Here is a 57,671-nt window from a genome sequence, read left to right as displayed (position 1 = left end):
TACAGAATGATGATGATGTAATTATTATTTGTGAAGACGATCATGAATTCACAAATGATTACAACAGTAAATATTTAGTTGGCAATATAATTGACGCACATGAACAGGGTGCAGAAATACTTTCTGGAGGTATTGGCCACTTTGGATATGCCGTACCATTAACGCTAAACAGATATTGGGTAAACCCCTTTCAATCGACACAGTTTATTGTGTTATACAAAAGTATTTTTCCTAAGATATTAAAATACAAGTTCAAAAAAACAGATGTTGCTGATCTGGTTTTGGCAAGTCTAACCAGCCATAAAATGGTTTTATATCCTTTTATTTCAAGGCAAAAAGACTTTGGCTATTCTGATATCACACCGCAACATAATGAGCAACCTGGGCTTGTTAAAGAAATGTTTAGAAGGACTGAAGAACGGTTGAGGAAAATTCAACAGGCATATATCAAGTATATAACGTAATCGATATTATATGCGCATCGCTTATCTAATATTAGCCCACCAAAATACTTCACAACTAGCAACTTTGATAGATCTGCTTAGTTATGAGACGCCAAATTATTGTTTTATTCATTTGGACGGACGTTTACATATCTCCTCAATAACAAAGGAACTGAAGAAATTAACGCGGAGCACGAGTTGGCACATCATCAAAAAAAAGACTGTAATTAGCTGGGGTGGTTTCAGTATGGTAGAAGCTACATTGAATCTAATACTGGAAGCCTTAAACCATAGCGAAAAATACGATTATTTATCTCTACATAGCGGCATGGATCTACCTATCAAGACAACCGAAGAAATATCTGGTTATTTGGAAAGTGGGAAGGAGGCTCAATATTTAGAGTTTTTCAAATTGCCTGATCAAAGCTGGGCTGGCAACGGAGGATTGGATAGAGTTAATTATTACTGGCTAGCTGAACAAATAGGTGACGCAGAAGCTGATCTACTTGTCTTTGCCCAAAAACAGGCAAAGATTATACGGGAATTTCCTAAGGGGATAGGCGAAATATATGGCGGTTCGCAATGGTGGACATTAACTGCTGACTGCGCCGAATATATTATTCACTACCTGAATAGAACCGCTGGTATTATTCAATTTTTTAAATATACGCTCATACCTGACGAAATTTTTTTTAATACCATCTTGCTTAACTCTCCTTTCAAAGAAAAAATTATAAATGATAACTTAAGGATGATCGACTGGAACGTGATTCCTGGTAAACCAAAAGTGTTTGACAGTACAGATAAAAAGCGGTTGAACCGCACAAAGAAGTTTTTTGCGCGCAAGTTTGACGAAGGTATTGATAAAGAAATTATTACTTATTTCATTGACAAATTACAAAAACCGTAAGCATATCATTTATAACTAAAACGCAAACAATTACAACATTGAAAGCCTTTACGTACTATAAACAGCCCGACCAAATGGATTGTGGACCGACATGCCTCCGCATGATCGCCAAGCACTACGGAAAAAACTTTACCCTACAGAGACTAAGGGAAATCAGCGGTATCAACAGAGAGGGGGTTTCCATGTTGGGTATTAGTGAGGCAGGGGAAAAAATAGGATTTCGTACATTTGGTAGTAAGCTTACCCTGGAACAGCTACAAGAGGCAGAATTGCCTACTGTATTACATTGGAACCAAAACCATTTTGTAGTTTTATATCGAATCAAGAACAAGAGCTATTACATTGCCGACCCAGCAAAGGGTTTGATCAAGTATACCGAAGCAGAATTTAAAAAACATTGGGTAAGTACCAGAAAAGAAGACAATGAACAGGGTATTGCACTGATACTCTCGCCCACGCCAAATTTTTACGATCAAGAAGGCGATAAAAATGAAGGGATTAATTTCAGCTTTTTGTTAAGGTACCTATATCGCTACAAACAATTGATAGGACAATTATTTGCTGGCTTAGGCGTAGGTACATTATTGCAGTTAATCGTGCCATTTCTTACCCAATCAATAGTGGATATTGGCATTAATACTAAAAATCTTAATTTTATCTATATTGTACTGCTGGCTCAAACCATGTTGTTTTTAGGTCGACTAAGCGTAGATTTTATTCGTTCATGGATATTGCTACATATAAGTACACGAATCAACATTTCCATCCTTACAGATTTTCTAATCAAGTTGATGAGGTTGCCTATGAGTTTCTTCGACACGAAGATGACAGGCGACATTATGCAACGGATGAACGATCAACAACGGATAGAAAGCTTTTTAACCGGATCAACGTTGAACACCATCTTTTCCATGTTCAATTTGGTTGTTTTTACCATTATATTGGCTTATTACAATATTAATATTTTTATTATTTTTCTGTTCAGCAGTGTGTTGTATTCCCTCTGGGTAATGGCATTTTTAAAAAGGCGAAGGGATCTGGATTTTAAACGGTTTGATATTTCCGCGAAAAACCAGAGCAGTGTGGTGCAGCTGATTGGTGGTATGCAGGAAATCAAGCTGAACAACTGCGAACAGCAAAAGCGCTGGGAGTGGGAACGCCTTCAAGCTGGGCTATTTAAGTTCAGCATTAAAAGTCTTTCTCTTGGACAGACCCAACAGGCTGGGGCTTTTTTTATTAATGAGGGGAAAAATATCTTGATTACCTTTTTGGTAGCCAAATCAGTTATTGACGGCAATCTAACATTAGGAGGAATGATGGCAGTACAATATATTGTTGGCCAGGTAAATAGTCCTATAGAGCAGCTATTAGGATTTATCCAGTCTTTTCAGGACGCAAAAATCAGCTTGGAAAGATTAAACGAAATACATAAAATGAATGATGAGGAACCTGTGGATGAGACTTTCTTAAAGGAATTACCGAAAAACCATAGCATCAGCTTAAATAAAATCAGTTTCACTTACCCGGGTGCAGGCAATGAGCCCGTTTTAAAAGAAATAGATTTACAAATCCCGCAAGGAAAAACTACGGCAATTGTGGGTATGAGTGGAAGCGGGAAAACAACCATTTTAAAGTTACTTCTTCGTTTCTATATTCCTCAAAAGGGCGATATTAAAGTTGGAACGGGTCAGTTAAATCAGATTGGCTTTGGTTTTTGGCGTAAACAGTGTGGAACGGTCATGCAGGATGGGTTTATATTTTCGGATACAATCGCAAAAAATATAGCCGTAGCAGACGAATATCCAGATGATCAAAAACTTCGTCATGCTATAAAGATCGCTAATATAGAAGATCTTATTGAGTCTTTACCATTGGGCATTAATACTATTATTGGTGCAGAAGGAAATGGCATCAGCGCGGGTCAAAGACAAAGAATACTTATTGCCCGTGCAGTTTATAAAGATCCAGCATATATCTTTTTTGACGAAGCTACCAATGCACTTGATGCTAATAACGAAAGTATTATTATGGATAACTTGAACGACTTTTTTGAAGGACGTACAGTAGTTGTTGTAGCGCACAGGTTGAGTACGGTAAAAAATGCTCATAAAATAGTTGTTGTTGATAAAGGGATGATCATTGAACAGGGAACACACCTTGAGTTAATAAAAGCAAGGGGTATATATTATAACTTGGTTAAAAACCAGCTAGAGTTAGGGAACTAATCAATACTAATTAACTTATCAACATTTTTGAAAGTATAAACTGAATCTTCTATAACTAAATTAAATCCAATAATGCCACTGCCACCCAATGCATATAGCCATAGCGATGAGGTCAACGATATTATCACCGCTGTACCCTCATGGATTTTGAGACGTGGCATAGCTTTGATCTTTATCGTATTATTATCTATTATACTGCTGTCAGCGCTCATCCGTTATCCTGATGTGGTGAAAACAACTTTAAAAGTAAGTTCGCTCAATGCCCCGAAAGAGGTTATTTCTCATCAGGCGGGTAAATTAATCAAAATCCTGGTTAAGGACGATCAGATTGTTAAAAACCATGCTCCTCTTGCATTTATTGAAAGCACTGCTAGCCATGAAGACGTAATATTACTTGCTGAAAAACTTAATGCACTACGTAAAAAAGTAGGTTTAGGTCTGCCTATCAAAACACTTGATTTTACAACTAATGGACTTAATCTTGGTGAACTACAAGGAAGTTTTCAAGTGTTTTACCAGCAATATGTTGAGTTCGCAAGCACGCAGCATGGGGGTTTTTATCTTAACCAAAAAGAATATTTGCAAAAAGATCTTAAGGAAATAAAAAAGCTTCAGCAGCTTATCCTTCAACAAAAAAAAATACAAGAACAGGAGTTTGCAAATTTTGCTGAAGAATATGAGGCCTATAAAAAGCTAAAGAGTAAGAATGTTATATCTCAGAGTGAGTTTAAACAACAGGAAAATAAATATTTATCAGGGAAATATCCTCTGCAACAAACGGCAACTGCGTTGCTCAACAACAGTAGTGCATACTTAGCCAAACAAAAAGAGTTGGCTGCTTTGGAAAATACGATTAGAGAGCAACAGGGCAAATTTTTACAATCACTCAACACTATTGTCAATGAAACGCAAAGTTGGCTCATGAAGTATGTAGTAAGAGCAAATACGGCGGGACGGGTTAGCTACGTTGGAATTTTACAGGAAAACCAAAATGTAGCAATTAATCAGCCTCTTTTTATTGTTAATCCTGGAAACAATAGTTTTTTTGGGGAGGTCCAGATACCACAATACAATATGGGCAAGGTACACTCTGGACAAAAAGTACTGATTAAACTAAAAAGCTATCCTTTTGAAGAATTTGGGATGATCAAAGGGCGTGTGACTTATATTACCGACTTCGCGCTGAAAGATAGTGTATTTTTAGCAAAGATTGAGTTCGGTAAATTGGAACAAAAAGACAGTGAACATAAAATTAGGTTGAAGCCCGGGATGACAGCCGATGCTGAGATTCTTACAAGAGAAAGCTCATTATTGCAAAGATTTGCAAGAAATATGGTAAAGATTTTTGACCAGGGTAGATAGTGTAAATGGAATTTGATAGGCCATTTTTAAGATAATTTTGTTTGAAGGATCTACAATGGGTAGCTTATTTAGATGGGAAATTTGAGATTATGTCATCTGAAGCCAAGGGAACCAGCATTAATATCGAAATGAATATCTGCTCTTAAATACCATCTTTCACTTACTGTGAGCATAAAATTCTAATTATCCCAATGAATTACGTATCTCTATAGTAATTTTCTCTTGTGTCATGCCATTATCCATACTCATTAGGCAACTGTAGTAAGAAGTAAGCCCTGCAGAATCCTTTGCTTGCTTCTTACTTAAAAACGATATACAAACTACCCCAGCTGTTCTGGCATGCCGTTCGGGTCCATCCATACATATTCCCAATGGTGGCCGTCCAAGTCATCAAAACCGTGCTGGTACATAAAGCCATAATCTGTGGCCGGATTAGGGACGGTAGCCCCTGCAGCTACAGCTTTATCTATCATTTCATTAACTGCATCTTTACTTTCTGCGGATATGGCAATAGAGGTTTCTATGGCTTTGTGGGCATCTATGATTTCTTTTTCGGTAAAGGTTTGGAAAAAGCTTCTGGTGAGCAGCATCACGTAAATGGTATCGCTGATGACCATGCAGGTTGCTTTTTCGTTGGTAAATTGCGCGTTGAAAGTATAACCAAGTTTGGTAAAAATGCTACTGATCGGTCTAGGTTATTAACTGCCAGGTTTACAAAGATTTGGGTTGCCATTTTCTTTTTTTTTATTTTAGTTATCCAAAGATACAATGGTTATGTGTGGGGGTTCATGTGCAAAAACGACAAGTTAAGGGGTTAAATGAGACGATTTGCATGACGCCTGACCATTTGACCACTCTGAGTGGGCAGTTATTCCAAATAATACATTAATGCTTTGTAATTTTTTTATCTTTATCCTGGCTTTGATATCAGCTTTTGATTATTTGCCTATTATATTTCTAACCCATTTATTGCTCATGAAACGAATTTTGCCTGTTTTAACCCTCCTGCTTCCATTTTCTGTTTTTGCTCAAAATAAACTGCCAGTGATAAAGGCAAATGCAGGTCAGGCAAAAATTTATGAAGGACATGATGCCATGTCACGCTGGTATATCAATCCCAAAGTGAAACCTGACGTTTTTACTACGGGCAAGTTGACAAAATCTAAAAAGATAACATTCAAAACAGATGTCGATTCGATTGTTTTTAACGTCATCCCCGGGCAAAAAAAGGAGTTTATTGTTTTGTTAAACGGGAAAGATTCTTGTCTCACACAAATCGCCGCTCCTGTACTCAAAAACTTTAGTAAAGTTTTGCCTCAAATTCACGATTCGATACCTTTTTTTGTAAACAGATACAATACGAACTTTTTACCCATCATTTTCAACGGTACAGATTCGCTGATCATGAATTTTGATTCGGGTGCAAATGATATCGATCTTACCCATGCTGCTCTGGCAACAAAAGTGAAATCGAAGCCAAAGCTTTACCATACCGATTATGATATCAAAATTGGAAGCCATACCTACAAAAGCAAAATTTATGATATTGAATTGGCTGGGAATGAAACCGATGGTTTATTAGGCTGGGATATGTTTGATGGTATGATTGTAGCTTTGGATTATGATCAGAATAAAATGATGGTACATTCTGCCATGCCAAAGGACATTTTACAGGATAAAGGATATACCAGATTTAAGATCACCTATATCAAAAACAAACCCTTTATAGAAAGTGAAATATCACAAAACGGAATCAAAAATAAAAGCTTGTTTTTCTTCGATTTAGGTTATCAACGCACGGTTATGCTTGATCATGATCTGCTGCAGGAAATGAAGTTTCCAGCCGGGGAAATGGAAGTGATCAAAAAAGTAATGATGCATGGGGTAAACGGCAATGAAGTGCCGGTAACTACGGTAAAACTTCAAAATCTAAAAATCGGTAATTTTGAACTGAAAAATGTGCCGGCTCAGGTGATGGAACAAAACAAACCTATGCCAGGTACTAACGTTCATTACCTTGGCAACGATATTCTAAAAAGATTCAATACGGTTTTTGATTTTCAGAACAATGTCATCTATTTAAAGCCAAATCATCTGTACAATACTGCATATGCAGATCAAAAGAGTTAATATCATTTGTTTTTTTGCCGCAAAGTACACAGGGACGACGCAAAGCAAGCAATTTCAGGGCCGAAGGTAAAAGGCTTTAAGTCTATCATCCATTTTACGCATCTCAACATTTTAATTAATAAATAAATTGGATTTGTTGTACCTGATAGGCTTTCCCAAATTGCTGCGGATCGTGTACTACTGTAGCTTTAATGGCTTTCCATTTTGGGCTTTTTCCTTTTGGCGCGTTTGCTCGGATTTCCTGTGCATTTAACCAGATTTCTTCCAGTTCGTTTTGAATAGTACTGTTGGCATAAGTAAGCTTTAACTTATCCGGGATCATGTAATAATCGCTTCCTGTTTTGCTCAATCTTATTACTGGTCCGCCGGGTACATATGAAGTAATCAACTGCACGGTAAAAGATTCATTTCCTTTATACTGCTCCTTGCTCAGGGTCTTTTCGAAAACAAAATAGTATTCAGGTCCATCCTGCAAAGGCACTTCGTCGCGATTGAATTTCGCTTTAACACGGTAAGTATAACCAGGTTCACGCTGGTCAAACCCCCATAGTGAAGCGCCGGCATCTAAATTTCCAGGTAATTTTAACAGCAGATCGTTATCTGCACCATAACGATGGCTAACCATTAATTCAACTTCCTGGCCATTTTTTAAGTTCAGCGGACCATATCTTTCTGATTTTTTACAAGAAGCAAATGTCAAAGCAGTACATAATAGCAATAACAGGTTTTTCATAGCGGTGTGGTGATTTAGAGGCATTGTTTCTGTAAAACGAAATGATCATGGAAAATGCTACAATATATTAATCTTTTTTATCTCTTTCTGGTATCTTGAACCTTGTTTGTTCCGCTCGGGTAATTTCGGTCATTTTATTATAGAACTAATCTTCGAAAAGTTTAGATATTTGCGGCTTCCAATAATTTAACTGATGAAGCCCTACCTGCAACTTTTCGATTTTTCAAAAAAGATAGATTACAGAACCGAAATTCTTGCCGGTTTAACGGTGGCCATGACCATGATTCCCGAATCGTTGTCCTTTGCTATTCTTGTAGGTTTTCCGCCTTTAACCGGATTGTATGCTGCTTTTATAATGGGTTTGGTTACTGCCGTTTTAGGTGGGCGGCCAGGCTTGGTATCTGGTGGGGCAGGTGCAACGGTAATCGTACTTATCGCTTTGATGAAAAGCCAGGGTATAGAATATGTTTTTGCTGCAGTGGCTTTGGCGGGGCTGATTCAGATTATGGTAGGCTTGTTAAAACTTGGCAAGTTTGTAAGGCTGGTTCCGCAGCCTGTAATGTTCGGTTTTGTTAACGGTTTAGCAGTTATTATATTCATGTCGCAGTTAGCGCAGTTTAAAACGCTTGTAAACGGCAAGGTAGAATGGTTAAGCGGAATACCTCTATATATCATGCTGACTTTGGTATTGCTTACGGTGGCCATAGTGATTATTCTGCCCAAAATTACCAAAGCCATTCCATCCTCACTTGTGGCTATTATTGTGGTTTTCCTTATTGTTTTTTGTTTTGGTATTGACACTAAATTGGTTAAAGATATTGCTTCAGTAAATGGCGGTTTTCCACCTTTTCATATTCCGAACGTGCCGCTAAATCTGGACATGCTCAAAATCATCTTCCCCTATTCGCTCATAATGGCCGGTGTGGGCTTAACAGAAGGCTTGCTGACATTAAACCTGGTTGATGAAATGACGGGAACTAAAGGTAACGGAAACAGGGAGAGCATTGCACAAGGTATTGCCAATATCACCAATGGCTTTTTCACCGGTATGGGTGGCTGTCCGATGATTGCCCAAACGTTGGTTAACCTTTCAGCTGGTGCCAGGGCAAGATTGTCGGGGATTATTGCGGCCTTAACTATTTTGGTAATCATTTTAGTGGGCGCTCCGGTAATAGATCGTGTGCCGATGGCCGCGCTGGTTGGTGTAATGATGATGGTAGCCATCGGCACTTTTGAATGGATGAGCTTTAAAGTCATCAATAAAATGCCTGTGCAGGATATCCTTATTGGTATCCTGGTGGCTGTAATCACCATTTGGCTGCATAACCTGGCGCTAGCTGTGCTCATTGGTGTAATTATTTCGGCGCTTGTTTTTGCCTGGGAAAGCGCTAAACAGATACGGGCCAATGAACATACCGATACCAGTGGTATAAAAACTTACGAGATATACGGACCATTATTTTTTGGATCGGTTACTCATTTTAATGAACTTTTTAATGTAGGCCATGATCCGAAACAAGTTATAATTGATTTTAAGCACAGTCGTGTTTTTGATATGTCGGGCATTGATGCCCTGAATAAAATAACGGAACGCTACCGCGCTGTTGACAAAAAACTTCAGTTAAAGCATTTAAGTAGCGACTGCAGGCGCTTATTGAAAAATGCTGATCAGATGATTACAGTAAATATTATAGAAGATCCAACTTACCGGGTGGCAACCGAAAAATAAATGATATAATTTTTCTTTTTAGGCATAGCCATTTTTGGTTATGTTAATTTCTTAAACAAGATATCACCATGGCTATACCGATATTCAAGCTATGGAGAAGTAATTAACCAGGTCGCTTTTCTCGGATTTTCTGTTTTTTGCTAAAACGTTTAATTATTTCAGGTAAAAAAGTAACAGAAAAATGTTCTGCATATTGTGTCTTTTGACAAAAAAAAGCCTTACACCCTGTTTTTTAAGATGTTACTTTTATAAAATATATTGATAATATTTGTTTTTTACCTGTCTGTTTGACAATTATTTTGAAAGAATTAAATATTATTGTAGCGTTTTATAAAAATTTCATAAAAATGACAGTTTGCTATTAAAACGTTTTAGCAAATTATATATTTGAATTAACCAAATACTAAATTTTATGAGAATCCCTAACTATTACTACCAAAGTATCTGTTCTTTTTATTTAAGACAATTCTTGCCGTTTCCGAAAAAATAAGTTTTAGCAATCATTTTTTTTACCAATTAAAAGATCCATTAACTATGCGATACTTATGGGCATGCCTTGCTTTTTTTGCAGCGTTTACGTTAAACGTTTTACCTAATTATGCTGCAGGCAGAAAAAAACATAAAGGCCTTACAATTAATTATTTGATCTTTCAGGATACTACTAAAATAAAGATCGTATCGCCTAAAGACTCCTTGAGGAAAGATAGTCTTGAACAGATCAGGAAAAAAACACTTTACAACAAATTATCTGGAGGTGTACAAAAAGATACCAGGGATTTAGCACTCTTTCCTGCTATTTCATTGCAACAGAATTTAAAGGGCAATTATGCCGGTCTTTATGTTCAGGAACCCTCAGGCGAACCTGGTTCAATACAGAATATGTTTATCAGGGGAGCCGCAATACCTTTATTATCCAAAAAGGATTTGTACGATGCCCAGCCTTTAGTGGTGCTTGACGGGATTCCTTTGGTACGGGAGCATCCTTTTGCCTTTGATATACAACAATTCGATTTTAATAGAATTGGTCCGGCAACTAATTTACTGGCCGGTATCGATATGAATAATATCGCGTCGGTAGAGGTGCTTAAAGATTTAGGTTCAACCTCTGTTTATGGGCCTAGAGGGGTTAATGGGGTAATTGTTTTAACCTCAAAAACAGCCGTTGGTAAATATCGCGCCATATCTTTCAATTCCTATATCGGCATGGTACAAAAACCATTTGTGAATACCATCAATGGTAAATATGAGAATGATTTCAGACAGCGCTTTTATGGTGTGTATACCACAAACGGCAGGTATTCTGACGATGAAGAGTATCCGGTATATTTAAGCGATTCACTAAACAATGTGTATAGTGGAAAATCAGACTGGACCGATTTATACTATAAAAATGCACTGGTGTATGGCATTAATTTCTCGCTTGCCGGCGGTACGGATCGGGCGAACTTTAGGTTTGCACTGGGTAATACCAAAAGCGAAGGTGTAGCCGATCAAACCGGTATCGATCGCTATAGCGCTACTTTCAATATCAATATGAAGCCAACCAAATGGTTGCTTTTTTCAACCATGATTAATGCAAACCGCTTGAACCGCGATAGAAATAAAACCTTGCGCGACCGCTTTGCACAACTTAATTATTTCCCTGATTTAAGTGCGCCGCTTCCGCCAAACAAGGATTTTTATGGCTCATATCTCGAACAGTACAAGAAAGGTTTTGATGACAATAAAACAAACTCCATTCAGGGATATGCCAAATTAGAAGGAACTTTTGGCCAGTTTAAGGTTACATCATCATTTAACGCCGATTATAGTGAGGGTTACAGAGATGTTTTTTATGCCCGGACACTCTTACAGGGAAACAGTTATGCATCCAATTACTACGGCTTTAGTCAGAGGTTAATGATGGATAACAAGGTAACCTATGATTTAAACCTGAATAAAATCCACGATTTTCATTTTGCTTTAGGGCAAACCATGCAATGGGATATTTACAAATACAGCAATGCCTACGCTTATAAAGGTGTTAACGATTATATTAAAATCAACTTGCTCGATTCTAAACCCAAAAATGATGATGGGTCAGATAACGGAGGCTATTTAACACCCGTAGCTTTTCCAAGAGAATTAACTTATCGGTTTTTAGATAAAACGGAAGATAACTTATTGTCTTTCTATGGAAAAGCCGATTATTCCTTCGCTGATAAATACTTCGTATCAGCCATATTACGTTTAGACGGCTCTTCAAACGCGCAACCCACAAGCCGTTGGTTTTATTCGCCAACTATTTCTGCGGCCTGGAACCTCAAAAATGAATTTTTGAAAGATGCCAGCCTGGTTGACGATTTGGTATTGCGTGCAAGTGTGGGTAGAATGGGACGTACATTCAGTTACGACAATTATACACAAGGACCACAGTACACAGCCTCAGTAGGCTATACCGGTAACTTAACCGTTCCGGGATATAATGCCTTTGGGGTATTAACCCGCCCTTACCAGTTCGGTTGGGTAGGTTATGGTGTGCCCTGGTCGTACTCCGATCAACTGAATGTTGGTGCTGATGTAGCGATGTTAAAAAATCGTCTGCATGTTTCTGTTGATCTTTATAGCAAAACCGATAAAAATCAATTGATTGGTATCCCTGCATATGCAGAATATGGTTATAAACAAGCCATCGAAAGTGGCATGTCTGTAAATAACATGGGCATTGATTTTACCGTAAGCGCGCAAGTCATTGCAAAAAGTAAATTCTCCTGGAATTCGGCTTTAAATTTCAATCATAATGCTAACCAATTAAAAGCATTGCCTAGAGGGTTGGATCAGTTGGTGGTGGGTAACAGGTTTTTGAAAGTTGGCCAACCGGTAGATCAGTATTGGTTACTGGAAAATAATGGCATTTATACAGCAGATGCCGATGTGCCTACGGTTAATGGACAAAAGTTAAAGTATAAAGGAATTGTTTTAAAGGCAGGTGATCCGCGCTGGAAAGATCAAAATGGAGATAACACCATTGATGATAACGATAAAGTGTTAAAAGGCCACTCCTTACCAACACTTTCAGGTGGTTTTGATAACAACTTCAGGTATGGCAACTGGAGTTTGGGTACCAGCTTCTATTTTAATCTGGGCAGGAAGCTCATTAACCAGGAAATGGCTAACCGTTTTGATTTTGTTAACCGCGAAGGTAATACCGATATCAGTTCTGTTAAAGAAATTACTTTCTGGGAGAAACGTGGTGACTACTCAAAATATCCACTTTACAATCCATGGAGTACGGTTATCCCTTATCGTGCAGATCAGGACCTCTTCCTGGAGAATGCTTCATTCTTAAAATTAAGACAGGTTTCACTGGGTTACGAACTGGGTAATTTGCTAAGTAGGAAGAGCATTAAAATCAATAGATTCTTCGTATACGGTGCAGTAAGCAATATTTTCACCATTACGCCTTATACCGGCCAGGATCCTGAACTGGTTAACTACGATGGTATTGATACCGGTTATGGTCAACCTATTCCGAGAACCTATACCCTGGGTGTTAAAATGGAGCTATAAGATGAAAACAAGAACGAACAAAACATCAAGTAAGATGAAAAATATATTTTACACACTACTGGTTTCTGTGATAACCTTTTCGAGCTGTAATAAAGCTTTAGAAACCGATTCAACCAGGGTTGTAGGTGAGAAAAATGCCTGGAATACGGTTGAGGATGCCCGATCCGGAATTTTGGGTGTATATGCGTTAACGCGTGCTGCATTATCAGATAACAATGGTCACTGGATTTATGGCGATGTCAGAACCGGAGAGTTTTTAAGTCCGAAAAGACAGGATTTAAAGGCGGTAATTGGCAATAATTTAAACGCGGCATACCCTGTAATGGAGGCTTTATCTGATTGGACAAGGTTCTATGCCATTGTAAATGGCGCCAATGTTTTCCTCGAAAACGTGGGGCATGTAAAAGAAACAGACAAACGGTACACCAGCAACAACATGACGGTTGATATTGCACAAGCCAGGTTTTTAAGGGCTTTTGCTTATTTCTACATGGTCAGGATATGGGGCGATGTTCCATTCATTACCTCATCAGATGAAGGCAAATTTACCAATAAAGCCCGCGAAAGCCAGGCCAGGATTTTAGCCTGGGCAGAACAGGAAATGTTAAAGGCAGCAGCCGATCTGCCATTTATCTACAGCGGTGGTGATGTGCAACAGCCAACAGATTATTACAATGAAAGTTCAGGAAGATGGGGCGGTGCTTTAGCTACAAAAGTTACCGTATATGCAGTTTTAGCGCATTTGGCAGCCTGGAATGGCGATTATACGAGCGTTTCTAAATATGCCAAGTTTGTAGAAGATAATTATAGCAAAAGCGCCGGCGGTTTTACAGGAAGTGCTGATTTATCGAACTCCAATGGGTTTTTCTACAATAAAAATACCAGGCAGATGTTCGGCTTCAACTCTGATTATGGTCATGTGGATGGTTCATCAACCGGGCATATTGAAGAGTTGACTTTGGCTGAACCGGTGATGACCAAGTCTGTTCCTGACATCTACCTTCCAAAAGATTCGATCCTGAAATACTTCAATCTCCCAAAAGATCAAAGGTTTGCGGTTGATACCTTAGGTCAGGCAAAATACGATGGAAGATATTTTACCAACCTCAACGGTAAGTATCCGATTTTCAGCAAAATCAAAGTAATCCAGGGTGGGGGAACAGATCCAAACTTCAGGTATTTCACCAGTGCTTTGGTTTTTACCCGCCTGGAGGATATTATTCTGCTGCGGGCTGAAGCACTATCTGTATTGGGTGATCAAAATGGGGCTTTAAACGAGTTACAGGTTGTACAGAGTAGAAGATACGATGATGTTACTACTTTACCTAATTCGACCAATACCAGCGATGTGATTAAACTCATTTTTGAAGAGCGCCATCGCGAGTTATTGGGCGAAGGCTCCCGGTGGTATGATCTGATCCGTTACAACAAAATCAAACAGAACGATGCCAGATTTATGAACCTCATTAATTCTGGTGGCATCTACTGGCCAATATCCAGAAAAATCCTTTCTCAAAACAGTTTATTAACCCAAAATGCTTACTGGCGCTAATGATTACGGATATGAAAAATTCAATAAAATATATAGGCGCATTGGCCATCTTATCGTTGCTAACACTCATCAACCAGGCCTGCAAAAAGAATGGCGGGTTTTATGATGCACCAGATCAGAATGTAACTTTTTCCGGCAATACTTATGATTATCTGAAAAGCAAACCGGGCGTTTTCGATTCACTTATTGTAGCGATTGACAGGATGGGTTTGAAAAAAACATTAACTGATAGCAATGTTACCTTATTTGCAGTTAGTAATCCTAGCTTTCAGCTGGCTTTACGGAACTTGAATACATTAAGGAAACTATCGGATAAAGATCCACTTTTTTTGGCCAATATCGATGCCGTGCAGTTAGATACCATGACCTCATATTACATTATTAGAGGTAGGAAAACAACTGATTCGTTAAAACTTCAGGATGGTTTAGACTTAAACAGCGTACGCATCGGCTATCCTATGCATGCGAGTGTAACCAAAATATCGGCTTCCGGCCAGGTTGGTGCCGGACCGGAGATTATTAATTTCGATAATACCAAAAAAAGCAAATTCGTTCGCAACTGGGCAACCAGTACCACATCATCCAATAACATTAGAACTAAAAACGGCATCGTTCATGTCATCAGTGCCGATCACGTATTTGGGTTTAATGAATTTGTTACCCGGTTAACTTTTGTGCCACCACCACCAAACCTTTATCTGGAGATCGGCGGTATATTTTCATCCAACCGTGAAAACGGGGGAGGGATAACCAGTGGTGAAAATTCGAGAAAAGTAATTGATGGTGATGACCATACCAAATTCCTCGCCGACTTACAGGGCGAATTATGGATGAGGTTTGAACTTAAAACACCTGCTGTTTCATCTGTATATACCTTAACATCTGCCAATGACGCCAACGAGAGAGATCCGAAAGCGTGGACTTATGAAGGCTCCATGGACGGCTCGAACTGGGTTGAACTGGATAGAAGGTCTAACTTCTTTTTTGAAGAAAGATATCAGCAAAAGGTATTCAGGTGTAGCAATACGGTTGCTTACAAGTTCTACCGCATTGTGATTACCGAACTCAGAAACAGCGGTACATTCCAGCTGGCTGAATTTACCATAAACAAAACGAAATAAGTGATGGGAAATAAAAACCTTAAAATAAATAGTTTGATGAGATCGATCATATATAAATATTTTGCACTCTTTTTAACTGCCGCAGCCCTTTTTAGTAGCTGTAAAAAGATTTTCAATTTACCTGATGAGAAAGATTACATCAGCAACAATGTAAATTTTAGCAATAAAATTCTGGAGCCGATCATCGGTAGAACCAATCTTATCGGTGGCTTTAACAGTGATAACTCCACCAATCCGATCACGTTTGAAATTGTAAATGTGAGGTTTGGTGATGGAAGGCCTGTGAACGATCTTTTTACAACGGCGCCAACTTATGTATGGACCGCCCCATATACGGGGCTGGAAAAAAGCCTGGCAGAAATTGAGGCAAAAAGGAAAATAGAAACTCATCCCATATTCGAAATACGTTCATCAGGCGAATTCATTTTATGGCCGTCAGCAACTAACCAGATATTAAAACCTCGTCCTACAGATAGTACCAACTTTTCTCAGGATACCCGCTTTTTTGATGTAAAGGTTAAAAATTCAGGTGGTGAGCGGCTGATCAGAGATTTTCAGATCAGACCATTCAGAGAGCGCCCTTACGAGCCATCGAATGATTTTAATGCCTATACTGGTTTGCCTGCGCCTGATCCAAAATTCCCTTTAGACAAAAACCGGAGAGATTACATCCGTCCTTATCTGACTAATGTGATTGGTGCTACGTCAAATTTAAATCTGGAGAGTAACAATGATAAAAAGGATGTGGTGGTGTACATCCGCCCGCTAGCCTCAGGTGGCAATGGCCATTCCTTACGTATCGTGGTTTTGGGCAAAGATTCTTTACCGATCGATCCGAAATTTTTTAACGAAACGGTTTGGGACAAGATGATCCATGGTTTCAACATCCAGAAAACCGACAAGTATGTTCAGTACGATGTTGCTTATCCTATTCCATTGGTAGAAATCCCTACATCTTACGCCAGGGGCGGATCGAGGGCAAAAGCCGAGCTGAGTTATTCGCGGATTGGCTTTGGAGGGACACGCACAGTAGGCAGTTTCGGCGTCGATTTCGCTATTTACAAGGCTGGCGACTGGGAAATCGTCTTTCATTTCAAAAATGAGAACCCAAAATTTGCTAACGAATAGTTGATCAATAAAGTTAATTACGATGAAAAGAAATATACTTTTATATACATTACTTATGATAGGTATAGTATGTTGTACGAATGCCTATTCGCAAGAAAAAAACATTATTGTAAATGGCAGGGTACTCGATAAAGACACCAAACAAGGGGTGCCAGGCGTATCAGTTATTTTGCAAAGCACAAATAAAGGCTTAACGCAAACCAATGGCGATGGAAAGTTCTCCGTTAATGTAGCTGTTGGCGAAACACTGCTTTTTAAATTTTTAGGATACAATACAGCATCAGCGAAAATTACCGGTCAAACCAATATTACGGTTACCATCAGCGAAGACCGTAAAGATTTGAATGATGTAATTATTGTGGCTTACCAGAACAGGCCAAAAGAAACAGCTCCTGGATCGGTACAGGTTCTGAATGCAAAAGATGTTGCGGATGTACCGGTATCAAACATTGAAACGCTTTTACAGGGTAAAGTACCAGGCTTAAATATTCAGAACAATACGGGTGCCCCGGGTTTTAGGGGATCGGTACAGCTTCGTGGTTTGTCCACTTTAAGTATTTCAGGTAGCGGTAACGATTCATTTTTACAACCTACTTCGCCATTATACATCATAGATGGCGTGCCTTTAGATGCAGATAAAGCAGCAGAGTTTGGTTTTCAAACACAGGGTCCAGGGGTGAGTCCACTTTCATTGATCCCTCAGGAGGATATCGAAAATATCCAGATCCTGAAAGATGCACAGGCCACTTCCATGTACGGATCAAGAGGAGCTTATGGGGTAATCATCATCACCACCAAAAGAGGTAACTCTAAAGTGCCTCGTATTAGATATGTATCGAACTTTTTCGTGAATGCCCCGCCTAAATTACGTGAAACATTAGGGGGTAATTCTGAACGGCAGTTAAAAATCCAGCAAATTATTTTAAACGCAGAAAACATAAATCAAATCAGGGGAATCAGCAATACGCCTTTCCTTGCCGATAGTTTAAATGCCTATTACAACAATTCTACCGATTGGCAGGATGTGTTTTATCAAACTACTTTTAACCAAAGTCATAACCTGGCTTTAGATGGTGGCGACCAAAAATTTAATTACAAAGCCAATATGGGTTATTATGCCGAAAAAGGGGTAATTAAAAATACAGGCTACGATCGTTACAACCTAAACATGAATATGGAGTTTAAACCGAACGATAAATTCAGGTTTTTCGGTTTCGTTAATGGCTCGGTGGGTAAGCAAAATAAAGGTAATGGTGCCGGCTTACTTCAATCGGGCGTAGCGTCAAACGGTCAGGCATCAACACTTTTACCCCCTCCGTCTTTTTACCAGGCTTCCGGAGGAGTATTATCTGCTTTGCAAACACTGAATGATAATAACTCCAGAAATTTAAGGGCAAATATCGATGCCCGTTACGAATTTATACCCGGTTTGGCGGCATCTTCTACCTTAAGTTATGATTATACCTCAGATACTGAAACAACGTTTACCCCAGCTGCAGCCAATGGGTCTTTCGCCAAGCTATATGATTACAACGGTAGGAATTTTCAGCTGTATAACAGAAATGCCATTACCTATGCTAAAACTTTGGGCGAAAAGCACAATTTCTTCATCAATACCTTTAACGAAATTTATAAACTGGGTGCCCAATCATCCATAAGCAGGCAGGAAAGAATTCCAAATGATCAGCTTCAGGGGCCGGTTGGATTTGATGGTTACTACTCAAGAGGTGGCGGTGTTTTAGGTACCTATAAAAACGCCACAATTGCCTCTTTTGCAGGATCGCTATCTTACGATTATGATAAAAAATATGTCGCCGAATTCTCTTACCGTTTAGATGGTACTTCATCCAGTGGTTTAGAAAATCCATATTCTAAAAACTCTTCAGTTGGTTTAAGATGGAATTTTAACAAAGAAAACTGGTTGGTTGATCAAAAATGGCTGGACTACGGGAGTTTAAGGTTAACATGGGGCCAAAATATTGTGCCAACAGGCAATCTTCAAAGTATTTATGGTATTTATAACCTAAATGGCAATTATAACAATACGCAAACCATTGGTATCAATTACGATTTAATTCCGAATCCGGCTTTAAAACCAACCACTACAAGTCAGTACAACATCGGTTTTGATATCGGTTTCCTCAACAGGTTCTCTATCGTTGTAGATAGTTATTTTAAAAAGGTAGATAATTTATTGTTCGATCGTGTTTTATCAAATACTACAGGTTTTAATAAATTATCGAGTAACGATTTGGGTATCGCCAACTATGGTACAGAAGTTAACTTAATGGTGAAAGCCATTACCAGTAAGGATTTTGATTTATCTTTTTCCATAAACGGTGCGTATAACCGGGATGTGCTGTTAAAATTACCGGAAGAATATAACGGGCAATATATCCGCTTTGATGGTTCTGGCTACCTGCAGCACAATGTTTTCCGTGTAGGCAGAAATACCCTGTCAAATTATTTAAGAATTAACCAGGGGGTTTACAAAACGGATGCGGATGTTCCGGTAGATCCGGTTACCGGAAAAAGATACCAGACAAACAACACTTTCTTTTATGGCGGAGACCCGATTTTGAAAGATGTAAACGGCGATTATATTCTGGATGGCAGGGATTACGAAATTACCGGAAACTCTCAGCCATTGCTAACCGGTGGTTTATCCTTAACCATGAGGTACAAAAAATGGGGTTTAAATGTATATGCCAGTTACACAGCCGATAGAACAATCCTGAATAATGCCCTTGCTGATCGTATTGCCATTATGAGAGATCCTTATGCATTAAATGCGGTGATACCCTTGGGTGATTTAAATATCTGGCAGCGCCCCGGTGATGTGGCTAAATACCCATATCCTTATGATTTTAGCCGTTACGGAAATATCCAGCCCTTAAGAGCCGATCAAACCTTATGGCAGGAAAGCGGCACCTACCTTAAAATTAACAATTTAACACTTTCTTATATGTTCGATAAGAAGTTGATCCAAAGATTCGGCCTGGCCAATTTCAGAATATTTGCTTCAACAAATAACTTAATTACATTTTCTAAGTATAGTGGCCCCAATCCGGAAAACGTAACCGCCTTAGGTCGGGATATTTCTAACGGTTATCCTGTGCCACGTACTTATAACATTGGTTTAAACCTAGAACTTAATACAGGCAACTAAAAATATTTATTATGAAAAAAGTTATCATTTACACTTTGGTTATTGCAGCATGTTTTTGCCTGCCATCATGTAAAAAGTTTTTAAATGTACAGCCTTTAGATAAACTAACGGGAAACAACTATTTCCAGTCTAAAGAAGATGTGGTTGCCAATATTTATGATTTATCGAGGATTGTTTTTAGCAAAATAAACGAAACCCATTATGTTGGTGCAGTGGGAGAATACCGGTCGGGCGAAGTATTGCACGAAAGCCAGTCTGATAATGCCCCATCGCGCGAATATGTAGAGCACCTGGGTAGAAACGATCTGTTAAACCTGATCAGAAGAGGGCAGCCCTGGGATTATTACAATTTTGACAGAATAACAGACTGGACCGGCTACTACCGCGCCATCCAGGGGGCCAATATCCTGATTGCAAAATTGGAAGAGGGTGTTCCAGGGGTTACCGAAACAGAAAAAGGACAGTTTAAAGCCGAAGCCGCTTTTATCCGCTCGCTTTGTTACTTTACCATGGTGCGGTTATTTGGCGATGTAGTGTATTATACAGATGCCTTTCATTCCACCTCACTGCCCCGCGAAAATTTTGTGTCCGTATTAAATAAATGTATTGCCGATTTAAACAGTTATAAAAATCAGATTCCATTTACCTATAGCGATCCCGCTTTAAAAGGGGTTCGCGCAAGTAGAGGTAGTATCATTGCCTTAATGATGGAGATGAACATGTGGAATGCAGGTTTCGATGGCGCTAATGCAAGAAAATATTATCAGGCTACTGCAGATTTAGGTAGAGAGCTGGTGGCCAGTAATGCCTATCGCTTATTGCCACTTTCAGATTGGTCAACAGTGATTAAAGGCCGTTCGGATGAAAGTTTGTTCGAGTTTTATCAAAGTATAAATTATGGTGATGCCGTACTGAATGTAGCTCCGATTGCCGATATGTTTTTGCATTATCCATACAAAAGACCAGAGTATACCCACCGCGTAAGTTTTGCTTATTACCGGGGCGAATACATGCAGAAACTTTTTCAGGATGGTGGCGACAAAAGGATTACTACCTGGTTTAATGAAGATATTTTTGCCGACAATGGCAAGTTCATGATGTTAAAATATGCCAAGAACTCTTTCATAGTAGGAGAGGAGGATGCCAATCCGGATAATACTTTCATGATTTTTAGGTATGGAGGGGAACTTTTGCTGGCAGCAGAAGCGCTGGCCAATATAGATGAAGATGCCGAAGCCATAAAGTTGGTTAATTTGGTAAGGGCACGTGCTGGTGCATCTCTGTATACCTCTTCAAACGGAGACCTGAAAGAATTTATCTTTTACGAACGTTCAAGAGAGCTGATTGGCGAAGGCCATCACTACTTCGATTTGGTTAGAACGAAGCGGATCCTGAACAGCCAGTATTCTTACAACGTGCTTACCTCAGATAAATTTAGTCGTGGTGCCTGGACCTGGCCAATTAACCAAAGTGCGCTAAACAACAACCCATTTATGAAACTGAATGATTACTGGGTTAATGGTGGTAATTAATTATAATAAAGAGATATGAAAAAGCTAATTTTTGCTTGTGCTGCTTTACTGCTGATATTAAATGCTTGTAAACGTGATGAGTATTATCGTGATGGAGGCCTGGCCAATCCTAATTTTAATGGCAATATGCTTCAATATTTACAAGCTAAAAAAGTACCTTTTGATACCATAGCCCAAATTGTAAAACTGGCGGGTATGGAAAGCACCTTTTCTAATGAAGACTTCACTTTTTTTGCACCTGATGATGATGTCATCAAAAGAACAATTGGAACAATCAGAACCAATGGATTAAATAATTTTCTTTTCTATTCAGGAAAAGATACCGTTAAAACGCTTGATCAGATTAGTCCGGTAATCTGGAAGCGATATCTGCAACGCTATATGTTTAAGGGTGTGAATAGGTTAAAAGATTATCAGCAGATCGATTTTGATGTCAAAAGTGTATATCCGGGTGGCCTGTATTATTCTCTGGGAGGTAATATCTCCAATATTGGTGTAACCTATGCTACCGCAAACAATATCAAATATATCGGATACCGCCAATTAAATTTAACTTATATCCCTGATGCTTCAAAACCTAATGAGAACTGGTTCATCAACAAGGTGGCATCATCTGATATCAAACCCACCAATGGCGTAGTACATGCTCTCGCCTTTAACGATCTGATTGGTGGTGCTTTTTTTGGATTTAACCGTGATGATTTTTTTAGCGATGTATATTACAGTGGTCTGACACCTTCTAATTCTTCGAAATAAAATCACATTTGGTGTTACCTCAAGAAATTAAATGATGAAAAAAATTAAATTAATATTCGCAATAATCACCCTGTTGGCTTTTAGCTTTCAAGGATGTAAAAAGGCAGATGATGTAATCCCTGATCCTTATGCTGATGCCAAATCACCTTTAGGGGTGGCCATTTCGCAAACCGATATACCTGTTCCTGCTGTTGGCATTGTTGGTACGTCTGTAGTCATCAAAGCTTCGGGTTTTGACAAATATAAAGATCAGTTGAGTTTTATGTTCAACGGCGAAAAGGCAGAGGTAGTGAGTGTAACTGCCACAGAAATTACCGTTAAGGTTCCGGAAAGCGGAAGTACGGGCGTTACTTCCATCGCCATCGGCGATCAGTTATTTATTGGTCCAACTTTTACTGTAACAGGGCTTATTAAGATTGACCCCACTTTTAAAGCCACAGCAGGTACCAACGGTTTTGTAAATCAGGTATATGAAATGCTTGATGGAAGGAACATCGTTGTTGGTAATTTTACAAATTTTGATAACAAAGGCGGTGTGGTTCCAATTAACAGAATTGCGAGAACATCACTGGATGGAGAATACGACCGCACTTTTCGTACAGGAAGAGGGGCCAACGGTAGCTTGGCCAGGGTTTTGGAAATTGGTGGACGTTTTATTATAGCAGGTGGTTTTAGCGGATTTAACCAGCGTACAGAAAACATCAGCAACATTACCAGTCTGTTCACCAGCGGAGCAATCGACACCGTAAAAATTCAAACCAAAAGGAAGCCAACGGTAACTGATACCGTTACCCAAAAATGGTTCCCGAGGTTTAACGGCGGCACCAACGGGTATATCAACCGTGTGTATGCACATCAGGGGAAAATTTTGGCTACCGGCGATTTTAGGTATTATGTAAAAAGAACTTATGATAAATTTAATTACGATTTATCAAGAGATACGGTAATCCTGGATAGTACAGAAATCCGCCAGGTTTTGCGCTTTAATTTAGATGGTAGCCTTGATAAAACATTTCGTTTTAATACCACTACCAATAAGGGGAAAGAAAGTGCGAACGGGCCTATTGATACTTATATGCATACCGAGGCTGAGAAGTTAGAAAAACTGGTGGTGTTTGGTAACTTCACTACCTTCGATGGTCAGCAAGCTAACCGTATCATCAGGTTAAATGCTGATGGTAGCATTGACCCCACTTTTACGCCGGGTACTGGTGCAGATAACCGTATATATTCCTGTACCTATAATGTAACCACAAAAAAATATGTCATCACCGGAAGTTTTACCCAATATAATGGTAAACCAGCATTGGGTGTAGCCGTTTTAAACGATAACGGAACTTTAGATGAATCGTTCAAATCACTGACTTTTGAAGGTGGGCAAGCTAATTTTGCCAAACAGCTTAGCAATGGGTTAATTGTGGTAAGTGGCTATTTTATCAAATATAATGGCATCACCAGAAACGGGTTTATGGTGTTAACACCAACAGGGACATTGGCAAAAGGCTACAACTCAACAGGCCCGTTCAGCGGCAGCTTAGCTGATGTGATCGAAACTAAATCAGCAGATGGTAAAAAGGCCCTGTTGCTAATCGGTGGTTTTAGCCGTTTTGACAACTTACCATTTTACAATATTATTAGGGTAACCATCGAATAACAGATTAAGCTAACCAGATATAAATTAAGATGAGTATGATGAAAAAATATAGATTATTGATAGGCTTAATCGCAGCAATAACCACTACAGCCATATTTTCCTGTAATAAAGAATTCGAAAGAACAATCGGGGACAAGAATGCAAGTGATACCACCACTGTTAAATACGGAAACCGAAAGGTACTTTATTTAGTGGTTGATGGCGCAAGAGGGCAATCGGTTTTAGACGCCAACACGCCAAATATCGATGCCATTTTACCGCATTCGATCTACACCTGGGTAGGTTTAAGTGATCCTGATGCAACCTCAAGTGCAACCAATTGGGCAAATATGTTAACCGGGGTGAAAAAAGAAAAACATAAAGTTACCAGTGATGCATTAGCGAACAACAATCTGCAGAATTATCCGGTTATCTTCAACAGGATTAAAGAGGCAAGTGCAAAATCAAAAATTGTTACCTATACCCCTTCAGCAGTTTTTAAGTCGTTAAATACCGGAGCCAATGCCAGTAATTTGGTAGCAGATGACGATGCTGTTAAAGCCGGTTTAATCGGCAATATCGGCAGCGATACCGCATCGGTTATTGTAGGTCATTTTACAGGAGTTAATGCAGCAGGGGCTGCCTCCGGATATGATGTTTCTTTTCCAGCATACAGAGCAGCAATAGAAAAATTTGACACCAGTGTTGGTGAAATCCTTGCAGCACTAAAAAAACGTCCTGATTATAACAATGAGCAATGGTTGGTGGTTATTGCATCAAGTGCCGGCGGGCCATACACTTTACCTGCAAATGCAGATGACCAGACTATTTTTAGCCAGCCAAAAGCAAATTCATTTATAATTTATTATGCGCCAACTTACAACAAACGAATTTTAACCAAACCATTTACAGGTAACCGGTATTTAGGCAAAACCATCCGTTTTAAAGGTGAAGATGTGAGGGCGCAGGTTGATGCTGCGGATGCCAATGTTTACAATATTGACGATACTACAAAAGTGACCATTGAGCTAAAGGTTAAAAAGAACGAAGACAAATTTTTCTGGCCAAGTGTTTTAGGTAAGCGTAACGAATGGTCTAGTGGTCACCCCAGCGTTGGTTGGGTAATTTACTTAGAAGAAGACTACTGGTATTTTGAATGGCGGGGTACTAAAGATGGAGATTACCACCAGTGCAGGGGCGGAAGTTTTCCCAAAGGAAAATGGACAAATTTAACCGCAAAAATAGAGGTACGTAATGGACAACGATTTGTACGCACCTATACCAACGGTAACTTCAATAATGAGTTCGACATTACTGGTTCAGGATCGTTGGCAAATTCCAATCCCTTAAAATTGGGATATTTAAACGGAAATGGCCACGGCTCGCCAGACGTATATGTGAGCGACATCCGTTTTTTCAAATTTTCTGTTCCAGATGGCATGATTGGTAATTATGCCTGTCAAACTTCAATTGATCAAAGCCATCCATACTTTAATTTTCTGGTAGGATACTGGCCCGCAACTGATGGCAACGGCAATATCATGGCAGATATCAGTTCTCAGGCTCATGATTTTAAATTTCAGGGAACTTATACCTGGGAGAGTTTTAACGATTTAATCTGTCCGCCGGCGCCAGAAACGCTGGCCGTATTTGTCCCGCAAACATCAGATGTTCCGGCACAGATTATAAACTGGTTGAAAATAGCCAATAAACAAACCTGGGGGCTTGATGGCCGCGTTTGGTTAGATCAATAACCGTTTTGCTGATCATTTAAAATACCATAAAATGAAAAAAATTATATCTATCGCATTGATGAGTTTAGCCATTATTGGCGTTTATTCTTGTCGCAAATCAAAAATAGAGGATTTAACATTGCCTGATCCTAATACCAGAAGTATAACAGGGGAAGGTATCGTTGCAGGAAAGGTTTCTATCGATAACGAATACGTGAAGGTGCCTTTTAAAATTTCTTTAACCGGCGTTGCAGAGGAAGCCTTTCAGGTAGGTTTAACTTTAAATAATGATACCGTTGCGCAGTTAATTAACAATGGAACCATTAGCAATGCCGTACTCATGCCGTCTACAGCTGTAGAGTATCCAAATGTAATCAATGTAGCTTATGGAACCGATAACAGCGAAGGTATTGCCATTGTGCGCCGGTCGGTATTGGAGCGCAATTATGGCAAAAAAGTTGTTTTTGCACTAAAGCTTTCGGCTCCGGGCAAAGGAAACAAAATTGCTGCCGGCAAATCTACCATCATGGTAATCATCAATACTTCTGATTTGCTGAAATCTACCGACTTACACTATCTAACGTTCAAAAACACAGGTATCTATAACGTGGTATACCAGGGAGATTACATTGTGGGGCCTGCCGGGGTAACCATTCCACTCATTATAAATTTAGAGAACCAGCCATCCACAGCTTTTAATATTAAAATTAAAGAGAATATAGATACCATAGCCACTTTGGTAAGCCGGGGAACTTTGCCTGCTGATGCCATACATTTGGCTGCTAAAGATTATAGTGTTGATACTTTGGTTCGCTTTGCCACAGGTGCTTCGAGTGCGGTTGTGCGGCTTCAGATTCCATGGCCAGTTTTTGATGCCAACATTGTTGCCAACAAGAAATTTGCATTCGCTTTCAGCATTAGTGAAGCAACCAATCATGTCATTCACTCTGCCAAGAGTAAATTAATTGTCGTTGTAGATCCTAATGTAAATTTAGATAATAACTCTTACATCACCGGAAACGGTACCGGTTTAACCGCCAGATATTATACCAATACCCAGTTAGACCCGGATGACGGTCGAGCGCCATTTGTAACCAGGATAGATGAGACCATTAACTTTAGCGGCGATGGATGGCCGGACAATGTAAAAAATGCTTTAGGAACAGCTTTAAGCAGGGATAACTTTTCTAGTAAATGGAAAGGTGAGTTCCTGGCACCGGTACGGGGTACCTATACGTTTTACCAAACCCGATGGGATGATGGTGCCAGACTATATGTTAATGGCGTAGCGTTAGTAAACGACTATACTACCCAATGGGATAAAGATACACGTAAGGGGACGATATTTTTAGAACGCGGAAAACGTTACACCATTGAAGCACATCACCGTGAAAATGTGGGTGGGCAGCAGGCCTATCTGGAAATTGAAGTGCCAAATATTTTATCAAAAAGGGTAATACCTAAAACTCAATTATTTCCAACACCTTAAATATTAGTCAGATATGAAAAATAATGTAAAAAGATCATGCAGTATAATATCTATTTTAATACTGGTGGTGATGAGCACGGTAAAGTGTAAGAAAGATAAAGAAGAGATTGTGCAGGTAGTGGATGAACCTAAACCAACCGCAGGGTTTACTTATGTGAGACCTGATACCGTAAAATTTCTAGAGTACCAGTTTACCGGTACCTCTACAAATTACAAAACTTTATTGTGGCAATTTGGAGATGATAGCACCTCGGTTTTAGTTAACCCAAAACATACGTACCGTTTCCCCGGGAAATATAAGGTAACCTTAACCACCAGAAATGGCCAGGGTTATTCTGCTGCGAAAGAAGTGATTTTAAATATCGTTGACCCTAATTTTGACCCGACTAAAATTGGAGAAAATTATATGCAGACGGTTGGTGGCATATTCTCGGTAAACTTAGAAGCCGGTGCAGGCCCTGATTCCAATGAAGGATCAAAAAAATTGGTTGATGGCGATATTACAACCAAATTTTTGCAGGCAGGTTTTGATGGTACGCAAAGATGTACATTCGAACTTAAAACACCACAGGTAGTCGGCGCTTATACCTTAACTTCAGGTAACGATGCTGAAGACAGAGACCCGAGGTATTGGATTTTACAAGGATCGATAGATGGTATCCAGTATACCGACTTACATACGGTAACCTCTTGCCCCTGGGCCAATTCTGGTGAAAGGCGCGTAACCAAAAAGTATTATTTTGACAATTTTGTAGCCTATAAATTCTACCGTCTTTATATCAAAGCCAATAGGGGAAGCCGTGTATTTCAGTTATCTGAATGGACTATCAATAAAAAACAACCTTAATAAGAGGGCGCTCCAAACCAATTGAAAGATACATGAAGCTTAACAACTTCATGTATTTTTAGTTTAAGGATATAGGGTTAGGATAGCGGATAGGCTATAAAACTTAACGTATTTTGAAAAGTAAGTTAAACCTGAGCTCATTAATATTTGAATCAATTTGAGTATTTACTGCCGCTTTACCTCATGCAATCGTCATGTTGAATTTATTTTACAAGTTGCACTAATGTTTTCAATTGCCTGTAGCTACTACGTGGTCAGCATCTTTTCTGTTGTAAAGACCCTGAAATGAATCCGATGGCTATCGGATCAGTGTGACGGCATCAATGGTAAAATAACCAAATAAAAGCAGCTGGCCTCCTGAAAAATCAAGTTTTAGGATCAAGGTGGCAGGCCACTTGACTTCTTTTTAAATGTCATACAGACAATTAAAAATTAACTTCTCTTGCGAAAAGTAAATTATATTTTATACTTTAGTAAAACGTTTAACTAGAGTTAAATCTAACCAAAATATAGAACACCTGATTTCAACACACACACCAATTATGAACGAAACCAACACATTAAAATTCTTAGGCGTAATGGGCATGATCTTGCTTAGCGGCATGCTAATGGCACAGGATCGGAAAGCCCCGGCTTATCCTTTAATTACGCACAATACCTATTTTAGCATCTGGTCTAATACTGATAAGTTAAACGAATCGGCTACCCAACATTGGACAGGTGCCGATCATTCTCTTTTAGGAATGATTAATGTTGATGGGGAGATTTATCGTTTCCTGGGTAAAGAAAGCACTACCTATAAAACGGTTGTGCCTGCGTCAGATGAGAAGGCTTATGAAGTAAAATATACAGAAGCTGAACCTCAGGGTGATTGGAAGGCTGCAAACTACCCGGCCAGCAACTGGCAAATAGGTAATGCCCCAATAGGAGATGATGCTAAAAACGTAAAAACATTATGGAAATCGAACGATATCTGGGTAAGAAGAACCTTTAATATCGCCAACCCAGCCTCCATAAACCAGTTGTTTTTAAAGCTTAATCACGATGATAATATTGAGGTTTACCTGAATGGAAAAAAAAATTACACAAAAGAAGGCTGGACCAACGATTTCAAATATATTGCTTTAAGCAATAGCGATAAAAATGCTTTAAAAGCCGGCTCGAATGTAATGGCTGTCCATCTGAAGAATACTGCCGGCGGTCGGTTTCTTGATTTTGGTTTGGTAGATAAACTAAAAGATAATGCTGAAAAAGTACAGATTGCCAGGCAAAAGAGCGTAGATATCAATGCTACGCAAACGATCTATAACTTTGCCTGTGGTAAAATAGATCTTAAATTAACTTTTACTTCACCCTTATTAATGAATGATTTGGGTTTGTTTGCGCGTCCGGTTTCATACGTTTCGTACCAGGTAAAGGCAAATGATGGCAAAACACATCAGGTAAAGGTATACCTTAGCGCAGCATCAAACATTGCGGTTTACCGCCCTACACAAGAGGTTATAGCCAGTAAATACAGCACTGCTAAATTATCGCTGTTAAAAACAGGTACTGTAGAGCAGCCCATTCTTCAAAAAGCGAGTGATGATATGCGGATTGATTGGGGTTACTTTTATGTAGCGGCACCAAAAACCAGCAATGCCATCCAGTTTGTAACCACAGAGAAAGAGGCTGCTGATGCTTTTAGAAAAGGCAATTCTGCTTCAACTGCCAAACAAGGTAAAATGCTTGCCCTAAACACCATTATCCCTTTCGGGACTGTAGGTAAAGCTGCGGTAGAAAAATATGTAGAACTGGGTTATGATGAAATTTACAGTATCCAGTATTTCCATAAAAATTTAAGGCCATGGTGGAATACCTCGGGTAAAGAAACCATTGAAGATCAATTAACGGCAGCCGCTAACGATTACAAAGCGGTTATCGCCAAATGCGAAGCTTTTAATCAAACATTATATGCAGATGCCTTAAAATCTGGCGGTAAAGAATATGCCGATTTATGTGTTTTAGGTTATCGGCAGAGCATAGCCGCACATACCTTGGTTAAGAGTCCGCAAGGGGAAATTTTATGGTTATCAAAAGAAAATAACAGCGGTGGTTTTATCAACACGGTAGATGTAACTTATCCCTCGGCACCATTATATCTGATTTATAATCCCGAGTTGTTGAAGGGCATGTTGAATGGGATTTTCTATTTCAGCGAAAGTGGCAAATATCCTCATCCCTGGGCTGCCCACGATTTGGGTACTTACCCTTTGGCTAACGGACAAACTTATGGCGAGCCGATGCCGGTGGAAGAATCTGGCAATATGATTATTTTAACGGCAGCCATTGCCAAAGCGCAGGGAAATGCCGATTATGCAAAAGCGCACTGGAAAACTTTAACCACCTGGGTTGATTACCTGACCAAAGAGGGCTTAGACCCAAAAACACAATTGTGTACTGATGATTTTGCCGGTCACCTGGCCCGTAATGCCAACTTATCGGTAAAAGCGATTGTAGGCATAGCCTGTTATGCCCAGATGGCCCAAACGTTGGGATATGATGATATCGCTAAAAAATATAGGGCAATTGCCGAAAGTATGGTGCCAAAATGGATGGAAATGGCTGATGCCGGCGATCATTATGCCCTAACTTTCGATAATAAAAATACCTGGAGCCAGAAATATAACCTGGTTTGGGATAAGGTTTTAAACTTAAACTTATTCCCTCAAAAAATATATGATACCGAGACCAAATATTACCTGACTAAACAAAATAAATATGGTATTCCATTAGATAGCAGAAAGGCCTATACTAAAAACGACTGGATTTTGTGGACCGCTACTTTTGCGCCAACACAAAAAGAATTCGAGGCTTTGGTGCATCCGGTTTACAGGCATGCCATCGAAACCGAATCAAGAGTGCCTTTGAACGATTTTTATGACTCGAATACCGGAATCCGGGATAACTTTAAAGCCCGAAGTGTAGTAGGTGGTTTCTACATGAAAATGCTTGCCGACAAATTAAACAGTAAATAATCTCACCCTACCATTAAATTAACAATCAAAGGTTCTGCATAAACTTGCAGGACCTTTTTTATTCCCGCCATGGTAGGTGTCCTTACGTAACATGAGTTTTGGTTCTTAATTTTGTCGTGGCGAACTGACAAAGAGGCTTTGCGTAGGAGTGAAGCAATCTTTCATTCCCCGATTCCATGGCCTGTGTCTCCAGAGGCCGAAACATACTTAATGGCTATTGAAATTAGGAAATGAGTGGACTGTGGTGCTTGGAGGTTGACAGCCCCGCTTTACGCTTTATCCCGATGAAAAAATCGGGATGTTCGCTGCAGCAACGAGGTATGAGGAAGCGAAGCGTATAAGTGGAAGACGGGAAGCAACTTTATGTATTGCAGAAGCATTTCGCTCCAAATGATATTAGTGTTTAATTGGCCTACAGTTTTCGGACGATTTGACCTCAAATTTCTCATGACTGAAAAAGGCTTCAAACTATACAGTATTTTCTTTGATCTGCTAATTATCGGATCGAGTTCGGGAAAAACAGGGGTTTGAAATCCAATCAGTATTTTCACTAATCATTCTGCATTTATATGTTCTTAAATGCTACATGGTGAAAAGATTTCTCCCCGCCTGTACGGGCAGGCATTCCGCTGCCGATAAAGAATCGGCAAGCTCCAGTCGAAATGACGACTTTTCTATTCCATTCCCTTGGTCTGTGTCACACAGACCAAAGTATACATTTTCTAGTGGGTTATACGCTGTTGAGTTTAGGTATAAAAGTCTGTGCAACTTGCCAACCTTACAAATGAAAGTACTGTCTTAGCTACTTAGCTTTGGTTGCAGCATATCAAAACTCAAACTCCAGTTGGTTGTTTCCTGGCTTTTCTATTTCTACATCGTCATAAAACCGTGATAAGGTAATGCCTAACAGCCTCACTTGGGTTGTGCCGATGGCTGCTTCTTCTAAAAGTTTAATTGCTTCAGTATAAATGTTGGCTGCTTTGTTAATCGGTGTAGTGAAGGAGCGGCTGCGCGTAATAAGCTTAAAATCAGCAAACTTAATTTTCAGGGTTACCGTTTTTCCGCTCAGTTGATGTTTTTCCAGCCGTTTCGACACCGTTTCACTGATCTGTTTCAGCAGATCGTGCATTACTGCATCTTCGTTGGTGTCTTCTGAAAAGGTATCTTCTGCACCTATTGATTTCGCTTCACGGTTTGCACGAACAGGCCGATCGTCTATCCCTCTGACAATTTTATAATAAAACCTTCCTGATTTTCCGAATTGGGCAATAAGCTGGGCTTCTGTCAGCTTTTTTAAATCTGCACCTGTATTAATTTGCATAGCCTTCATTTTGGCACTCGTAACTTTGCCTACTCCAAAGAATTTTTCTACAGGGAGTTTTTCCATAAAAGCTTCAATTTTGGAAGGGCCAATAAAAGTTAAACCGTCGGGTTTATTCATGTCTGAAGCTACTTTTGCTACAAATTTATTGATCGATACGCCTGCCGATGCTGTTAAATTCAATTCATTTTTTATGGCATTTTTAATCGATTGCGCAATATCGATGGCCGATCCGATGCCGAGCTTGTCTTCCGTTACATCCAGGTAAGCTTCATCCAGCGAAAGTGGTTCTATGAGGTCGGTATAGCGGCTAAAAATCTCCCTGAGCGATTTTGAAACCGCAGTATAGGCATCAAAACGTGGATATACAAAAATTGCCGTAGGGCAGAGCTGGTAGGCTTTACTTGACGACATTGCTGAGCGGATCCCATATTGCCTGGCTTCGTAACTGGCCGTAGAAACCACACCGCGGCTATCTGGCTTGCCGCCAACCACCAAAGGCTTTCCACGGTATTGAGGAAAATCGCGTTGTTCAACAGATGCATAAAAAGCATCCATATCAATATGAATTATTTTTCTTAAAACGGGCAGATTTAAATCAGACATGCAATGATCTAAATTTCGCGTTTTTTTTCAGGATTATTGGTCGAGATTTTTTTTCTTTACAAAATATGGAAAGAACGATCCGTTTTTATAAGAATGCAAAACATGAATGGTATGCTGATATACCCGAATGGGGTGGCGCTATTGAGGATTTGCAAATGGTTGAAGGTGCCGATGAGTTATTGAACTGGGTAGCTGCTTCAGAAAATGAATGTAAATTATTAATGGCTGATGAACAAATACAAAATGCCGAAGTTTTAGACCTGGTTTACGCACGTGAAGAAAATTTGGGCGGTGGGGGCGACTACCTTTTAGAACAGTTTCGTGGAGCATTTAAGAACCATAAAATCTGGCTTTGTGGTGTAACAGAATTTGTTTTTAAACAGTTACCTGAAAGGATTTATTTTAAGGAAATTGATAGCCGCTCTCGGGATTGTCATGTCTAGCAAACCTGGATAGCTATTGCCTGTAGCATAGTTTAGAACCACGCATGAATAGAGAGCCAAATCTGTCTCGATTTAAGTGCCGCGTCTAGGTCAGGATGACGATTATTCTTGCGAGCCTTACATTTCAAAGCTTGAAATTTAATTCAATAAAAATTCTACTCTATTCAGCAACGAATCCATCTCAAATGGTTTCTCCATGAAATCATTTGCGCCGGCATCTAAAGCAGATTGCCTGATATCTCTGCTGGCTGAAATCATTAAAATAGGGATATCCTTGAATTGAGGATTGTTTTTAAGTTGTTTGCAGATATCCCTGCCATCATATCCACTCATCCATATATCAAGCATAATCAGATCGGGTCTGTTTTTTGCAGCTTCAATAACTGCCCCACCATCATATGTAAATTCAACTTCATAGCCCATCACTTCCAAAATCATGGTGATTGCATCAACAATTCCCTCATCGTCATCGGCAATCAGTATTTTTTTGTTCGCCATTTTGTAAGTTTATTTCATATCGTTTGTTTTTCAATTGTTAAATAAGGAGATGATTGATTGCGTATAGGTTATTAATGTGGCAAAGGCGGTTTTTGTTTTAAAAAAATGAATATTTGTATAGAAAATTTTAATAGTCAGCTGGTCACGATTTTTGCTGCCGGATTTATTGAAGAAAAAATCCAGGTTAAGATTAGGTTAATCCCTGTTGACGGTTATTCTTTGCTAAAAGATCATTAAGACAAGAAATAAATTTGCTATAGTCAACCGGCTTGAGCAGGAATTGATCTGCATTTACCCGATGGGCATCCATTGCATACTGGCTATATGCTGTAATAAATATCAGGTACTTCACAAAGTCTCTCAACTTTACCGCTGCTTCGATACCCGAAATCCCATTCATTTTGATATCCAAAAACAAAAAATCAATTTTTTGCTCTTTGCTTAACACTTGTATGGCCTGTGAAGCATTACTAAAGCTACCAGCTAGGATAAGTTCAGGTGTATCATTAATATAGGCTTCGAGAAGTTCGATGAGCAACGGGTCGTCATCAACAATTACGCAACGGTGCTTTTTATTTTTGATAAGGTCTGTTTCTGTTTTCATGCATCCTATAATTTTGATAAAGTTAGAGATTTGTTGACATGGCAACAATCGCCTTTGGCAAAACTATATTTTTTATTAGATTAGTCCGTCGCCATACCTGTAAATCTTGCCCGATGTACACCAAAATAAATTTCTACTATAACAGCTACACAAAGCTCTCCTACCTGTTCATATTGATTGTGTTGCTCTTTAACCCAAATAGCCAGGTAAGCGCAAAACTTTTGACAGATGCACCAGCCGATACAACCAGGATAAACAGTTTACTGGATAGTATTTCGAAATACAGGTACCAGCCGGATTCGGTGCTAAAGTATGCTGATTTGGGAATTGCTCATGCAAAATCGATAGCCTTTGATAAAGGTTTATCCAAGCTGCTGCTTAGAAAAGGTATTGCGTTAATGAATAAGGGACTAAAAAACGAAAGTTTAACATCACTTAATGAAGCCGAAAAGCTGGCGAATAAAAGCGGACAGCTGCTTGTGTTAGCCAATGTAAATAGGATAAGAGGGGTGCTTTATTATAAAAATGCAGATTATGAACAGGCTACAGCTAATATTCTGAGGGCTATTAGCTTTTACGAACGAAACAAAGTGTACGTTGATTTGCCCATATGTTATTCTATACTTGCCTCTATTGGCTTAGCCACAGGCAATACTGCCGAAAGTTTTCGATATTATTTTAAATCCTTCAACCTGATCCGCACGCTGCTAACCAAAGCTGAATCTTCTTTTTCAAAAGAAGACTGGGATAAATTACATACCAATTACATTGATTTATGTGTCAACATTGGAAACTATTATGAGCTTTCAGGTAACGTTGATACCGCTTTGTATTATTATGAACTTGGTCTGTCCAAGCCTTTTGCCACTCCCAATTATAACGCCTATCTGATTTTGATGACCAACGCTTCGAAAATCTATTATGCCAAAGGAAATGTTGCAAAGGCCAGGAAAATGGCCCAACGTTCATTAAATTTGGCGAGGGAGGCCAATCTATATCGGGAACAATCTAATGCGCTTGACCACCTCGGAAGCTTTGCTGATCATTTTACACAGGCTAATCAATATTTTAGCGAGGCAGTTGAGCTTGCCAAAAAATCGCAGGACAAAGATCTTTTGTGGAAGGTTTTAGAACATCGTGCTAATTCGGCCAAGAAGTTTGGTAATTATAAATTCGCGTTAGAAGCTTACGAGGAATCAAGGGCCATCCGCGACAGTATTGTTACCCAGGAAAACAGGGTGGCGATTGACAACCTCATCTCCAATCATAAACTACAAGATTCGACCCAAAAACTTAAGCAGGTTGGATTTGAGCGTTACAAGGCCAACCAGCGCAGTAATTTTTACCGGCTCTTATTTGCCGCTACAGGGGTGATATTATTGATCACTTTTCTCTTTATCCTGCGAAACAGAAAACTAAATAAAGCTTTAAACTTACGAACAAGCCAACTTGGCGCGCTTAATACACATAAAGATAGAATTCTGTCGATAATGGGGCATGATCTTAAAGGAGCATTGTCTGCGCTGCATGCACTGGCCTTTCTTCTTAAGCGCAATATGGGTACGCCAAGACAGGAAGAGCTTATTGAGCAGCTATCTAACGTACAGCAATCTGCAAATGAAATATTAGATAAACTGTTACTTTGGGGTGCTTTAGATATGCCTTACGATCATGTTATGGCACCATTTTATCCATCACTAACGTTAAGCAGTACCATTAATTCTACTAGGGGTATCGCCACCGCCCGAAATATTGCTTTAACGACCGATATACCGACAGATTTTGAAATTTTAGGAAACGAACATCACATCGAGTTTATCCTGCGAAACCTATTGAGCAATGCTGTAAAGTATTCAGATGCAGATCAGCCTGTTCACATCAGGCTGATCAGAACAAATGTTGCCGCTATATTTGAAGTTGAAAATCATAACAAGGCAGCCAACATCAGTTCTGTAAATGATTTTTATACAAATAAGCAAAGCGTTTCAGAGGAAACTAAAGGACATGGTATCGGTTTGTTATTATGCAAAATTCTGGCCGATCTGGATCATTATCAGCTAACAGCAAGCAAGGAAGGAGATCTCATCTGTATCCGGCTCATCATACCCGCAAATCCAGGAGCCTCAATAATTGAAAATGATCATCGTACCACAGTTTAAATGCGTTTACACCCGGTCAGCAAGATAAAACTATGTTTAACAGGATGATAAAATGTTCACCTGTACGGTAATATTGTGATTGCGGGCATGCGGCTTAAACTAATTGGCGTATAATGTTCGAAAAAAATAGTTATTTCATTACGAGACATTATATTTACAGCGTTTATTCAAACGACTAGTGTTTAACGGCCAAAAATGGACAGCATTAATATTAAGAAGTTAGCAGAAGCATTAAATTTATCTACTTCCACAATTTCGAGGGCTTTTAGGGATAATAGTGACATTAATGGTGCTACTAAGGATCGAATATTGGCCAAAGCAAAGGAATTAAACTACCAGCCCAATCATTACGCCAGTAATTTAAGGGAGCAAAAAAGTAAAACCATTGCCGTTATTGTTCCCGAACTGGCCAATAATTATTTCTCGCAGGCCATACATGGAATTGAGCGCATAGCGAGGGAAAACGGTTACCATATCCTTATTTATGTAACGGATGATGATTATCAGAAAGAAGTAAGCTTCATCCAGCACTTGCACAATGGCAGGGCCGATGGCATTATCATGTCGGTTTCCGGCGAGGCTAATGATCATAATTATCTCCACAAATTTGGCAGTAAAAGATTGCCATTGGTATTTTTCGACCGGATTTACGAAGACATTGATACCCCAAGGGTCATTACCAATGATTATGAAAGCAGTTTCCTGGCCACAGAACATTTAATAGAGCAAGGTTGTAGGAGTATTGCTTATCTGGTGGTGAATAAAAGTTTATCGATAGGTAAAACACGTATGCAGGGTTATATTGATGCACTGGCTAAACACCGGATTCCTTTCGAAGAAAACCTGATTGTAGACTGCAGTAACAGCTACGAAGAAAATAGCATGATCATTAAAGAGGCTTTAACCCAATTAAAACCCGATGGTATTTTTACCTCTGTAGAGCGCTTGGCTTTCGCTACTTATTATGCCTGTTACGATCTTAACATTAATATCCCCGGTGATTTAAAGGTAATTAGTTTCTCCAGTCTGGAAATTGCGCCTTTGTTAAATCCTTCACTTACCACCATTACCCAGCCTGCTATTGAAATAGGCGAAGAAGCAGCTAAATTGCTGTTTACCGTATTGGATAATCAGGCCGGTAAAAACCGACTAAATGAAGTGGTTTTAACCTCCAAAATGATCAAGCGGAATTCGACCAATAAATAGATCAAAACGCCCCAAAAAATGAGCTGATTTCCGGCTTTAAATTTTCAAAAAAATTCTTCACTTAGTGTAAAATACGCAGAATTTTGATCGGTTTTCGGGAACGTTCCCGAAAGATGACAAAATTTTGATCTATTTTTTTCGGGAACGTTCCCGAAAAAAGGCTTTAAAATGACTTAGTGTAATAATTACACTTTAAATTAAAATTTACACTTTTTAAAACATTGTTATTCAGTTAATTAAAAAAATATAGGTTGTTTAATGAGATTTTTTACCAGTATGAAAAAGCTGATTTTCTGCTCCATTTTTTTTCTGAAATTCCGTCCCGAAATATATTTTTTAAATAAATTTTGAAATCTCATGAACAGCTGTAAATTAGGCCTATGTGTAAATCACTATAATATTTAACCAAATTTTTATACTTAAACGAGCTTCAAATATGAGAGTATTTTACCTGTTAAAACAGGGGCTTTTGGTGCTGTTGGTTTTTTCAGCATTAATGGTAAAAGCACAAACCGGATCGGTATCCGGAAAGGTGCTTGATGAAAGTGGCCTGCCATTGCCCGGTGCCTCTGTAATTGTTAAAGGTACAACCAGAAGTACATCAACCGATGTTGATGGTAATTTTAAACTTGCTGGTTTATCTAATGGTCAGATAACGTTATCTGCAAGTTTTATCGGTTATCAGACCCTTGATAAAACGGTAAGCCTTTCGGCAAACGCCACGGTTAGTTTTCAATTGGTACCCGATGCGCAAAAACTGAATGAAGTGGTGGTAATCGGTTATGGTACCGCTGAAAAGAAAAACCTGACAGGTTCGATCACAACCGTAAATTCGAAGGATTTTCAAAAAGGTACCATCACTACGCCTGAGCAATTGATTCAGGGTAAGGTAGCTGGTGTAAACATCGTTTCTGGTGGTGGTGCACCAGGTGGCGGTAGTACCATCCGTATCCGTGGGGGTGCCTCGCTCAATGCCAGTAACGATCCTTTGATCGTGGTTGATGGGGTGCCTTTCAGCGGTAACAGCATTGGTAACGCCCCAAGTCCGCTATCATTGATCAATCCTAACGATATCGAAAACTTTACAGTTTTGAAAGATGCAAACGCTACAGCCATTTATGGTTCAAGGGCATCCAATGGGGTAATTTTAATCACCACAAAAAAAGGGGCATCAGGAGCACCTGTAATTAATTTCAGTACGAATAACTCCATTGCGAGCGTTGCCAAAAAAGTAAATGTGCTTACTGCCGATCAGGTCCGGGCTTTTGTAAACGCAAACGGTACCGCTGCGCAGAAAGCATTATTGGGCACGGCAAATACCGATTGGCAGAATGAAATCTATCAGAACGCATTCTCTACCGATAATAATTTAAGTATTGCAGGGTCTTTAAAAGGAGTACCTTACCGCGTATCGGCAGGCTATCTCGATCAGGATGGTGTGGTAATCACCAGTAAACTGAAAAGGGCTACAGGTGCCATATCTGTTGCACCTAAATTTTTTACCGATCACCTGAAAGCCGAACTGAACTTGAAAGGTTCTTTAAGCCAATCACAATATCCGAACGATGGTGCTATAGGCGCTGCAATTCAGTTTGATCCTACACAACCCGTTTATGCCAATAATAACTATGGCGGTTATTTCGAATGGTTAAGTACCAATGGTGTACCCAACCCGAATGCACCGCGCAATCCGGTAGCATTGATCAGACAACAGGATAACCGTGGAAATGCCGCAAGAAGTTTTGGTAACTTAAAACTGGATTATTCTTTCCACTTTTTACCTGAATTACATGCAGTGGTAAACTTAGGTTACGATTACTCAAAGGGCTATGGACGTACCATCGTGCCGACCTATGCCGCTCAGAGTGCATCAACCAGCGGATCTTACTCAAACAGGTTAAATACCGAGATGAATAAGTTTTCTGAGGCATATTTAAGTTATGCTAAAACTATCGAAAGCATTAAAAGCAGGTTTGATGTAACCGCCGGTTACGGTTATTATGACGACGCTGTAACCAATTACAACTTCTCTACCTACAAAGGTACAGGCGAACTGTTAACCACACCTGTATTCCCTTTTTCAGTTGAGCAGAATAAATTGCTTTCTTACTACGGACGTTTCAATTATACGTTGAATGAGAAATATATTTTATCAGGTACCATGAGGGCCGATGCTTCCTCTAAATTTGCCCAGAATAACCGTTGGGGTTATTTCCCGTCAGTAGGTTTTACCTGGAGAATTATCGGAGAGAATTTCCTGAAAAACAGCGAAACCTTGTCTGATTTGAAATTACGCTTAAGCTATGGTGAAACTGGTAACAAAGATGGTATCGGTAACTATGATTACCTTTCTAAATACTATGCCAGCACAAACAATGGTCAGTATCAGGTAGGTAATAATTTTTACAACTATTACAGTCCCGCAGGTTACGATCCTGACTTGAAATGGGAAACCACAACCACTTACAATGCCGGTTTAGACTACGGTTTTATAAAAGGAAGGTTGTATGGAAGTATTGATGTTTATTATAAAAAAACCAAAGACCTGTTAAGTACTGTAACCATTCCGGTAGGAACCAACTTTACCAATGTATTAACCACTAACGTGGGCAACATGGATGTACGAGGTGCTGAGGCAAGTTTAAATTTTGTAGCCATTAAAACAGCCAATACCAATTGGGAACTGGGCATTAATGCGGCATATAACAAACGGCAGGTGACCAACTTAACCTTAAATCCGAACTCTGGATTTAAAATTGATGCAGGTGATATTACCGGTGGTACAGGTATCCACCTTAAATACAATGCGGTTAATCAGTTACCAGGTTCATTCTTTGTATATAAACAGGTATACAATGCCGATGGTAAACCATTAGAAGGTGTTTATCAGGATTTGAATGGCGATGGTAGCATTTCTGCGGCCGACCAGTATTTTTATAAATCACCTGATCCAAAAGTAATCTTAGGTTTCAATACCTCGTTTACCTATAAAAAATGGACAGCAAGCACCGTGTTGAGAGCCAATATCGGTAACTATGTTTACGACAATATTTCGTCAAACTTTGGTATCAGAAATAACGTGTTGAGTACTCAGGGAATTCTGAATAACTCTACCTCAGATTTATATGTAACCAACTTCTCAGGAAGTTCAGGCGTACAGTACTTGAGCGACTATTTTATCAAAAATGCTTCTTTCCTGAAAATGGATAACCTGGGTTTATCCTATAATGTTGGTAAACTGTCGAAAACCGGGAATGCAAATATGCGCATCTCCGCAAACTGCCAGAACGTGTTTGTGGTTTCCAAATACAAGGGTATAGATCCAGAACTGGTTTCGGGTATCGATTATAACCTTTACCCTCGTCCACGTACCTATACTTTGGGCTTAAATGTTGGTTTCTAATACTGAATAAAGAAATAGAGAAAATGAAAAATTCATTTAAAACAATATTAGCATTGGGCTTCCTGGCAATTAGTTTAAATGCTTGTAAAAAAGAAGATTTAAACCTGAGGCCTACCAATGATGTAACTGCCGAGAATGTTTATGCAACGCCTGCAGGTTACAAAAACAGCTTGGTAAAACTATATGCAACATATGCACTTACCAGTCCATCAGGATCAGATAATAGTGATGTTGGCGGTTTAAACGCAGGTTTTGCCGATTTTTTAAGGTTATTCTGGACTTCACAGGAACTGGTAACCGATGAGGCCATCTGTGCCTGGGGCGATGTGGGTATTCCTGAACTGGATTACGGTACACCAAGTCCAGATAACCAGTTTTTGCGGGGACTGTATTCGAGGAGTATTCTGCAGATCACTTTCTGCAACGAGTTTCTTCGCGAAAGTACACCAGAAAAATTGGCGAGCAGAAATATTACAGGAGCTGATGTTACGGCAATTAATCGTTACCGTGCCGAGGCACGTTTCTTACGCGCCTATCAGTACTGGGTGTTGATGGATGCTTTCGGAAACCCGCCATTTATTACTGAGGATGATGCCATTGGTAAGGTAAACCCGAAACAGATCCAGAGAGCTGCGCTGTTTACCTATGTAGAGTCAGAATTGAAAGCCATTGAAGGCGATCTGGCCGATGCCCGTACTAATGAATATGGACGTGCAGATAAAGGCGCCGATTGGGCTTTATTGGCAAGATTATATCTAAACGCTCAGGTGTATACCGGAACAGCTAAATATACTGAGGCTATTACCTACTCAAGCAAGGTAATCAATGCAGGCTATAGCTTAAAAGCAAACTACATGGACTTGTTCAAAGCAGATAATGAAGTGAACAATACCGAGAATATCCTAACCATCAATTACGATGGTATTAACGGTACGAATTATGGTGGTACAACATTTTTGATCAATGCGGCCATCAACGGTGATATGAACCCAACTTCTTATGGCGTGCCAAATGGCGGCTGGGGTGGTAACAGAACCAGGCAGAACCTGCCTGCACTTTTTCCTGATGCGAATGGAAACCAGGACAAACGTGGTGTATTTTTCGGTACAAAAAGAAATGTTGATGCTGTAGGCGAATTTACGGATGGTTTGCGCGTAACCAAGTTCAAAAATGTTACTTCCGGAGGTGCAATGGGCCGTTCGCTGAACGGAACTTTCAGTTCCCTTGATTTTGCATTATTCCGGTTGGCAGAACAATATTTGATTTATGGCGAAGCAGTAGCCCGTGGAGGTTCAGGCGGCGATGCTTCAAAGGCATTAACTTATGTAAATCTTTTACGTCAACGCGCTTTTGGCAATGCCAGTGGAAATGTATCTGCAGCAGCCCTGACAGTCGATTTTTATCTTGATGAGCGTGCCCGCGAATTATACTGGGAAGGTCATCGCCGTACCGACTTGGTCCGCTATGGTAAATTTTCAGGTTCAGCTTATTTGTGGCCGTTTAAAGGGGGGGTACAAGCTGGAGCATCACTACCCGCTTATCGTAATTTGTATCCCATTCCTTTGGCAGATCTGATTGCAAACCCAAATTTGACTCAAAACACAGGTTATTAATCTTAATTTTTTCAATAAGAGATGAAATCAATATTATTCAAATCCCTGGCAGTTGGCTTAATGGCGATCTCGCTATGGTCATGTAAAAAAGACGAAACGCAGACCGTTTCAAATATTAGCCCTGCAGGAACGCTAACCACATCAGCAACCACGCTTAACCTGGTACAATCTAATGCCTCACAGGCAGCATTTACCCTGAGTTATCCGCTTGCCACTTCAACCGGATATGTGGTGCCGGTAAACACCAGCTTACAGTTTGGTTTAAAAGGCACTAATTTTTCTCCCGTTAGGGAAGTGGCTGTAACCTCTAAAACCTATGCTCCAACCGTTACTGAGGTAAACAATATGATTTTGGCGCTTGGGGGAAAAGTAGGAACTGCAGCACAGATTGAAGTGAGACTAAAATCGGGTGCGGCAGCAAACGATCTAACTTATTCAAACGTAATCACCTTAACCGCTACACCTTATCTTGCCTCGGCATGGGTGTATGTTCCTGGGGCATACCAGGGCTGGAATCCTTCAACTGCCGATAGTTTGATCTCCGTTTCAAGCAATGGCATTTATACAGGTATGATTGCGTTCACCCCAGGCAACCTCGAATTTAAAGTTACCCCGGCCAAAAAATGGGATGTAGCTTATGGTGATGCCGGAGGTGGTAAAATCAGTAGCAGCGCAGGCGATAACCTTAAATCACCTGACGCAGTAGTGAAACAGGTAACTGTTGATCTGAATGCAGGTACTTATACCATCGGCGTTCCGAAAGAATGGTCGATTATTGGCGACGCTACCCTAGGTGGCTGGGGCAATGATACCGATATGAAAGTAACCAATGATGGCAAGGCTAACTTTTATACCATTAAAACCACTTTAACTACCGGTGCATTTAAATTCAGGTTTGCCCACGATTGGGGAACCAACCTTGGTGGTAGTTTAAACACTCTTACAAACGGGGGTGATAATATCGCGGTTACTACTGCCGGAACCTATACCATCACTTTAGATGTGGCTGCTAAAAAAGCCACTATGGTTAAAAACTAATTTGTTATACATACCGCCCTGCGGCATTAGTTGCTGTAGGGCATTTTTAAGTTTTAGCATGATCAGAATCCATATCCTTAAAAAATTTCCGTTGCTATTTAATGCTCATACTAACACTTTTTTCAATAAAGTAAGTAGCACTATTGTGCTTTTACTTATCTTTTCTTTTAATAGCCTTTATGCGCAGAAACTTGAGCGTATCGAACCCATGTTCTGGTTTACCGGGATGTACAATCCTAAACTGCAATTGCTGGTACACGGCGAAAATATTGCTTCAAGCACGGTTTCTTTAACTTATCCGGGAGTAAAGCTCCTAAAAGTAAACAAAGTTGAAAACCCGAATTATTTATTTCTCGATTTAACAATTGCCACTACTGCAAAACCCGGAAGTTTCCCGATTAATTTTTCCGTAAATGGCAAAAAGATATTCAGTTACACCTATGAATTAAAAAAACGCGATAAAAGTGCGGGCAGGATTCAGGGCGTAACCAACAAAGATTTTATTTATCTGCTGATGCCCGATCGTTTTTCGAACGGCGATAAAAGCAATGATGTGGTTCAGGGTTTAACCGAAACGGCATTAAACCGCGATAGCATGTACTACCGCCACGGTGGCGATATCCAGGGGGTAATTAATCACCTCGATTACCTGAGAGATTTAGGCATAACTGCTGTTTGGATAACACCAGAGGTAGAAAATGATATGCCACAGGCTTCTTACCATGGCTACGCGGTTACCGATCATTATAAAATAGATCCGCGTTTTGGTACCAATGCACTTTACAAAAAATACGTAGAGATTGCACATACCAAAGGATTAAAAATCATTAAAGACATTGTACACAACCACATTGGTACCCAACACTGGTTTTATAAAGATTTACCAATGAAAAGCTGGCTAAACCAATGGGCAAAATATACACAAACCAGTTACCGCGATCAAACCGTAATGGATATTCATGCTTCTGCTGCAGATCGCAAACAGATGCTGGATGGCTGGTTTGTACCGACAATGCCCGATTTAAATCAGCGTAATCCGTATGTACAGAATTACCTTACCCAAAACCATATCTGGTGGATCGAATATGCCGGTATAGATGGTTTACGTTTGGATACCTACGGATACAACGATCCGGTTTACATGGCCGATTGGGCTTTAAAAGTTCAGGCAGAATTCCCGCATCTTTCTGTTTTTGGCGAAACATTGGTGACTGCAGTAGCGAACCAGGCTTTTTTTACAGGTGGCAATACGGTTAACCGTGGTTTTGATACCCATTTGCAGGGTATTACCGATGCTACTTTGAAAGATGCAATATATGAAGGAATAAATGGCAAAAATGGTTGGGTAGACGGTATTAACCGTTTATATGCCACCCTGGCTCACGATTTTTTATACAAAAACCCAAATACGAACTGCATTTTCTTAGATAACCACGATATGAGCCGCTTCTATTCGATGGTTGGTGAAGATTTCGACAAATACAAAATGGGAATGGGTATCCTATTAACTATGCGTGGCATTCCACAGATGTATTATGGAACTGAAATTTTAATGAAAAACTTTTCCAATCCGGATGGATTGATCCGTTCTGATTTTCCTGGTGGCTGGGAGGGCGACAAAAAAGATAAATTCGTTGCTGATGGACGCAGCAAAAAAGAAAATGAGGCTTTCGATTTTGTTAAAACGCTGGCCAATTTCCGTAAAAGTAGTCCGGCTTTACAAACAGGCAAATTGATGCAATTTGTTCCCCAGGATGATATTTATGTTTATTTCCGCTACACTACAGAACCAAAAGGCACTGTAATGGTTATTGTAAACAATACAGAAAAAGAAAAAACATTAAGTACAGATCGTTTCGCCGAGAGAACAGCAGGGATTACAGCAGCAAAAAATGTGGTTACCGGCGAAAATATTGAATTTAAAAACATTAAAGTTCCTGCTAAAACAACATTGGTGCTAGAATTGAGGTAAAATGTTTGAGAGTAAGGTGTAGACTTCACATCTTGATACTTAATACGCACTACTTGATACTAAGAAAATAATAAAGATGCAAAATAATAGTCATATAGAACCTTCTACCTTCAACCTTCCGCCTTCCACCTCAATAAAGGCTTGTCTATTCGATTTAGACGGCGTACTGGTAGATACGGCGGTGTACCATTACAAAGCCTGGAAACGTTTGGCCAATACCATGGGCTTCGATTTTACAGAAGAGCAGAATGAGCAGTTAAAAGGCGTGAGTAGAGTTGAAAGTTTGAATAAGATTTTGGCCTGGGGCGGTGTAGAAAAAACTGATGCAGAAAAAGAAGAACTGGCTGCTTTAAAAAATGGCTGGTATGTAGAGATGATTACTAAAATGACACCTGCGGAAGTTTTGCCAGGAACGGTCGATTTCTTAACGGCTATTCACAAAGCTGGTTATAAACTGGCACTTGGGTCGGCAAGTAAAAACTCGGCGATTATTTTAGAAAGAACAAACCTTGCTCATTTCTTTGATGAAATTGTGGATGGTAATATGGTGACCAAATCAAAACCCGATCCGGAAGTATTTTTAAAAGGCGCTGAACTCCTGGGTTTCGAACCAGATGAGTGTGTGGTTTTTGAAGATGCGGTTGCCGGAGTAGAAGCGGCAAAAAGAGGGGGCATGAAAGCCATCGGGATCGGTGAAAAAAGTGTGCTTGGCCAGGCCGATCTGGTAGTAAGCGGATTAGACAAATTAACAGTTAAAGATTTAGAGAATTTATAGGTTTATGGTGTAGGGTTTAAGGTTTAAGGCAATATGTCTCATATCTCAAATCTCACTTCTCAATACTAGTTATGAAAAACTACATTAAAGCAGATGAGTGGAATATTATCGAAGAAGGCTTTGATCCACATTTAAATAAAATTTCTGAAAGTATTTTCAGCCTGGGGAATGGCCGTATGGGCCAGCGTGCCAATTTTGAGGAGACTTATACCGGAGAAACCTTACTGGGGAATTATGTTGCGGGCGTTTATTATCCGGATAAAACCCGAGTGGGATGGTGGAAAAATGGCTACCCTGAATATTTTGCCAAAGTTTTAAACGCCGCAAACTGGGTAGGTATCGAAGTAAAAATCGATGATGAAGTTCTTGATCTGGCCACAGCTGAAGTAACTGATTTTAAACGCGTATTGAATATGCATGCTGGCTATCTTGAACGTACTTTTACTGCTAAATTAAAAAGCGGTAAAACACTAGCAGTTAAATCAACCCGTTTTTGCAGCATTGCCGATGATGAAGTGGGTGCCATCCGTTATAGCATTACACCATTAAATTTTGATGGTAGACTAACATTAACGCCTTTTATTGATGGCGATGTTAAAAATCAGGACAGTAACTACGATGAGAAATTCTGGGATCAGGTTGCAGATGAAATCACGGGTACTGAAGCTTATATCAAACTAAGAACAAAGAAAACTGAATTTGAAGTTTGCACCGGAAGCAGCATTGAACTGTACAGAAAAGGCGATAAATTAGACTTTAATCCGGAAGCTGTACGTCAGGAAAAATTCGTTGGACAAACTTTTTCTGTAGATGTCAAAACAAATGAAGAGATTACGCTGGTAAAAATTGCCGCGAATTTATCTTCAGAAAATTACCCTAAAGAATCACTTTTAAAAGAAACCAAATCGGTAATCGCCAAAGCATCGGCAAAGGGATTTGATACTTTATTAGCGGAACAAAGCGAAGCCTGGGTAACAAAGTGGGAAGAAAGTGATATTATTATCGAAGGTGATATTTCCGCACAACAGGCGATCCGTTTTAATATCTTTCAGCTTTTCCAAACCTATACCGGTAAAGATGACCGCTTAAATATCGGTCCGAAAGGTTTTACAGGCGAAAAATATGGTGGCTCTACTTATTGGGATACCGAAGCCTATTGTGTGCCCTTTTACCTGGCTACGGCTCCACAGGAAGTGAGTAAAAACCTGTTGGTATATCGCTATAAACAATTGGGCAAGGCTATAGAAAATGCGGCTAAGCTAGGGTTCAAAGATGGTGCAGCGTTGTATCCAATGGTAACCATGAATGGAGAAGAATGCCATAATGAATGGGAAATCACGTTCGAAGAAATCCACCGTAACGGAGCCATCGCTTTTGCTATTTTTAATTATATCCGCTATACTGGTGATGAAAGTTATCTTTCTGATTATGGTTTAGAAGTATTGATTGGCATTGCCCGTTTCTGGAAGCAACGTGTAAACTGGAGCAACGATAAACAACGATACGTAATGCTTGGCGTAACCGGACCAAATGAGTACGAAAATAACGTAAACAACAATTGGTACACCAATATTTTGGCTACATGGTGTATGAAATATGCAACCGAAGCAGCCGAAGTTGTAAAAACGCAACAACCTGAAAAATATGACAGGCTTTTAAAAGCCTTGAATTTCGATCAGAAAGAATTTTCCGATTGGTCCGATATCATTGAAAAAATGTACTATCCGCATGATGAAAAACTGGGTATTTTTCTGCAACAGGACGGATATTTGGATAAGGAGCAAACCTTGGTAAAGGATCTTCCGGCAAGTGAACGTCCGATTAACCAGAAATGGAGCTGGGACAGGATTTTACGTTCATGCTTTATTAAGCAGGCCGATGTGTTGCAGGGATTATATTTCTTTGAAGAAGATTATGATTTGGAAACCATCAGAAGAAACTTTGATTTTTATGAGCCACGTACCGTACACGAAAGTTCCTTATCGCCTTGCGTACACAGCATTTTAGCAGCGAAATTAAATGATGAGGCACGTGCTTACGAGTTCTATTTACGTACTGCGCGTTTAGATCTGGATGATTATAATAACGACACCGAAGATGGCCTTCACATCACTTCAATGGCCGGAACCTGGATGAGTGTAGTAGAAGGTTTTGCTGGGATGCGCGTGCGCGATGGTAAATTACATTTTAATCCTTTCTTGCCGGGTAAATGGAAATCTTTTTCGTTCACTATCGGTTTCAGGGGAGCTACCTTAAAAGTAAATATTACCGAAAACAGCATCAATATCAAAAACAATGCTGGTGTTGATGTAGAAATCGGCATCAGAAACCAGCTTTATCAACTGGCCGGAAATACCGAGCTTGAAATAAGTAATGCTGCTTTGGTATGAGAAAGGTAAAGGGGACAAAGTTGGACGGTAGAGGGTTGAAATTTAAAACTTTATCCGACAGAAGATGTTATTCTGCTCAAAGCTTATTCGCATTCGGCAGCAATAAAAGCCGGCTATTTACACTTTTTTTCACTCTCATCGTAATTTCTGCATCGTCCTTTGCACAAAAACAGCGTACAAAAATGAATGATAAACAGATCGTTATCTATCAGTTATTACCCCGCTTATTTGGTAATAAAAATACGACTAATATTCCTTACGGAACCATTGAACAAAATGGTTCCGGTAAGTTTAACGACATTACCGATAGAGCATTAGACGGGATAAAAGAACTTCATGTAAATTATGTTTGGTATACCGGGGTATTGGCCCATGCGAGTTTAACCGATTATAGTGCCTATGGAATCAAGCCTGATGATGCCGATGTGGTAAAGGGGAGGGCGGGCTCGCCCTATGCCATCCGCGATTATTATGACGTAGATCCCGATCTGGCCGTTGATGTCAGAAACAGGATGAAAGAGTTTGAAGCACTGGTGAAAAGAACACACGCGAAAAACTTAAAAGTGCTGATCGATTTTATACCTAATCATGTGGCCAGAAGTTACCATTCTGGTACAAAGCCCAAAAATGTGGTGGATTTCGGTTCCCGGGATGATGTTTCAAAGGCTTTTAGCGCTAAAAACGATTTTTATTACATTCCGGGGCAGGCTTTAGTGGTCCCAACAAGCGGGCAGAAGACACCTCTTTCGGTACTTCAGGATGGGAAATTTGATGAGAATCCGGCAAAAGCAACCGGAAATAATGTTTTTTCAGCACAGCCCAAATACGACGATTGGTACGAAACCATTAAGTTAAATTATGGTGTAGATTATCAGAATGGCGAAAAACAATATTTTGATCCCATTCCGCCTGTTTGGTTAAAAATGCGTGATATTTTAATCTTTTTGACCCGTAAGGGCATAGATGGTTTTAGGTGCGATATGGCCGAAATGGTACCCATAGCTTTTTGGAACTGGGTAATCCCTCAGGTTAAAAGCATAAACCCCGATTTAATTTTTATCGGAGAGGCTTATAATCCAAAAGTTTACAAACAATATTTGGATGAAGGTAAATTCGATTACCTCTACGATAAAGTAGGTTTATATGATAGCCTTAAAAAATTAATCAGAAATGAACCAACTGCGGATGTAGCTGCGATTAGGCACGTGTGGCAGGTAGAAAGTGCTGGTTTTGGCAAACACATGTTACGCTTTTTAGAAAATCACGATGAAGAACGTATCGCATCAGCAGGATTTGCAGGTAAAGCTGAACTGGCTTTACCTGCAATGGTTGTTTCGGCTACCTTGGGCGAAGGTCCGGTGATGCTTTATTTTGGTCAGGAAGTAGGCGAACCTGGCAAAGGGCAGGAAGGTTTCGGTGGAGATGATAACCGAACAACCATTTTCGATTATTGGGGCGTTCCGAACCATCAGAAATGGATGAACGGAGGTCTGTTTGACGGTCACAAGCTGAGTACTGCTCAACAGCATTTAAGAGCTTATTACAAGGAACTGTTAAAGGTAACCTCAACAAGTGATGCCGTGTTAAATGGGAAAATTTATGAAGTACCCGTTACCGGCAATATGAACAACCGGATGTATGCTTTTATCCGTTACTCTGGCAAGCAGCGCTTATTGGTTGTGGCCAATTTTGACCGAATCCAAACGTTAACCGCCAACATTGAAATTCCGGAGCAGATATTAAAAGTGAAATCTTCCGTTCCGGTCATAGAACTTTTAACTGATAGAAGATTAAATATTCCTGCGGGAACGGCTATCCCTATCAAGCTTGGTCCGGTTTCGGCGCAGATAATTGAATTTTAAAATTGAATAATGGGACATTTAAAATTAAAACCAAGGTTATCAAACCTTCAGATCATTAACATGAGCGTTGGTTTTTTTGGAATACAGTTTGGTTTTGCTTTACAAAATGGTAATGCCAGCCGCATTCTTCAAACCTTTGGTGCCGATGTGGAGCACTTATCCCTCTTTTGGTTAGCCGCGCCGATAACCGGCATGATTGTACAGCCGATTATCGGGCATTATAGCGATAAGACCTGGAATCGGTTAGGAAGGCGGCGGCCCTATTTTCTGGTGGGAGCAATTCTCACTGCACTGGCTTTAATTTTAATGCCGAACTCAGCTGTAATGGCAAGTTTACTTCCTCCGATTATAATCGGTGCAGGTATGCTGATGATTATGGATGCTTCAATTAATGTTGCTATGGAACCTTTCAGGGCTTTGGTTGCTGATAAATTACCCGACGAGCAACGTAGTTTCGGCTTTTCTGTACAAACATTTCTGATTGGGGCTGGGGCTATTGCGGGTTCCTGGCTGCCCTATATTTTATCCGAATATTTCGGTGTAGGGAAAGTGGCGCCAGCCGGGCAGGTACCTGCTAACGTGATTTACTCATTTTATTTTGGTGCTGCTATTCTTTTAGGAACAATTCTTTATACCATTTTTACCACTAATGAATATAGTCCGGAAGAAATGGCCGATTATTATGAACATACCCAGGAAGCAGAGGAAAGTAACGCCTTGAAAGATATTTTCAAGGATTTTTCTAAAATGCCTGCAACCATGAGACAATTGGGTTTAGTTCAGTTTTTCTCCTGGTTTGCATTGTTTTCGATGTGGGTTTTTACCACTCCAGCCATTGCTCAACATATATACAAGGTAGCACCGGGAGATACTTCTTCCATTAAATTTGCCGACGCAGGAAACTGGGTAGGGGTTTTATTTGGAATTTACAATGGAGTTTCTGCTATTTACGCTTTAATTCTGCCTGCCATTGCAAAAGCAACCAGTAAAAAAGTTGCACACGCCATCTCTTTAACTGCAGGAGGTATTGGTTTACTATCTATCTATTTTATTTCCGATCCGCATTATTTAATCTATTCGATGATTGGGATAGGCCTGGCCTGGGGAAGTATTTTGGCAATGCCATATGCCATTTTATCGGGTTCCATTCCTGCAAAAAAAATGGGTGTTTACATGGGGATTTTTAACTTTTTTATCACGATGCCGCAAATCGTAAACGGATTTTTTGGTGGTTTAATTGTAAAACACCTCTATCACGATCAGGCCATTTATGCAATCGTTTTGGCCGGGATATTTATGGTATTGGGCGCTATCTCCGTATTGTACATCCAAACAAAAAAGGAATCTTAACCTTAGGCTAATTTTTAAGCCTGCAATAAAAATTCTGATGAAAAAAGTATTTTATTTCCTGCTGATAATTACAGCAACGCATACCGCCTGCAAAAAAGTAGCGACCGATAGCCCCATGCAAACTGATCAGAAAGCTGATCTACCAGCAGGTGCGAAAGATGGCGTGGTATTTATCAACAATGGCACATCGGCTATTGTAACCCTTTATGCGCCCGGTAAAAAGTACGTATCGCTTACTGGCGAATTTAACAATTGGTCTACTACTACCCTGACCATGAAAAATACAACAGATGGAAATTATTGGTGGACTCAGGTAGATAATTTAAATCCATCTGCAGAGTATGCCTATCAGTTTTATGTAGATGGAAATTTAAAAGTTGCCGACCCTTATTGCGAGAAAATACTCGATCCTGATAATGATAAATACATTTCAGCAGCAACGTACCCCAATTTAAAGGCCTATCCAACAGGTAAAACAACTGGAATTGTAAGTGTAATGCAGGCTAATCAGCCCGTGTATACCTGGAAAAATGCCAGTTTTAACCGTCCTGAAAAGAATAACCTGGTGATTTATGAATTATTGGTGCGCGATTTTACTGCCGATCATAACTATGCATCTACTTTGGCCAAACTTGATTATTTAACTGGTTTGGGGATTAACGCAATCGAGTTAATGCCGGTAAACGAATTTGAAGGAAATTTAAGCTGGGGCTATAATCCATCATTCTACTTTGCGCCCGATAAATATTATGGCACCAAAACCGCATTGCAGAATTTTATCGACGAATGCCATGGCCGCGGGATTGCAGTAATTATGGATATGGTGTTAAATCATTCTTTTGGTCAGTCGCCGATGGTGCAGTTGTATTTTGATGGCTCAAAACCTACAGCAAATAGCCCATGGTTTAATGTGGATGCCAAACATCCCTTTAATGTAGGCTATGATTTTAACCATGAAAGTGCGGCCACCAAAAAATTCTCGAAAGATGTGATGAAGTTTTGGATGCAACAATATAAAATTGATGGTTTCCGTTTCGATCTTTCGAAGGGGTTTACACAGAAACAATCAGCAGATGATGCACAGTTTAGGTTATATGATGCTGGCCGTGTGGCCATCTGGAAAGATTACAATGGCTTTATTAAAAGTTTAGACCCTAATTTTTATGTGATTTTGGAACATTTTGCAGAAGAATCAGAAGAGAAGGTACTAGCTGATGAGGGCATGATGCTCTGGAACAATATGAATTATACCATGAATGAGGCTACGATGGGCTGGCTGGATAATTCTAATTTTCAATGGGGTTTTTATGCCAACCATGGCTTTGCTAAATCGGAAAATTTAGTTGGTTATGGCGAAAGTCACGACGAGGAGCGGTTAAATTTCAAGAATATTACCTACGGCAACGCTTTTGGCAATTATGTAATTAAAGGAAACCTGGCTACTTCGCTAAAAAGAGAAGAACTCATCGCAGCCTTTTTATTTAGCATCCCCGGACCTAAACTGGTATGGCAATTTGGAGAATTGGGCTACGATATCAACATTGATTTTAATGGGCGGACAGGTGAAAAACCCATTAAATGGGATTATTACAGCGATCCGAACCGCAAGGCATTATATGATGCTTATGCCAAATTCATCAGGTTGAAAAAGAATAACAGTATTTTTAATTCAACCAATTCAACTTATAATCTTGCAGGTGGCATTAAATATATCAAGTTAACAGAACGCACGAATACCGTTGTGGTAGTAGGTAATTTTGATGTGGTGAGTCAGACAGCCAATATTGATTTCGGTACAGCCGGAGCCTGGATCGATGCGGTTGGTAATGGTATTAATTTAAGCACCAGCAGTTATACGCAAACTTTGGCGCCTGGAGAATACCATATCTTTAGCAAAACAGCCCTAAAGTAAACTTACAGGCAAACCGTGCAGGATCACAAACTGCCCGGTTTGTTATCATTGATAAAAGCTTATGGTAAATAGACATTTTCCATCAAGGGTTTTTTATGGTAACATTTCTAATAAGCTTTTTTGATTAGCGCCATAATAATTTGATATTTAGGGTTCAAACCAAACTCAATGAAATTCAGATTTATACTTGCTACATTTTTAAGCATCGGCATTTTCGCATATGCACAACAAGGTCCTGGAAAAAAACAATCTAAAGAACCCGTAACCACTCCACTGGTAACCATTAAAGACGAGCCTAAATCTTCGGCTAATGAAAGGAATATTAAAGTGGAGAGTACGGTGGTGACTAATCATTCGGTTAACATTGATGGAAAGTCCATTCCGTATAGGGCTACCGCGGGTACCTTACCGGTTTGGGATGAAGATGGGAAACCGATTGCCGGTTTATTTTATACCTATTACGAACGCAGCGATGTACAAAACCGGGATAGACGGCCTTTGGTCATCTCGTTTAACGGTGGCCCGGGTTCTGCTTCGGTGTGGATGCACATTGCCTATACCGGCCCGGTGGTTTTGAATATTGATGATGAAGGTTATCCTGTGCAACCTTACGGTTATAAAGAAAATCCGTATTCCATTTTAGATGTAGCCGATATTGTGTACATCGATCCGGTTAACACAGGTTATTCAAGAGCGATAAGCAAAGATATCCCAACTAACAAATTTTTTGGGGTTCGCGCCGATATTAAATACCTGGCCGAGTGGATCAACACCTTTGTAACCCGCAATAACCGATGGGCCTCACCTAAGTTTCTAATTGGAGAAAGCTACGGCACTACACGTGTTTCGGGCTTGGCATTGGAACTACAGAACAGTCAATGGATGTATCTGAATGGCGTGGTATTGGTTTCGCCAACCGAATTGGGGATTGAACGTAGTGGCCCGGTCGACGCTGCCTTGCGTTTACCATATTTTGCAGCAACGGCATGGTATCACAAAGCTTTGGCAGCTGATTTACAGAACAAAGACTTAACGGCTATGCTTCCTGAAGTAGAAAGCTTTACCCTTAACGAGCTCATTCCGGCCATTTCGCAAGGAGGGATGTTAAGTGCTGATAAAAGGAAAGCCATTGCCGTAAAAATGTCGCGCTATTCGGGGCTTTCTGAGAAAGTAATCTTAGATTATAACCTCAACGTGCCAACCGATTTCTTTTGGAAAGAGTTACTGAGAGATAAAGGATTTACCGTTGGGCGCTTAGATTCGCGTTACCGGGGCATAGATAAAATGAGTGCAGGAGAAGGACCTGATTATAATGCTGAACTTACCTCCTGGCTGCATTCATTTACACCAGCCATTAATATGTATATCCGCAACGAATTGAATTATAAAACGGATTTGAAATATAATATGTTCGGTTCGGTTTATCCCTGGGATAAATCCGGAGATCAGACCGGCGATAATCTCCGCCAGGCCATGGCGCAAAACCCATATTTGCATTTATTGGTGCAATCGGGCTATTATGATGGTGCCTGCGATTATTTCAATGCCAAATATAGCATGTGGCAATTAGATGCTGCGGGTAAACTTCAAGATCGTATGAGCTGGGAGGGCTACCGTAGTGGGCATATGATGTACCTGCGTAAAGATGATCTGAAAACGGCAAATAATCATATCCGTGAGTTTATTAAAAAAGCTTTGCCAAAGGCAGGCGAGGCCGCTAAGTTCTAAAAATCGGTCGTCATTTCGACTGAAGTGCAACGGAATGGAGAAATCTTTAAGCAAATTATTTGTCAACGCTTTTGGGTTTACAGGAGCGCAGTTGTAGTGTAATAATTATTGTTCGTCCTGCTTTCCATTGCAAGTCCGCACTCGTACCTCGCTTGCGTGCTTTCCATTGCAATCAGGGCTAAATGGATCGGCCTGTCGCATGGAAATCCTGCGTGGTTGCTAATATCGCCAGTGCGTCCCATCGGGACGATTCCTCGGTAGCCAATTTATAGTTGGCGTTTACGTTCCGTAGGCACGTTTGGTGTTAACAGGGCGGTGGCAGGGAAACCTCTCATAGTAGCAGAAACTCATGTAAGCTAAACCTGATCGGAAGGATGCCGCCCTTCGCGGCAGGGGGGAGAGCAGGACGGAACCAAACCAAAGCACTACTGCAATTGCTTTCCAAAAAAAGAAATAAACCGTATTTACAGCGTTATTTTACCTGTAAGGCAAAAGTAGTTTACCTCCAAAAATGTAAACAAAAAACTGTTGGTTACAAACTAAAAATAATTACCTATTTTTGTGGTTCATTATGCAGCAAATAAAAACATCATTCGATTTTGAAAAACCTATTGCCGATTTAGTTCAGCAGATAGAAAAGGTTAAGCAAGTTGCCGAAAAAACCAAGGTAGATATGTCTGCCACTTTGGACGAGCTTGATGGTAAATTAGATGAAACTACCAATAATTTATATAAAAATTTAACTGGTTGGAACAAGGTTCAGATGAGCCGTCATCCAGATCGCCCGCAAACCCTTGATTATATCAATATGATCTGTGATGATTTTATTGAAATGCACGGCGACAGAACGGTTAAAGATGATAAAGCTATTGTTGGCGGTTTTGCTTCTATAAATGGTCAAACGGTAATGATTATCGGTCATCAGAAAGGTAAAAATACCAAAGAGCGCCAGTTCCGCAATTTTGGTATGGCCAATCCGGAAGGTTACCGCAAAGCGTTGCGTTTAATGCGTTTGGCTGAAAAATTTAACAAGCCGGTGATCTCTTTTATCGATACAATGGGTGCTTACCCTGGTTTAGAGGCCGAGGAGCGTGGACAAGGTGAAGCTATTGCCAGAAATTTATTGGAAATGTCGGCTCTGCGTGTGCCGATTATTTGCATTGTAGTAGGTGAAGGTGCTTCTGGCGGTGCATTGGGTATAGGGATAGGTGATAAAGTTTATATGTTAGAACACACCTGGTATTCAGTAATTTCTCCTGAGTCATGTTCTTCTATTTTATGGAGAAGCTGGGACTTCAAAGAAAAAGCTGCTGAATGCTTAAAATTGACTTCTGATGATATGTTTGGCAACAAACTAATCGATGGCATTATTCCTGAGCCGCTTGGTGGTGCGCATCAGGATCCGGAGTTAATGGGTAAAACATTAAAAGAGTATATCGTGAAAGATTTAGCCGCTTTGGGTAAATTGAAAACAGATAAGATGATTGAGCAGCGGATTGAGAAATTCTGCGAAATGGGTGTAGTAAACGAATAATCATTAACTAAAATAAATTTGAATCCTGTTCGGCCATGCTGAACGGGATTTTTTTTTGCTTCGTATGCGCGCGCTGGGGCTGACTAAAAAGGGTATAAAAATTACAGCCGTTGCTTTAAAAAGCAGCGGCTGTTTAGTAAATTTAATTGCGAAAGAAATTTACTATGGCTAAGATACAAAGTTCAGCACAATTCAAAAA

The 57,671-nt window shown here is 39.8% G+C and carries 37 protein-coding genes (1 of these 37 running past the window's edge); 32 read left to right on the top strand and 5 right to left on the bottom strand.

Translation table 11 applies throughout. From position 1 onward, the window contains the following. The 4 genes from QZ738_RS15980 to QZ738_RS15965 form a co-directional block, all read left to right on the top strand. A protein-coding gene (locus tag QZ738_RS15980; protein ID WP_293788736.1) for a hypothetical protein crosses the window boundary here: on the top strand, nucleotides 1–464 show its 3' portion. The gene continues 199 nt to the left of window position 1, outside the view; only the last 464 of its 663 coding nucleotides appear in the window; its start codon lies off the left edge, out of view; it ends in the stop codon at nucleotides 462–464. Nucleotides 465–474: 10 nt separating this feature from the next. Next, nucleotides 475–1,353: a beta-1,6-N-acetylglucosaminyltransferase gene (locus QZ738_RS15975; RefSeq protein WP_293788735.1), complete on the top strand. Its 879-nt coding sequence runs from the start codon at nucleotides 475–477 to the stop codon at nucleotides 1,351–1,353. A gap of 38 nt (nucleotides 1,354–1,391) precedes the next feature. After that, nucleotides 1,392–3,578, top strand: coding sequence for a peptidase domain-containing ABC transporter (locus QZ738_RS15970; RefSeq protein ID WP_293788734.1), 2,187 nt, complete (start codon nucleotides 1,392–1,394; stop codon nucleotides 3,576–3,578). Between the two features lie 72 nt (nucleotides 3,579–3,650). Continuing rightward, on the top strand, nucleotides 3,651–4,940 hold the full coding sequence (locus tag QZ738_RS15965; protein WP_293788733.1) for a secretion protein HlyD: 1,290 nt from the start codon (nucleotides 3,651–3,653) through the stop codon (nucleotides 4,938–4,940). Between the two features lie 320 nt (nucleotides 4,941–5,260). On the opposite strand, the gene QZ738_RS15960 is transcribed toward QZ738_RS15965, so the two are convergent. Further along, a complete protein-coding gene (locus tag QZ738_RS15960) occupies nucleotides 5,261–5,557 on the bottom strand; it encodes a glyoxalase/bleomycin resistance/extradiol dioxygenase family protein (RefSeq protein WP_293788732.1) in 297 nt (98 codons plus the stop codon). 358 nt (nucleotides 5,558–5,915) lie between these two features. Here QZ738_RS15960 and QZ738_RS15955 point away from each other — a divergent pair, with 358 nt between their 5' ends. Then, complete coding sequence (locus tag QZ738_RS15955; protein WP_293788731.1) at nucleotides 5,916–7,070, top strand: retropepsin-like aspartic protease; 1,155 nt, start codon at nucleotides 5,916–5,918, stop codon at nucleotides 7,068–7,070. A gap of 115 nt (nucleotides 7,071–7,185) precedes the next feature. Here QZ738_RS15955 and QZ738_RS15950 read toward each other — a convergent pair whose 3' ends face one another. Then, entirely contained in the window at nucleotides 7,186–7,803 is a 618-nt protein-coding gene (locus QZ738_RS15950) for a hypothetical protein (RefSeq protein WP_293788730.1), read from the bottom strand. A gap of 193 nt (nucleotides 7,804–7,996) precedes the next feature. Here QZ738_RS15950 and QZ738_RS15945 point away from each other — a divergent pair, with 193 nt between their 5' ends. The 13 genes from QZ738_RS15945 (at nucleotide 7,997) to QZ738_RS15885 (ending at nucleotide 31,058) form a co-directional block, all read left to right on the top strand. After that, a complete protein-coding gene (locus tag QZ738_RS15945) occupies nucleotides 7,997–9,532 on the top strand; it encodes a SulP family inorganic anion transporter (RefSeq protein ID WP_293788729.1) in 1,536 nt (511 codons plus the stop codon). 534 nt (nucleotides 9,533–10,066) lie between these two features. Further along, nucleotides 10,067–13,081 (top strand): SusC/RagA family TonB-linked outer membrane protein, encoded by a 3,015-nt coding sequence (locus QZ738_RS15940; RefSeq protein ID WP_293788728.1) that lies wholly within the window; start codon nucleotides 10,067–10,069, stop codon nucleotides 13,079–13,081. A 34-nt stretch (nucleotides 13,082–13,115) separates the two neighbouring features. Then, on the top strand, nucleotides 13,116–14,633 hold the full coding sequence (locus QZ738_RS15935) for a RagB/SusD family nutrient uptake outer membrane protein (RefSeq protein ID WP_293788727.1): 1,518 nt from the start codon (nucleotides 13,116–13,118) through the stop codon (nucleotides 14,631–14,633). Between the two features lie 11 nt (nucleotides 14,634–14,644). Further along, nucleotides 14,645–15,754 carry a discoidin domain-containing protein gene (locus tag QZ738_RS15930; protein WP_293788726.1) on the top strand — a complete coding sequence of 370 codons (1,110 nt, stop codon included), beginning with the start codon at nucleotides 14,645–14,647 and terminating at the stop codon, nucleotides 15,752–15,754. Between the two features lie 36 nt (nucleotides 15,755–15,790). Further along, nucleotides 15,791–16,882 carry a DUF5007 domain-containing protein gene (locus QZ738_RS15925; RefSeq protein WP_293788725.1) on the top strand — a complete coding sequence of 364 codons (1,092 nt, stop codon included), beginning with the start codon at nucleotides 15,791–15,793 and terminating at the stop codon, nucleotides 16,880–16,882. A gap of 55 nt (nucleotides 16,883–16,937) precedes the next feature. Continuing rightward, a complete protein-coding gene (locus QZ738_RS15920; protein ID WP_293788724.1) occupies nucleotides 16,938–20,051 on the top strand; it encodes a SusC/RagA family TonB-linked outer membrane protein in 3,114 nt (1,037 codons plus the stop codon). 11 nt (nucleotides 20,052–20,062) lie between these two features. Then, the gene (locus QZ738_RS15915) at nucleotides 20,063–21,583 is read left to right on the top strand and encodes a RagB/SusD family nutrient uptake outer membrane protein (protein ID WP_293788723.1); all 1,521 of its coding nucleotides are present in this window, start codon (nucleotides 20,063–20,065) and stop codon (nucleotides 21,581–21,583) included. A 15-nt stretch (nucleotides 21,584–21,598) separates the two neighbouring features. After that, a complete protein-coding gene (locus tag QZ738_RS15910) occupies nucleotides 21,599–22,339 on the top strand; it encodes a fasciclin domain-containing protein (RefSeq protein ID WP_293788722.1) in 741 nt (246 codons plus the stop codon). A 31-nt stretch (nucleotides 22,340–22,370) separates the two neighbouring features. Next, nucleotides 22,371–23,993: a DUF5008 domain-containing protein gene (locus QZ738_RS15905; RefSeq protein WP_293788721.1), complete on the top strand. Its 1,623-nt coding sequence runs from the start codon at nucleotides 22,371–22,373 to the stop codon at nucleotides 23,991–23,993. Nucleotides 23,994–24,028: 35 nt separating this feature from the next. Then, complete coding sequence (locus QZ738_RS15900; protein ID WP_293788720.1) at nucleotides 24,029–25,726, top strand: DUF4983 domain-containing protein; 1,698 nt, start codon at nucleotides 24,029–24,031, stop codon at nucleotides 25,724–25,726. Between the two features lie 31 nt (nucleotides 25,727–25,757). Then, entirely contained in the window at nucleotides 25,758–27,194 is a 1,437-nt protein-coding gene (locus tag QZ738_RS15895; RefSeq protein ID WP_293788719.1) for a PA14 domain-containing protein, read from the top strand. Nucleotides 27,195–27,207: 13 nt separating this feature from the next. Further along, a complete protein-coding gene (locus tag QZ738_RS15890) occupies nucleotides 27,208–28,041 on the top strand; it encodes a PKD domain-containing protein (RefSeq protein ID WP_293788718.1) in 834 nt (277 codons plus the stop codon). A 542-nt stretch (nucleotides 28,042–28,583) separates the two neighbouring features. Continuing rightward, nucleotides 28,584–31,058 (top strand): glutaminase family protein, encoded by a 2,475-nt coding sequence (locus QZ738_RS15885; RefSeq protein WP_293788717.1) that lies wholly within the window; start codon nucleotides 28,584–28,586, stop codon nucleotides 31,056–31,058. Between the two features lie 826 nt (nucleotides 31,059–31,884). Here the strand turns inward: QZ738_RS15885 and dinB are convergent. Further along, entirely contained in the window at nucleotides 31,885–32,985 is a 1,101-nt protein-coding gene (gene dinB, locus QZ738_RS15880; protein ID WP_293788716.1) for a DNA polymerase IV, read from the bottom strand. Nucleotides 32,986–33,050: 65 nt separating this feature from the next. Here dinB and QZ738_RS15875 point away from each other — a divergent pair, with 65 nt between their 5' ends. After that, nucleotides 33,051–33,428 carry a DUF6717 family protein gene (locus QZ738_RS15875; protein WP_293788715.1) on the top strand — a complete coding sequence of 126 codons (378 nt, stop codon included), beginning with the start codon at nucleotides 33,051–33,053 and terminating at the stop codon, nucleotides 33,426–33,428. Nucleotides 33,429–33,566: 138 nt separating this feature from the next. On the opposite strand, the gene QZ738_RS15870 is transcribed toward QZ738_RS15875, so the two are convergent. Together QZ738_RS15870 and QZ738_RS15865 are read right to left on the bottom strand one after the other, a co-directional pair. Next, nucleotides 33,567–33,926 carry a response regulator transcription factor gene (locus tag QZ738_RS15870; protein WP_293788714.1) on the bottom strand — a complete coding sequence of 120 codons (360 nt, stop codon included), beginning with the start codon at nucleotides 33,924–33,926 and terminating at the stop codon, nucleotides 33,567–33,569. Between the two features lie 190 nt (nucleotides 33,927–34,116). After that, nucleotides 34,117–34,530: a response regulator gene (locus tag QZ738_RS15865; protein WP_293788713.1), complete on the bottom strand. Its 414-nt coding sequence runs from the start codon at nucleotides 34,528–34,530 to the stop codon at nucleotides 34,117–34,119. 113 nt (nucleotides 34,531–34,643) lie between these two features. On the opposite strand from QZ738_RS15865, the gene QZ738_RS15860 reads away from it, so the two are divergent. From QZ738_RS15860 to QZ738_RS15800, 13 genes are all read left to right on the top strand, one after another. After that, a complete protein-coding gene (locus tag QZ738_RS15860; protein WP_293788712.1) occupies nucleotides 34,644–36,689 on the top strand; it encodes a tetratricopeptide repeat-containing sensor histidine kinase in 2,046 nt (681 codons plus the stop codon). 195 nt (nucleotides 36,690–36,884) lie between these two features. Beyond that, nucleotides 36,885–37,895 (top strand): LacI family DNA-binding transcriptional regulator, encoded by a 1,011-nt coding sequence (locus QZ738_RS15855; protein WP_293788711.1) that lies wholly within the window; start codon nucleotides 36,885–36,887, stop codon nucleotides 37,893–37,895. Between the two features lie 436 nt (nucleotides 37,896–38,331). Beyond that, nucleotides 38,332–41,298, top strand: coding sequence for a TonB-dependent receptor (locus QZ738_RS15850; protein ID WP_293788710.1), 2,967 nt, complete (start codon nucleotides 38,332–38,334; stop codon nucleotides 41,296–41,298). 23 nt (nucleotides 41,299–41,321) lie between these two features. After that, nucleotides 41,322–42,911 (top strand): RagB/SusD family nutrient uptake outer membrane protein, encoded by a 1,590-nt coding sequence (locus QZ738_RS15845; protein ID WP_293788709.1) that lies wholly within the window; start codon nucleotides 41,322–41,324, stop codon nucleotides 42,909–42,911. 21 nt (nucleotides 42,912–42,932) lie between these two features. Beyond that, nucleotides 42,933–43,949: a SusF/SusE family outer membrane protein gene (locus QZ738_RS15840; RefSeq protein WP_293788708.1), complete on the top strand. Its 1,017-nt coding sequence runs from the start codon at nucleotides 42,933–42,935 to the stop codon at nucleotides 43,947–43,949. Between the two features lie 58 nt (nucleotides 43,950–44,007). After that, on the top strand, nucleotides 44,008–45,921 hold the full coding sequence (locus tag QZ738_RS15835; RefSeq protein ID WP_293788707.1) for a glycoside hydrolase family 13 protein: 1,914 nt from the start codon (nucleotides 44,008–44,010) through the stop codon (nucleotides 45,919–45,921). Between the two features lie 76 nt (nucleotides 45,922–45,997). Continuing rightward, complete coding sequence (gene pgmB, locus QZ738_RS15830) at nucleotides 45,998–46,696, top strand: beta-phosphoglucomutase (protein ID WP_293788706.1); 699 nt, start codon at nucleotides 45,998–46,000, stop codon at nucleotides 46,694–46,696. A gap of 71 nt (nucleotides 46,697–46,767) precedes the next feature. Further along, nucleotides 46,768–49,086 carry a glycoside hydrolase family 65 protein gene (locus QZ738_RS15825; protein ID WP_293788705.1) on the top strand — a complete coding sequence of 773 codons (2,319 nt, stop codon included), beginning with the start codon at nucleotides 46,768–46,770 and terminating at the stop codon, nucleotides 49,084–49,086. Nucleotides 49,087–49,268: 182 nt separating this feature from the next. Continuing rightward, nucleotides 49,269–50,948: an alpha-amylase family protein gene (locus tag QZ738_RS15820; RefSeq protein WP_293788704.1), complete on the top strand. Its 1,680-nt coding sequence runs from the start codon at nucleotides 49,269–49,271 to the stop codon at nucleotides 50,946–50,948. A 9-nt stretch (nucleotides 50,949–50,957) separates the two neighbouring features. After that, nucleotides 50,958–52,298, top strand: a complete 1,341-nt coding sequence (locus QZ738_RS15815) for an MFS transporter (RefSeq protein WP_293788703.1) — start codon at nucleotides 50,958–50,960, stop codon at nucleotides 52,296–52,298. A 37-nt stretch (nucleotides 52,299–52,335) separates the two neighbouring features. Beyond that, nucleotides 52,336–54,210 (top strand): alpha-amylase family glycosyl hydrolase, encoded by a 1,875-nt coding sequence (locus QZ738_RS15810; protein ID WP_293788702.1) that lies wholly within the window; start codon nucleotides 52,336–52,338, stop codon nucleotides 54,208–54,210. Nucleotides 54,211–54,378: 168 nt separating this feature from the next. Continuing rightward, entirely contained in the window at nucleotides 54,379–55,938 is a 1,560-nt protein-coding gene (locus tag QZ738_RS15805) for a carboxypeptidase (RefSeq protein ID WP_293788701.1), read from the top strand. 571 nt (nucleotides 55,939–56,509) lie between these two features. Next, complete coding sequence (locus tag QZ738_RS15800; RefSeq protein WP_293788700.1) at nucleotides 56,510–57,472, top strand: acetyl-CoA carboxylase carboxyltransferase subunit alpha; 963 nt, start codon at nucleotides 56,510–56,512, stop codon at nucleotides 57,470–57,472. Nucleotides 57,473–57,671: the final 199 nt, after the last annotated feature.

It is taken from the genome of uncultured Pedobacter sp., from assembly GCF_913776295.1.
Classification (GTDB): domain Bacteria; phylum Bacteroidota; class Bacteroidia; order Sphingobacteriales; family Sphingobacteriaceae; genus Pedobacter.
Note: the sequence above shows the minus strand (reverse complement) of the source record. Positions and strands in the feature narration are given on the sequence as shown.

Excerpts from the sequence above, each read along its gene's own strand:
- QZ738_RS15975 (WP_293788735.1), top strand. The coding sequence starts at position 475 with ATGCGCATCGCTTATCTAATATTAGCCCACCAAAATACTTCACAACTA.
- QZ738_RS15965 (WP_293788733.1), top strand. The coding sequence starts at position 3,651 with ATGCCACTGCCACCCAATGCATATAGCCATAGCGATGAGGTCAACGAT.
- QZ738_RS15960 (WP_293788732.1), bottom strand. The coding sequence starts at position 5,557 with ATGGTCATCAGCGATACCATTTACGTGATGCTGCTCACCAGAAGCTTT.
- QZ738_RS15955 (WP_293788731.1), top strand. The coding sequence starts at position 5,916 with ATGAAACGAATTTTGCCTGTTTTAACCCTCCTGCTTCCATTTTCTGTT.
- QZ738_RS15950 (WP_293788730.1), bottom strand. The coding sequence starts at position 7,803 with ATGAAAAACCTGTTATTGCTATTATGTACTGCTTTGACATTTGCTTCT.
- QZ738_RS15945 (WP_293788729.1), top strand. The coding sequence starts at position 7,997 with ATGAAGCCCTACCTGCAACTTTTCGATTTTTCAAAAAAGATAGATTAC.
- QZ738_RS15940 (WP_293788728.1), top strand. The coding sequence starts at position 10,067 with ATGCGATACTTATGGGCATGCCTTGCTTTTTTTGCAGCGTTTACGTTA.
- QZ738_RS15935 (WP_293788727.1), top strand. The coding sequence starts at position 13,116 with ATGAAAAATATATTTTACACACTACTGGTTTCTGTGATAACCTTTTCG.
- QZ738_RS15930 (WP_293788726.1), top strand. The coding sequence starts at position 14,645 with ATGAAAAATTCAATAAAATATATAGGCGCATTGGCCATCTTATCGTTG.
- QZ738_RS15925 (WP_293788725.1), top strand. The coding sequence starts at position 15,791 with ATGAGATCGATCATATATAAATATTTTGCACTCTTTTTAACTGCCGCA.
- QZ738_RS15920 (WP_293788724.1), top strand. The coding sequence starts at position 16,938 with ATGATAGGTATAGTATGTTGTACGAATGCCTATTCGCAAGAAAAAAAC.
- QZ738_RS15915 (WP_293788723.1), top strand. The coding sequence starts at position 20,063 with ATGAAAAAAGTTATCATTTACACTTTGGTTATTGCAGCATGTTTTTGC.
- QZ738_RS15910 (WP_293788722.1), top strand. The coding sequence starts at position 21,599 with ATGAAAAAGCTAATTTTTGCTTGTGCTGCTTTACTGCTGATATTAAAT.
- QZ738_RS15905 (WP_293788721.1), top strand. The coding sequence starts at position 22,371 with ATGATGAAAAAAATTAAATTAATATTCGCAATAATCACCCTGTTGGCT.
- QZ738_RS15900 (WP_293788720.1), top strand. The coding sequence starts at position 24,029 with ATGATGAAAAAATATAGATTATTGATAGGCTTAATCGCAGCAATAACC.
- QZ738_RS15895 (WP_293788719.1), top strand. The coding sequence starts at position 25,758 with ATGAAAAAAATTATATCTATCGCATTGATGAGTTTAGCCATTATTGGC.
- QZ738_RS15890 (WP_293788718.1), top strand. The coding sequence starts at position 27,208 with ATGAAAAATAATGTAAAAAGATCATGCAGTATAATATCTATTTTAATA.
- QZ738_RS15885 (WP_293788717.1), top strand. The coding sequence starts at position 28,584 with ATGAACGAAACCAACACATTAAAATTCTTAGGCGTAATGGGCATGATC.
- dinB (WP_293788716.1), bottom strand. The coding sequence starts at position 32,985 with ATGTCTGATTTAAATCTGCCCGTTTTAAGAAAAATAATTCATATTGAT.
- QZ738_RS15875 (WP_293788715.1), top strand. The coding sequence starts at position 33,051 with ATGGAAAGAACGATCCGTTTTTATAAGAATGCAAAACATGAATGGTAT.
- QZ738_RS15870 (WP_293788714.1), bottom strand. The coding sequence starts at position 33,926 with ATGGCGAACAAAAAAATACTGATTGCCGATGACGATGAGGGAATTGTT.
- QZ738_RS15865 (WP_293788713.1), bottom strand. The coding sequence starts at position 34,530 with ATGAAAACAGAAACAGACCTTATCAAAAATAAAAAGCACCGTTGCGTA.
- QZ738_RS15860 (WP_293788712.1), top strand. The coding sequence starts at position 34,644 with ATGTACACCAAAATAAATTTCTACTATAACAGCTACACAAAGCTCTCC.
- QZ738_RS15855 (WP_293788711.1), top strand. The coding sequence starts at position 36,885 with ATGGACAGCATTAATATTAAGAAGTTAGCAGAAGCATTAAATTTATCT.
- QZ738_RS15850 (WP_293788710.1), top strand. The coding sequence starts at position 38,332 with ATGAGAGTATTTTACCTGTTAAAACAGGGGCTTTTGGTGCTGTTGGTT.
- QZ738_RS15845 (WP_293788709.1), top strand. The coding sequence starts at position 41,322 with ATGAAAAATTCATTTAAAACAATATTAGCATTGGGCTTCCTGGCAATT.
- QZ738_RS15840 (WP_293788708.1), top strand. The coding sequence starts at position 42,933 with ATGAAATCAATATTATTCAAATCCCTGGCAGTTGGCTTAATGGCGATC.
- QZ738_RS15835 (WP_293788707.1), top strand. The coding sequence starts at position 44,008 with ATGATCAGAATCCATATCCTTAAAAAATTTCCGTTGCTATTTAATGCT.
- pgmB (WP_293788706.1), top strand. The coding sequence starts at position 45,998 with ATGCAAAATAATAGTCATATAGAACCTTCTACCTTCAACCTTCCGCCT.
- QZ738_RS15825 (WP_293788705.1), top strand. The coding sequence starts at position 46,768 with ATGAAAAACTACATTAAAGCAGATGAGTGGAATATTATCGAAGAAGGC.
- QZ738_RS15820 (WP_293788704.1), top strand. The coding sequence starts at position 49,269 with ATGAATGATAAACAGATCGTTATCTATCAGTTATTACCCCGCTTATTT.
- QZ738_RS15815 (WP_293788703.1), top strand. The coding sequence starts at position 50,958 with ATGGGACATTTAAAATTAAAACCAAGGTTATCAAACCTTCAGATCATT.
- QZ738_RS15810 (WP_293788702.1), top strand. The coding sequence starts at position 52,336 with ATGAAAAAAGTATTTTATTTCCTGCTGATAATTACAGCAACGCATACC.
- QZ738_RS15805 (WP_293788701.1), top strand. The coding sequence starts at position 54,379 with ATGAAATTCAGATTTATACTTGCTACATTTTTAAGCATCGGCATTTTC.
- QZ738_RS15800 (WP_293788700.1), top strand. The coding sequence starts at position 56,510 with ATGCAGCAAATAAAAACATCATTCGATTTTGAAAAACCTATTGCCGAT.